Genomic DNA, 57,671 nt, shown 5'->3' with positions numbered 1-57,671 from the left:
AATCCATTCGTCAATTTGGGAACGTTCGCATTTAAATTTATTTCAGTCTGTGGGTAAAGATTGCGTATTGGAAGTTTATCCGCGCGGGGCGACCCCGATTGGACCGATGCAAATGTTTCCGTGGCAACTTGCGAACCATTGACAATTTTTGGATATCCTGTACGGCGAAATTCGTTCCAGGCCTCATGACCATGGAAAAAATTCAAGGCAATATATTTCTGCGTGATGATAGCCTCCAACCGTTGTGCGGTTGTGGTAGCCAATGCATAATTGACAAGATAATTTGTACTATTTTCTGTTTTATAATTCGCAGCATCGTTAGCAGGTACCTGTCCTGTTGCTAACGCGTTGGTCGCATTCTTTTCCAGATAAGTAAATGAAGCTAAAATGCCTTTTTCGAAGTTGGTTGATGCCGAGCCACTAAGCTCGTGGCCATATAGAGCCGCCTCGGCCAATAAGAAGTATGTTTCCGAAGCAAGAAATATAGGTAAACCCGCGGTTCGTCCTTTCAATACACCTAGGGCATCTGCATTTCCTATTCCAACATACCAGACATAGTCATCAGAATTGGGGTTATTAACTTCATCGCCGAGCTGACCGATGGATGTATTGGGGAAATTTCGGAACGTAAGCTTGCCCCGTTTTTCATCGGTTATTTTACGACCGTCATAGAACGTAAACAGATATTTAGAAGGCACATAATAATTGGCTGCCGTCGAAATTGAACCTGCAGTTGAGCTATGAAAAGTTGCAAATAGGGGGTTCTGTGTTGCCGTGGCCTGATATCCGGGATCTACGAGTACATCATCGATCAGAAATCCATCCGCAGAGAATTTACTAAAAGCCGATTGTACAAAGCTTTCAATAGAAGTGCCTCTTGCCCGCACCAAAAGACGCAATTTAAGGTTGTTAGCAAACTTAATCCAGTTATCGAGATTACCAGCAAACACTGGATCGGTCTTTTTCGATAAACTCCGGTAATTTAGATCACCTTTATACTGCTTAATATCCGCGATAATTGCATCGAGCTCGGTAACCAAAGCTTGGTAAACGACGGCATCATCGTCAAACTTAGGAGCCAAGTTGTTATCTCCTTGGAGCGCTTCCGTGTAAGGAACATCTCCGTAGGCATCAACAAGCAACTGATAATTGAATACTTTAAAAATGCGCGCTATATCGCCAAAGAATTTATACTCGGGACTTTTTTGTGCATAATTGATAATAAACTGATAATCGCGAAGATTGTTGAACACATTGTTCCACAATCCAACATTGGTGTTGGATGTAATGTTATAGGTATATGTATCTCCATAACCACCAATTCCGCCACCTGGAAGCTGATAGCCAACCAAAAATGCACCATAAGAATGATAGCTAACGATATTGGAAGCTGTGGTCGCGATCGCCTGCGTCAACACCAGGTCAGGTGTTATGGTCGCTTCGGTTGCCGCATTGGGATTTTCATTGATATCCAATTGCGAACAAGAAGATAGTGCAATGATGATCCCAAGGGACAATATATTTTTCAAATGTAATTTTTTCATTGAGAATAAGTGTATGATAGTTCACTAGTTAAAAAGTAAGGGACAGTGTAGCCCCAAAATAGCGTGTAGGTGGAGTCTGCCCTGTCGTCGAGACCCCTATGGCATTGTTATCATTGGCACTGTAATCGGGATCGGTATACTCGTTGGATTTAGGGGTAAATAGCAAAAGATTACGTCCTTGGATGCTGACCGAAGCAGCTTTAACACCTTTTAGGCGAGAAAGGACACGCTGTGGTAAGCGGTAGGAAAGCGAGGCCTCGCGCCATTTCCAGTAATTACCCGAAATCACATAATTGCTGTACACGCCCCTATTGTATGTGCCCGAAGTCCAAAATCCAGCTCCGCCGTCTGAAACTGTAATATGATCATTGGTTACATATTGACCACTGGTAGCATCTAAATAAGAGGAGTTTGGAAAGACAAACGCCTCCCGATTATAGTAGGCACTTCGAGCCGATGACCCGCCAAAATCAAGCGTGCTACCGAGGTCTATAGCGGCAAATTTGTACCCACCACGATATTCAAAAAGAGTGCTGAAAGAGAAATCCTTCCAGCGTAAAGAAAGGTCAAGGCCCAGGCGGTGACGTGGTGTGGTATTGCCAAGTATCTTACTTTCAGAAGCCACGGAAGGGTAACCTGTATTTACGTCGATGATAACACGCCCCTGCTCATCACGGGCATAATCGGAAACGATGATCTGATTCAGCTCCAGACCCTTCTGCGCATAGATCACACTACTTCCATTAATAGAAATACGATCCAATCCGGGGTAAAGATCCTGTAAGATGTTTTTATTGTGCGTATAGTTTCCGCCAACTGTTAATTGGAAATCCCTGCTACGAATAGGCGTGATATGCAAAGCGGTTTCGACCCCCTCGTTCGTTACTTTACCCGTATTGACATAAAATTGGGAATAGCCGGAAGAAATTGCTATCCCGGCAGGAATCGCCTGTCCTGTTGTTCCTGTATGATAGTAGGTGAGATTTGCATCAATGCGGTTATCCCACAATCTAAAATCGGTACCAAACTCAACCCCTGTAGTAATCTCTGGTTTTAAATTAGATGAAATAATGCGGCTTCCCTGAGAAAAGAAAGTTCCGCTACTATATCCTGTAACTGAGGAGAAGGTAGGTACCAGCGAGTAAGGATCCACGTTGACATAGCCAGTGCGCGACAGACCTCCTCTCAACTTCCAGTAATTGACAATCGAATTGTCTTTTAGTTGCTTAAAGGCATCCGTTGGAATGAAAGACAAGTCTACAGAAGGATAGAAATAAGATCTATTTGCTTTGCTGAGGACTGATGTCCAATCATTTCGGCCTGTAGCATGTAAGAAAAGGTAATCTTTGTATCCGACCAAGAGGTCACCCCATACCGCAAATGTACGTGCCAGTGTATTCGATTCGCTGGCACCAGCTTCCCCGATTCGGTTCGACACGTTGTAAAGCCCCGGGATTTCAAGACCTGATGCCGAAACAGCTACCGATTTATATCGTCGGCTAATAGCAGTACCGGTCAGATTAAAGTTGAAAGAGAAGTCATTGACATCTTTTTTTATCCCTATCTGAAGATCATGGTTGATACGGGCACTGTTATATTCGGTGTCCGAAACACCACCCGCTAAATTGGTACGTCCAATGGTATTGACAGAATAGCTCGAATAAGTCTGTTTGGGTGAAACAGACTTTGAATCATACCATCGGTTGGAAATTGAGGGTCTATAGGTAAACTCCAACCAAGTTGTCGGACGATACTTTAGTTCGATTTTGGCTGTCAGATAGCTGTTTTTTGTTTTCGATCGATAATTATCCGCTGTCCAATAAGGATTTAAGTACCAAGGATTGTACCAACCGTCAGGTGTCGCAAAAGGATTATTGACATAGTCTTTGTAGCTCAATAGTGGAATATTGGCTGGAGTCTGTGTTAACTGCGTATAAATGGAGCTTGTCGCTGAGGTAATATCATAAAAGTTCTCGACATAACTCGCTGAATAATCCAGGGTCAGATTGGGATAAAAAGCTCTTGTACCGTTTAAACGAAAAGAGATCCGGTTGTATTTATCACCGGGGGTTGTTCCTCGACCGGTAAGATATTGACCGGCGATGTATTGCGAAGATTTATCATTTCCGGAGGAGATCGAAAGATCAGTTTGGTTATTACGGCCGACATTCCAAAAATCAAAACGATCATTACGTGCTGAATAAGTACCATATTGCTGTTCCCCATTTTCCAGAGGATTACCGATCGCAACGGTGGACCCGTCGAAAGCAGGACCATACTGTTGGTTTTCTTCGGGGTTGTAGATCTGTGTACCCGAAGTGGATCCTGCACCAAACTTATCCTGTAACTTCGGAAAGAAACTGATTTTTTCCAACGTAAAGGTATTACTCAAGTTGATCGCGGTACGTCCCGCCTGTCCTTTTTTCGTTGTAATGATTAACACCCCATTGGATCCTTCAGCTCCATACGCGGCAGCACCTGAAGCTCCATTCAGAACCTGTACATTTTCTACATCTGCAGGATTAATATTGTTGAGCAGATCACTGCTCACAACAGCATTATCCAACACGATTAAAGCTGTATTGTCGCCCAATAAAGATCTGTTTCCCCTAAGCACCAACCGGTAATTAGGGTTCACACCACTGCTGATCTGATTGATCTGCAATCCCGGTACCTTCCCCTGAAGCCCCCCAGCAATAGTCGGTGATTTTCCTTGGGTGAGATTTTCGCCGGTGACCTGCGTTGTTGCATAACCCTGCTCGCGGGGAGTCCTGAGAATCCCCCCTGCTGATACCACAACTTCATCCAACACAGATTCCTCTTTCAGTAACACAACATCCAACGATGATCGTCCTTTTAAATCAATGTGACGGACCTGATAGCCTATGAAGCTAAATATAAGTTTTTCGGAAGCTGCGACACGGATGCTATATTGACCATCTCTACCTGTTTGTGTGGCCTCCTTCGTATTCTCCACCCGGATAGAAACTCCAGCCAAAGGAGTACCATCCGGTGCAGATACAATTCCGCTGACTTTACGAGAAGACTGTGCCTGAACATGGATGGCAAAGAGTATCCCCAACAAAAAATAGATTAATTTTTGTTTCATTGTAATTTTCGATTAATAAAAGTGTAGCATGTCACATAGGGACAAGGCAATGCCCTAGGGGCATTTGCTCGGCATCCCTTTTTGCGACAAAAAAGTATAACAACATGAGGTAAACCCCATATCGTCAATGAATAAAATAGAGGGAGTAGTTTAGACCTACATATATGGAATAGGCATGCACATTCGTGCTTGGGAAATATAGGCTGAATCAACAACATGCACTGTCGTTGTAGCAATGGATTTTTTACGGGATAAAATCGATAACTGTCTTTTCATAAATTCTGTATGTTTACTGTTTAATCAACGATATATTTAGAAAGTTGGAGTTCCAAATCTTCACCACGAAGGTTTTTGGCAATTATTTTTCCATTGGGATCGATCAGAAAATTTTGAGGAATCGATCGGATATTATAAAGCTTAGCGACCTGGTTATCCCAAAAATTAAGATCCGAAACCTGATCCCACTCTAATTTATCATCTGCAATAGCTTTTAGCCAATTGTTCTTTTTGCCAGGTTGATCTAAAGATACGCCGAGCACGGTAAATTTTTTGTTTTTTAGGGCATGATAAGCTTTTACGACATTTGGATTTTCATGACGGCAGGGACCACACCAACTTGCCCAGAAATCCAACAACACATATTTACCTCGATAATCAGCAAGGGAAATATTTTTACCTTCTGGGTTAGCTTGCGTAAAAGCCGGAGCAATCTGTCCGATCGACGTCGCTTTGGTTTGATCAATCTGTAGTGCAAAAGCTTTTCCTTTTTCCGAATGACGTATTTCTGGACTGAGCTGTTTGAAATATCGATCCAGGTCCTCAGCTTCGGGAGCATAGCCTACGACCTCTGCAATACGGTCTAGGCTGACGAAAGAATTGGGATTCTCTGAAATAAAGGTTTCCAGGATTTTTTTATTCCCAAGCTGATAGTTTTCGCTGAGCTGTTCGATTTCCTTTTTGAATTCGGGGGAGTTTCGTTGCTCTTGGCTTGCCGAAAAATATTTTGTATTCAGCGCATCACGCAAAGGGGCAATTTTTTCAAGCCGCGTCTTTAATTGGCTAAGCTCCGTATTTGTCTTTCCTCCTTGAACCGATGGATTTTTCAATGAATCGGTAGACTGAACCTTGATCGCTGTGTTTTCAAGATAGAACGTTAGACTTTTTGAACGTTGCGCTAAGGCCAGTGTTTTACCTACCGTTAGGCTAGCTATTGTCGGATCGGCAATCGTATAATTGAATTGAAATGTTCCATTTGAACCGATGTTAACCGAATCGACGCTGCGTTGAGTACCATTCCGATAGCTCAGAAAAGCTTTGTCCTGCGTGGTATAGCCAGTCACTCGACCGCTTAGCAGGGCAGTTTTATGCTGCGCCATAATCGCTGTAGAGAAAGTGAGCGATGCAATCAATGTAAATACTTTAGTCATATGTTTATTTTTTTTAAAAAACTACCAAATAAGTAGACTATTCAAAAATAAGTGGTTTGACTATTCATTTCCAACAGTTAGGTAGAAAATATTCCTATATTAAATGGTGCTATGAACATTTAATACGCCTTAGTGGGAAAGATTTTTCGAGGAGGTAACAATAGTTTTGAAATAAATAAAAATAAAGACTACTACATAGGTAGATTATATTTTCAAATTACTTATCTTTGGCTATACCAAACCCTGTGTTCACATTAATTTGAATTGTACTAACCATGAGCAATGTTACATCACAAGAAATTATCAAAGCCGTTAAAGAGCGTAGGAAATATCTCAAGATATCACAACGGGCAATGGCTGAACAGCTATATATTTCCTTAAAGGCCTATCAGAACCTTGAGATTGGAACGACGAAGATAGACATTGAACGTCTACAGCAAATTGCGGATATATTACAAACGGATATGAATAGCTTGATCAATCCTCCGACAGCTCAGATAAAGGGCGAAAAATTACCCTTAACAAAGGAAAAGCAGCTTTTAAGCGACAAAGAAAGTTATATCTCTTATTTGGAGGAAAGTTTACAGTTTTACAGAAATCTTATTAAGGAGAATAATCTGATGTAGCTAAAGAGCTTCAAATTAAAAAAGTATGCTTGACATTCTTTATGAAATTCATAGACCACTTAGCGCTTTCGCATGGTGACGCTATAAATCCGGAAGATCATCAAAGCCAGGGCTGCAGCAAAAAGAATATTGCCGATCAATTTTAGAGGTTCAAATTCATGGTATCCGACCTGCTCATTAAGATCTGGGCTATAGCCGCTTCCTTCCCTATAAAATGTCCAGGGAAATCCTATTGTCAAGTTGCCGTCAACGTCAAGTTGATTATGATAGAAACAAGCTGTCAAAATAGCAAAAACACCAATAGTACCAATAAAAACTTTACATAATACTGGTACTAATGATGTTTTTCGTTGTTCAGGTTTTGCATGCATGATTAAATATAGCAATTCATTTTGATTGCATGTTATAATCACTATCGTTAGCCAATTAATGACGAGTTAGGTTTAAACATTTTGATCGTCGTATTTTACAAGGTTGATCAAACTTAACATAAAGTTACGCTATATCGTCCCCTTCATCTTCTTTCATAATACTATGAATACGATCCTCTAAAACTTTTTTGTGCCAGGCATCCAACAGTAGTCTTGTATTTCCGATCAGATCATCTCCACCAGTCTCCATCATTTTCACCCACTCTTCTGCAAATTCCCTATATTCAACAATACTGTTTTCGGACTGTGTATATTGGATCAAATATTCCATCGCAAATAGATTAGCCCAGCGATCGGGTTGTATTGGATCACACATATACTCTGCAATGTCAATTTTATCAATAAATTCCTGTACAACTTCTTCCGGTGTGAAATTGAACAGATCGCAGAACTGTTTAAATGCTGTTGTCAATTTAATATTTTCGAATGTTTCCATTATTTATTTAATTTAAGAAGTCATCATTTTTTTTATCCTAGTTACCTCAATTTAACCGCTGTAAGATTACGCCATCTTCATCAAAAGACAGGTTGTTTCCCAAACTTTCCAAAGGTTGTTTATAACTCAAATTAGTCCTCCTTAGTTTCCAAAAGATTATCTAGCCAGACGTGATAAAGTGCAACTCTTTGATCAAGATCCCGATAGAAAAAATATCGTTTATTAAGCTCCTGCAAATCCATTATAAATCGTTTAAAAAAAGATGTATTACGATATTCCCAATCAATAAGGCCGCCATAACCGTCAAGGACACGATGAATAAATCCCAAAACTGGATTATAAGTCGCTTTATCGAGGTGCATTGCTGCTAAAAAATCAGGTGTTGATGCCTGCAGCATCATGGTATTGATATAATGCGATGGATGAACGGAATTCATAATGCAAGTCAGCAGAAAATCCTTACTCAATTTAAAGTATATGTTTTCATCTAAGTAGATTCGATCTTTAAGCATTACCTTTTTAGCAAAAAGATCATAAAGCTGCGCAGTAATAATACGACCTCTATTTCTGCGTTCGCCGGTACTATAATTTCTATTGACTGCTAATTTTACTTGAAGTCGCAATAATTTTATCCCAACATCCCTGTCATTATCTTTGAATTCGATCTTCAAACGATTATGGTCTTTAGGAATTTTATCGTTGATAAAACGTATAGCCCTAGTCGCAATATTATAGCTCGAATTATCTTTAAAATTCTGATCTATAAAAGAGTAATGATCTAGAAACAATTGAATAAAAGCTGGCACAGCGATACCAAAAAGCTCACATATTAACCGAAAATTTCGTGGTACCTTTAAAGGTACTCCAATTATATCTTCCATATTTTTTAATATTTTTTATTTATGTGCGATATAGCGGAAGCCAAAACTCTTGGCTTTAGTTTTCCGCAGCGGTGCACTCCCTTTCTTTCCTACGAACACGCCAATTTCATGCATCAAGCTTTTTATGCAAATTTTTTCTCCCAGATACTTTTCCGCATAACGCCATAGTTCAAGCGGTGTTCTATATTTCTTAAAATAATCCATCTCGATAAGCTTACCCAAAACGATTTCCACTACCATGCAATCGCATGCGAACTGTTCAGCTTGGGCTGAATCTTCTACCCTGATTTCCTCCATTAATTGAAAAAAAGTCATGGTTTCAACGGAATTGATAAAATATTCCATTTGATAGTATCGAATAGCCTTTTCTTCCCAAATCGTCAACTCAAACTGATAGCTAGATTTATTGTCAAATCTACTGATATCTATACCCCTACGATTAAATACCCAACTGAGATGCACCATAACTTCAAGATTTCCGGCCGGAATTTTAAGTTCTTCCATTTCCTTAACATAGGTTTGCTCTTGTCCCATTAAGAAAGCCATTTCTTCACGGGTAAAACCGCAGCTGATCCGATTTAATATCAGTAGATAAATAATACCCGCATAGTACATGGAAAATTCTGCGCGAAATCTCTCTCTGCCAATATCATTAATTAAATTTTGCATGCTCCTCCTTTCTATCAACCGGATAAAAAGAATACCTTCCTTCTACATTTCTGACGACCAACCTGTTTTGCTGAATGAGTCCATACAGCACATTTTTCAAATGCCTTGGATAAATCTGGAGATGAACCTGTCCCGTTTCCTTAACTTTCCGAAACAGTTGCCAAGGAGCTGCACCATGCCCAAAGAATTCCAGATCCAATAGCTCTTCAATCTTTTGGCGCACATGTAACATCGCATCCGATTCAAGCTGGACATCTTTTTCAGCTTTCCATTCCTCAAATTGCAATGCAATTGAAGACTTTTTTTGCGAGACAAACTGCCAAGGAATTTCGATAGAATAATGCCACCTGACCTCGTCCTCTTCAATATGAAGACGGACGAGACGTTCTTCGGTAACTTCATATCTTTCGCGATGGAATTCCATCGGTTCAATGCATGAGCTCATGTATATTCGATCCAGCAAGATCGATTCCTGGGTCAAAAAACTTCGTACCTGATACATTTTTTCAAAGTCTAAATATGCATGATCAGGTCTACCAACCAAGAACGACAGTTCTTCAGGTCTCCAGCCCTTTTCTATTCTCCGTTTTAGATAGGTGTACCATAGTTGAAAATCGTGCGAAAACATCATTCCCCCATAGGATGCTTTTTGTGGAGATACTTTTTTGATCATTATAGTGTACAATTGGTTATTCAAATAATTTAAGCAGCTCATCTTTACTGATCGATTTCATTAGATTAGCCTCATCTAAAATCAGTCCTTCGGATATTCGTTTTTTACTTTCTTGAAGGGCTAAGATGTGCTCCTCAACGGAATCCCGACAAACAATCTTATAAGCCATCACATGCTTTTCTTGCCCTATTCGATAACAACGATCTATCGCCTGTGCTTCGGCAGCAGGATTCCACCAGGGATCCAAAATATAGACATAGTCGGCAGCCGTTAGATTTAAGCCGGTTCCTCCCGCTTTAAGGCTAATGAGAAACACACGGCATTCGTCCTCGTTCTGAAATCTTTCGACCGCATTTTGCCGCTGATCTTGATTCATCTTACCATCAAGGTAGACATAAGCTATTCCCTTATTTTCGATTCGTTGAGCCACCAGCTTAAGCATGGAAGTATACGCCGAAAAGAGAAGAATCTTATGATTTGGAGCTACTTCATCCATGATCTCATCAATAAAATCCAATTTAATAGATTCATGACCGAAGCCGCCATCTTTCATCAGAATGGGGGAGTTGCAAAGCTGCCGTAGTTTTTGCAGCGCCTCGATCGCTAAAAATTTGGATTTCGTGGAATCAGCGCTATTCAGATTATTTTCAATCTCTCCCTTGAATATTTTTCTGACCTTATCGTATATTTTCCTTTGCTCTGGAAGCATATCCATATAGAGAATTGTTTCGGTCTTTTCAGGAAGGTCCAAAGCAACCTGTTTTTTTGTACGCCGAAGAATAAAAGGTTGGATCATCTTTTGGAGGCTAGAAGTCGTCTCTTGAACCATATCTACCTCTTTGACACCCTTATATGCCTTATTAAAATTTCGATAATCTCCAAAGAAACCAGGATTAACTAAAGACATTTGCGCATAAATATCTTGTATACCGTTTTCAACTGGCGTTCCTGTCATCGCTACACGGTAATCGGCCTTAACCATTGACAGCACCTCAAAACGCTTCGAATTACGGTTCTTGACGGCTTGGGATTCGTCCATAATCAGATAGCTAAAGTCTAAACTGGTTAAATACGCCGCATCAGTCAACATCGTTCCATATGTCGTAAGAACTACAGTGCCTTCCTCTTCAAAAATAAATGCTTCCCGGTGTTTCCCATGATAGATTTCTATTTTTCGATAGGGGGCGAACTTTTTATATTCATTTTCCCAATTGAACAAAAGAGAGTTCGGGACAACCACTAAAGCAGATTTTCCTGTAGAATGCTGTTGATAAAAGTATTCCAGCACTGTTATAATCTGCAATGTTTTCCCTAAACCCATATCATCAGCCAAAAGGCCGCCCCACTGAAATTCATTCAAAAAAGTGAGCCAGCTAAAACCTACCTGCTGATAAGGTCGTAATTGCGCTTTTAAGCTTCTAGGGATTTCCAAAAGAGGGATTTCATCCAAAGCTGCGAGTTTTTCACGACGTTCCCGAATACTGTCCTGAATAATTTTTTTATCTATTTTATCCAAAACCTTCTGCATAGACACAAGTTGAATTGTATTTAAGACAAAACAATCTTCTTCTCTTCTTCCTCCTAAAAACAATGGCCTGAAGATTTCTCGGTCAGCGCGGCGTATAATGCCAAAAGCCCCTTCAGTAAGAGTAAAAACTTTATCTGTTCCCATAATCAAATCCTCAAATTCATCCATTGAAATTGTGTGTCTTCCAAATTTCGGCCCCAGTAGAATTGAACATAGGTTATTTTCCAAACGGATATTACGTACAGTACAATTTAGAGGGAAAGGATAGTATGCGCTACCTTGCTGAAGATGGTCAATTTCTAACGAAATTTCATTGAGAGAGCAGCTTTCCATGAAATCAAATAGCCAAGTGGTATTTTCAATTTCTTTCAAAGGAATCAACCAGTTATTTTCTAATGCTGTCTCCTTAAGAATCGGATGTTGTGTTTTAACAAATTCCTGAAAAACCTGTTCTTCGAGCTTATCCCTTTCAAAATATGCCAATTGATTCTGTCTCTCACCTAAAATCAAATTGCTACTGGAGTTTAACAAAAACCTACCCTCTTTCTCATATTCGGCAAAAGCCGCTATACAAAGGAATTGGTCAATTACAGAAATAGTAGCTATTTTTTTAAACGGCTTAAAGACTTGAGGAATTGTCATATTTTCCCCTACCCTATTTAAGATGACAAGTTCCGCTATTTTTGATAGGGGTATCAGATAATCGTTTAAGAAGGCATGATAATTCTCTTTAAAGACAGTCAATCTATATTTCCATTGTCTAAACTTTTGCAATACTCCAGCCTGGGTCAGATTATCAATAAATAAAATTTCCTCGTTAGATATTTTCAGAAAGAAACAATTTTCATCCCCCAAAAACTCAGGACAATCTATTAGCTGGTTTCTGTAATAGAGACAAATTCGCATTTTCAGATATTGATCCTGATCATCAATTTCGACTTTGAGCTGCAAATTCCCCCGTGCTTTAGTTAATGTAGCGGCACCCAGCACGCTCGAATTTTTCAAATTAATCTGATGTGCAAATCGATAGCGTTTAAATGTTTGGGCAAAACGTAATTTAATTGGAAACGGAGGATCCTCCAGTAAATCACGCCATATCTGTATAATTTCCCATTGTTTCCGCTCGAAGTAGTTGATATCTTCACTGATTAGATCCTTCTTCTCTTCCCGAAGTATTTTATCTTCATAAAGGAGGGCGACAAATCGACGACTGAACAATTCCAGATACTGATCATAAGAATTTAAAGACATCTTCAAGTTACTTTCGTCCAATAGATAAGAGTGCGAAAAGGAACGAGAGCGTTTAAATTTATAATGAAAAGGAAAAAAAACAGGCAGACCAAAAGCGGAAAAATTTATTGTAACAAAAAAACATACTTCATCGTTTCGCTTTAAATCGAGATATCCTTCCAAGTTACGTGCAGGCAGACGAAGTCCATTCTCATAATCATTAGTAGCTAAACGATAAAATCGTCCATATTCATTATTCATTTCTACAGTTAACTCCGCATAAGAATAGTTCTCACAGACCTTAAATGGCACGATCTTTTTCTTCCATGGTGGCAAATTGTTGATTTCAGCCCGATATAGGCCCTTTAAATAATTTGGGCAACTATCCAGTAATTTATTCGATAACAGGGTTGCTTCGTGTACGCAAAGCCCTGCTACATCGTCGCTACAAGAACAATTAATGCTGAGGTGTTCCGTAGTCAGCTCGACTTTAACCGTAGTACCCGAGAACTTTTTTAACTTAAGTTCATATTTCGGTGGATACGGTCGGACCTGAATAACAATATTCTCTCGTTCCATAAATGGAATCTCATCATCAGCATAATATTTGCTCAGGTAGCGCGGAGTCATTCTCCCTATAAATCCATCTTCCCAAGGAATTACAAGAGGTTCACTAGAATTTCTTTTTGGAAGTATTTTTTCGGCTGAACGGATCTTAGCATCCGTCGTAATGCAGTTAAAGCCAATTCCCATCATATCACTTCGTTTAATTTACCTTCAGATTTCACTTCCATATATTTTATACTTCGGTCGCACAAATCGACAAAGAAATCTGTAATTTCTCTCGCTTTTGACCTAAAGTAGTCCATATCAAGCTGAGCTAATTGTGAAGGAAGCTCATAAACCCGCCCTTTCATCTGTTTTAATAACTCTGCATTCAATATTTCTTCTACATCACCTCTGGCGGTAAAAAACTCCTTAACCTTTTTATCACAGATACAGGTCCAGTCCACCAGATCGGCTATCGTCACATTCATTGGGGCATAACCGATCCGTAGGTAGAGATAACTGTATAGTCCAATTGAAGTCAATTGATTTAAAAATAATACAGCCAATTGTGGACTAGCAAGTCCTTCAAAAGCAAATACACCTAGCAGATCCTGCATGAGTTTTGAATTGCGTGTCCATGAAATGGATGTCTTAAACAATGTATCATGCCAATTGATCGGAGAAACGGAATATGTTGGCTTATAACTCGGACGACGGTAAACAACAACAGATTCATTCCAGATGGTATGGGAGAAACGGCTGCCCAGATCCAGTTTTGTTGCCAGGAAATCTGTACTCATAAAAGCTACAATTGCAGTAACTCCACCATAAACGATTTTTCGAAAATGACAGTGACCTATTTTCTTTTTTATTACTGCAAGGTAGATTTCTGCCTTTTCATTTTCCTGCGGTGGAAAATGAAAAAGTCCTTTCCCATGCGCATCGCTGACGTAATAATTGAGCAGCATCATTTGTTCGGGATTATTCTCCTGACGAATCTGAGCCAGCACATGAAGTATATCTGTCTCATACCGCTCCGGCCAAGGAAATGCATGAAACTGCGAGGCCGTAGCATTCGATAATGCAGCGTCCTTCGCCGCCAGATTACCTACTGCAACTTCGACGTTTTTATTTACGACTTTTTGTTCCTCTTTTTGTTGCTCTTTTGCCAACAATTTTTCATAGCCCATTTTAAGGCCTTCCATAAAACTCAAGTACAGTTGTTCAATCGTATGAAGAACAAACTTGCAATGCTCATAAAGCCAGGAGGCATCAAAGGCGGAGATTTCGAGATCCTTGTTTTGTTTCACCGCATCAAAGGCGCTGTCCAATAATCTAAAACGTTTCTTTTCTTCCTCATCCTTTCCGACAATGGACTCCCTTAACATGGAAAAATGTTCGTTGAGGCTTTTAATTCTGTTATTAACATGATGTACATTATTGGCTTTTCCGTCAATCATTAGCTGTAAAAAACGCAAGTGGTTTTCCATACTTTGATGTAACATAAATACAGCCCTTTGATAGTTGCCCTGTTGACCAAATGTTTCAGCCCCCTGTAGGAAGCCCACTGAAATAGGCAAGAGCTTCTGGTAATATTCATCAGCTATTTCTAGAACACTTTTTAGTTCTTTCGCTTGAAGGGGTGGGTTCTTTTTGTTACTAGCCTGATGAACGGTATTTTCAGGTAGGGAGGCATAGGAATAATACAAACTACCCACTTTGACTTTACTGAGCATTTCAGCAATTGGCACCAGCTCAAAGGAAATATTCTTCTGGTCCATTAAACATAATTCCACAATAGGTTTTAATACCTTCGGTGAAAGCCCGCTCACATGCTTGAGCGCAAGAAGCAAATGATAATGCTCCTGCCCGAGAAACTGATATTTAAAAAGATAGGCACGATCGAGATCCATACGCTGAGAAAGCCGATCGATAATTAATTGGCTATTAATTTCCATACTAAATGATTTAAGATTAAAAATTTGGCACAATAAATTATCCCAACAGATCAGACTGTTACAGATCATTATTGCAAATAATCAATACTTTATTGTAAAAAACAGTATTACAACCAAGGAGACTAAAGAGGGGTTAACACATTATTACATATAGACGTTCGCCCCTTGGCTTTTCAGGAAATACCAGCATTTAAATCAACATGTATTCAAATCATTCATTTAGCGAAAAAGTGTTTCACCGTCGCTGGCAATATAGACAGAGAAAACACTTTGTTTTCCCATGAAAAGAAAAACAAAATAGAATACATTAATATAGTTTATATATACAAATATATAAATAAACAAAACCAAATCAAAATATTATTTATCATTAAAGTTTAAAATAAAGGATACCGGCCTGTACATAGACACACGACCATTTATTTCCAGCTTTTACACATTATAAATATATGCTGCGAATTGTAAACAACTCACGAATCAATTATATATTTCTACTATTTTTAGGCTATTCAATTATTAAGCTATCAGAAAATACGCTATTTCTTTAATTGCATTAATTTTAACAACGATATCCATGACCAATACCAAATTATTCCTCATCTTTTGTCTTGTTTTCTTTGTTCGACCAATATATGGTCAAACCACCTGCAACTGCTCACAGGCACTTAAGCAATTAATTGTAAAAATAGAGAGCGAGTACCCTGGTTTTCCAGAAAAAACCAAGCAGAATAAGGACCTGTATCAAGCTAAAAAAAATATATTGACGAAGAAAAGCTTACTGGTTTCAAATGGGAGCTGTATGCGACTTTTGCAGGAATATCTTGACTTCTTCCAGGATGAACACATTGTCTTAGATGATCTTTCCAAAAAGAAAAATGCTCCACAAACAAGTACCGAAAACCCAAAGGCAGAACCAGAAGAGGAAATAAGTTCAAAATCGATCAGTCCCGATATATTTTATATTAAGATCTCAAGCTTCGGGTACGAAAACATAGCCCCTTTCAAAGAGCTGATCGAAAAAAACAAAGAAAAGATCGAAAGCAGTAAAGGACTTATTATAGATGTACGAAACAATGGTGGTGGAACGGACGATGTATACCAGCCCCTATTGCCCTATATCTTAACTAACCCGATCCGGATTATGAGTGTTGAGTTTTTTGCGACACAAACCTTAGTCAATGGGTTGCGTGATTATGCCATCAAGAATATCAAGCAGGATTCTCTGAATGAAGTAAAAAGAATTGACGAAGATCTGCGGGAATACAGGGAGAATATCGGAAAATTTGTACTGTATGGTGACAAGAAGGTGATCATAGATACGATTGCTATTAATAAAAAAAGTCCGCAACAGGTCATTATCCTAGCCAATAGAAATGTAGCCAGTTCAGCGGAGAATTTTTTATTCAGTTCCCGCCAGAGCAAAAAAGTAAAAATCATGGGAACCCCGAGTATGGGTGCCCTTGACTATGGCTCTATACGTGAGTTCAAATTTGGTTGCGACAACTACCAGCTCCTTTTGCCAACCTACCGATCTACCCGTTTACCGCAATATCCGATTGACAATATAGGTATACAGCCCGATATCTATATGGATGAATCCATTTCAGACTGGATCAATTTTGCGGTGCGTTACATCAATGAATAAGCAATAATTGCGATAAAGTATAACGTTGGCGAGTATGAAAAATATCTTAAAAATGGGAATAATAAGTGCTTTGATAGGCCTGCTCTTTTCCTGCAAAGAGCAAGTGAGTCCTTTGTCTGAAGATTACTACAAAAAGAGCGGTGCGATTTATTTTATACCGGGCGGAAACGGCTTTGAACGAGGTTCGAGAAAGATGGTTGCCGATCTGGCAAGTTTTGCTGTGATCAAAGAGGTCTATGCCCGCGATAAAGATCACGTCTATTTTATGGGATGCCCGCAAGAGCTGGTCGATGTAAAGACATTTCAACTGAAAAACAACATTCCAATCGATCAGGAGCATGTATTCAAGTTTGAAGGTTTTGCTTCGGCTACTTCATCGTGCAATCAAAACCAGCTCACCATTATCGAAGGTGCCGATCCGGCAACTTATACAACGTTATATCATCAACTTCCAGCACTAGCTAAAGATAAAGCACATTACTTTTATAGGTATCAACCGCTGAACGTCGACTATGCGTCATTCAACGTAGTTAACAGTAATTTCGTAAAAGATAAAAATCAGCTTTTCGTAGTAACAGACAAAGCGATTCTTCCGCTCCACTATAAAACAGAGAACGTTAAGGCTCTCAATATAGCCTATCTACTACTGAATGACCGAATACTGCTCTACTACGAGCCTTATCAAAACATCGGTATACTGGAGATCGAACTTCCTTCATCAAACAACATAAAATTCCTTAATGATAAGACAGTAATCATTGACCAATTGGTGATTATCTCGGGTAAGCAATTTGAATATGCAGCGGTCGATGCCGAAAGTTTCGAGCTATTGGAAGGGGCAAATGGAAAAGTCCTGTGGTCGCGCGACAAAAATCATGTCTATTACGAGCAACAATTATTTGCCGAAGCAGATCCGAAAACCTTCGAGGTTCTCAAGTTCGCTGTAGCGAAAGATGCGAACCACATTTTCATTGGAAATAAAATATTCAATGGCCCTGATGTAAAAAGCTTCAGAAAGGTTGATAAGTCGCGAGTAAACCATGATTTCGAAGATGACCTGGGCAACAAATACTGGTACCAAACCAACAAAGGGGAGGTTATTTTGGTTCCGGTTACTAAAAAGTGATCACACTAATCGGCTCAACAATAAGCGAAATTTGAGCCGATTAACCAATTTAATCGGCTCAACCCCAAAATTAGCGCTGCTCCTTCCCGATATCATCTGTCCAATCAACGGTTAATATTACACGCCAACAGGCTATAACTTACAATATACGGTATTCCATTTCACTTTCATTACACTAAATCTCTCCTGATTGCCGCCAAGATAATCACTGAAATCGGCTATTTTTCCAAAGCTTGTTTTCCACTACTTTAGCTTCGAAACCAACGCGTTTCAGAGCGTGTACGATTCGCATTCGGCCTCGATCAACGAGAGCAATTGCAATAACATGCGAGTTGCAAACAAACAGGTTCAATTTATAGAAAAAAAGGATGATCAAATCAGTATTACTAAGTATAACAGCTATGCTATGTATCACAGCATGTGCACAGGAATCCGCCATAATCACAAAAAATGACCGGGTTAAATGGATTCCCTATCAAACCAAAAACAAGCAGTTTGTCTATGTCGACAGTGCATTCCATAAGAAGCTATCCCAAGAGTTCCATTGGGCTCAGCCTTTCACGTCCACAGGATATGCACTGGTAGCCAATGAAAAGGATCAAACAGGGATCATTAACAGCAAAGGTGAATTTATCGAACATTATTCCGACGCAGATTTACAGCTCTTAGACCTCAAACAGCTGACTCTCGTAATGAAACGTCAGGAATATGAAAAGAAATTGCCCTTCTGGAAATGGAACTGGAATATCCTAAGCAGTTATATCAAGAAAACAGCTACTTATGTTAAGCTCGAAATACGGGTATTGGAAAGCAATCAGGTCCTGTTGAAAAAAGATATTCCTTACGATGAGAACGAGTATAACCTTGCAACTTACCCCTTAGACGACAAGCACCTGATCCTCAATGGAAACCTGTATCTGCTAAAAGATCAAAAACTTAAGAAAATAGAAGAACACATTGAAATGCCCTTGGAAAACGGACGTTATATTCCAGCATCAACAAACAGTTTTGCCATCCTTGATATCAAAAGCAAAAAACCGGTTTTATCCGCTTTGACAGGCATTGACAAAATAGACCTTCTTTGGAAAAATGAGGTCATACAGCTCGATTCCATCAATCAGGAGCGCTACAGCCCAACAATCCCCAAACTACTAAAGGACAATAATACAGGGACTATATATGCCTTTCCACAATACGACAAAGCTTTTCCAAAACAAATTAGACAAGCCAATGCGACACAGATTGCCTTTCTAAAAGAAATATCCTTAGTTTATTCGGTGACTAATTCGCCCTATTTTATTCTGGGCAGATTTAACTACGATCATGCGATCTGGGCTTATGATTGGTTATATATAGATAAAGATGGCAACTTATTGGACACCATCAAAGCCCCGAATTTCTATATCCTGGATCAAGTGGGTAATTTGGTCTGGCCAGACAAACACATGTTACTCACCTCGAATGCCATGGAAAAGAATTGGAAGACCGGAAAAATAAAATACATCGATTCATCAGAAGATCTTTATTTAATTGATGTAAAACGAGGTGATCTGCAACCTACAAAAGGCCTATGGAATTCAAGTGCAAAGACTTGGGATATAAACCCCGATTTCGAACATATTGAAACCTTAGATGGTAAACGACAAATCTTCGCATTACAGGCACATAAAGATGGTCGCTATACTTTATACAACAATAAGACAAAACAACGAATCGGCAACAAAAGCTACATAACCATCAATCCCAACGGTTGGGTACAACATAAAAATGAGCAGAATCAGGACGATGGCTATTTTATTGACATTGCTACGGGCGAGGAGTATAAAGAATAAAAATATACCGCTCAATTTCAGCTGAAATTCCAAAGATTAATTTATAACAGACAAAATATACTCTTTAAGATTTATTAACCTTAAAGGAATACTGAGTTATTAGCTTTGTCCAATTAAAACTGATCTTGTGAGCGAATTATTGATAGCATCATTAAAGCAAGGTGACCACTTTGCCATGGAACAGATTTTTAATCTGTATTGGGAAGCCATATTTGATGCAGCTTTTAAGAAAATAGGTGACGAAAATGTGGCTCAGGACATTACCCAGGAAATCTTCATTTCACTGTGGGAAAACCGTGAACAGGTTATCATATCTGGTGGCCTTGCAGCCTATCTACATGGGGCGGTAAAATTCAAAGTAATCAACCATTTTCGGAATACGACAGTTAAAGATGGACACAAAGCCGAACTTGCGACTTTAATGAACCAACAATATGCAGATTCAGCGGACGATTTGCTGATCCTAAAAGATGCGCAGCAAAAAGTTGAAGAAGCGTTGATGCAGCTTCCCGAACGTATGCGACTGGTCGTCACAATGAGCCGCAAGCAAGAAAAATCAATCAAGGAAATTGCGAGCGAGCTGAATGTATCGGTACAAACCGTCAAGAATCAAATTACCTCGGCCATGAAACTGCTCAAAAAAAGCCTCTCTTAGGCAGTTCCTACATTTTTTTGAGTGTTAACAATAATTTAATATACTCCTAATATTTTCGACTAGTACCAATTCCCATTTGAAGTGACATGTATTCAAATGATGGAAGAAAAAGCAAAGCAGCTACTGCAAAAATATTTAAATGGAGAGGCCAGCGCCGCCGAGATTAAACAAGTCGAAGATTGGTACGCCCAACTGGATAACGCATCAAAAAAAATTCCGCAGGAACGCAAGGCAGCACTGCGCGAACAATTATTGGCCAATATCCAGTCCGGTATTTCAGAAAAGGAAAATAAACGACCTTCCCTGCTGTATTCACCTGTATTCAAAATAGCGGCCGCTATTTTAATGATTGCTTCTATAGGACTTCTTTATTGGAAAGTAAATAATCAACCTATCGCACCATCTGCGCAGATCGTCACGACAACCCTTGCAGGTGAACATAAAAAGATTGTATTGGCAGATGGTTCGGAAATTATCATGGAACCATCTTCAAAAATCAGCTATCCAAGTAAATTCAGGGGAAATATCCGTGAAATAGCACTTACTGAAGGGGAAGCTTTCTTTGATATTGCCCACGACGAGCAACACCCATTTCAGGTACAGCTTGCATCCAAGCTAGCGGTTAAAGTATTGGGTACCTCCTTTCGGATAAAAGCCTATCAGGCTTCCAACCAAGTCGAAGTCACTGTTGCTACCGGTAAGGTTGCGGTACAGCAACAAGATAAAATCTTGGGTATATTAACCAAAAACCAGAGTTTACGTTACAGCAAAGAAACCGCACAATCTTCGCGTAGCGTAGTAGAAAAAAATACCGCTGTCGCCATAGCATTTGATGGTACAAACCTCCAAGAGGTCGCAAAAAAACTGGAATATATCTACAACATTGAAATTATCTTAAAGGATACATCGCTTAGGTCTCTAAAAACAACAGCCACATTCAATAGCACACAAAATCCAGCAGAAATACTGGATATCATCTGCAGCCTACATCATCTTAAGTACAGTACGATTGAAAAGGATAAAGTATTTAAAATCCACAAATAATGTCTAAAAATTTACCTAAAACATCTTAGTCACCATGCGTAATTCATTACCTAATTATTACAAAAAAATGAAAACACCTGCATTCAAGAGAGAATTCTCTTTTTACCGGATCATGAAGTATCCCTGCATCGCATTTTCGATTACTTCAGTATTCTGCAGTTCATTGATGGCCTCCCCAAGCATGGCCCAACGTTTGGACAAAAGCAGCGTAAACATCAAAATAAGCAAGGGCGAAAAACTCGATGTGATTCTCCACAAAATCGAGAGTCTTTCGGGCCTTCATTTTGTTTACAATCCCGATCTATTGCAAGAACGGAACACAGTCTTAAGCGGCAGCTTTAAAACTGAACCCGTTCGCGCGCTCTTGAATAAGCTTGGAATCAATGCAGTGGAAAAAGAGGACTATGTAATCCTGAACACGCAAGCAAACATCAAGGCAGACCGAATCCTTACCGGTTTTGTAAGAGATACAACAGGGGCTGCAATTGCGGGTGTTTCTGTAAAAGTAGTAGGTACGCAGGTTGGGACCACAACAGATATAAAAGGTGCATTCCGTATCGAAGCAGGACCGCAAGCCGTACTTTCCTTTTCGATGGTCGGATTCCATTCTAAAGATGTTTCTGTTGGTGAAAATGAAGTTATAAATGTAACGCTAAGCGAAGAGCGTTCGACCCTATCCGAAGTTGTTGTAGTGGGATATGGAACCCAGAAAAAAGAAACATTAACAGGTGCTGTCAGCTTGGTATCACTTGACAAATTATCGTCTAGATCTGTCAACAGTGTTGGCGAAGTATTGGCCGGTAAATCACCAGGTGTTATTGTTACGAATGAAGGCGGTGACCCAACTGCAACGCCACGTATCAATATCAGAGGCGCCGGTGGTATCAATGGCGAAAGTGTACTCTACGTTATTGACGGTTCAATTTTCCTAGGCACCCCACAGCTCAATCCAAACGATATCGAATCCATTTCGGTCCTTAAAGACGCATCGGCAGCGATCTATGGAGCGAGAGCTTCCGGTGGTGTGGTATTGATCACCACTAAAAAAGGAAAAAAAGGACAGATGCAAATTAGCGTTGATGCCAAGTTAGGTCAACAAAGTGCATGGCGAAAATTACAGCCTTTAAATGCCGAACAACGTGCACAAGTCGCTGCAACAGCCGCTCAAAATGGTGGAACAACTATCCTACCTGCTTTTGATCCGACCAAATACCCAGAAGGTTTAGTCACCAAAACAAACTGGATGGATGAAGTTTTTAGAAACGCGACACTACAGGATTACAATGCTGCAATTAATGGTGGTAGCGAAAAGTCTAACTTTTACCTGAGTTTTAATTACCGCAACGCCGAGGGTATTGTATTGAATACCAAAACCAAGCGCTATAATTTCCGTATAAATTCAGAACATCAACTTACCCCTTGGTTGAAAGTTGGTGAAAACTTATCCTATAGCAGTACCAATGGGAATGGTGCCAATACCAGCAGTGACTATACAGGAGCCCTACTTTCCGCCATTTATTATCCAACCAATGGGACCCCTTACAATGCAGATGGAAGTTTTGCTGGTCTACCGGGTCCATTCCCTGGCGATTACGGTGATATCATTAACCCCGTTGCCGAACTGATGCGCATCGACATCAACAATCCGGTCAATGTCCTTGTTGTCAATCCTTATGCTAGCATCCAATTGGCAAAAGGCTTAACATTCAGATCTAATTTAAGTATTACTAAATCGAATGCTCGATTTAAAAGCTTTACACCAAGACGTCCTGAAATAGGTAAACCGGTTCTGAGCAATAGTCTAGTTGAACGAGCTGATGATGCAAATGATATCCTTGCAGAACAAGTTTTAAATTACAAAACTTCTTTCGACAAGCATCAACTTGACCTAACTGGTGGTTATACTTTTCAAAAAACAAAGAATACCTATCTATATACTTCCGGAGCAGGTTTTGACGATGAGTCCAAACAATACCGTTATTTAACAAATGCGAATACCATTCAACCTTCGGAAAGTGGCTATGCTTCAACAGCAATATCATCGCTATTCTTAAGAGCAAACTACAGTTATAACGACAAGTATTTACTATCGTTAATTGGTAGACGAGATGGTTCATCCATGTTGACAAAAGAAAATAGATTTAAAAACTACGCTTCTGCTTCTGCAGGATGGGTAATCAGTAAAGAAGAGTTTTTAAAATCAGCAACCTGGTTAGATCAATTAAAATTACGCGGTAGCTATGGTATTTTAGGTAATCTCGGTAGTTTGTCAGCTGCAGCTGTTAACCCGCTACTAGCATCGACACAAAGTTATTTCGGCCAAACACCGACCTTACAAAAAGGATACGTACAAACGATTTTGGCCAACAAAAACCTCACTTGGGCAGAAAGTAAGCAGACCAATATAGGTGTAGATTTGGGAATTTTCAACCATTTTAACTTAGTCGCCGATTACTTTATTAAGGAAACAAATAAAATGATCCTGACCAGATCACTGCCAGGTACAGCAGGTTTAAATAGTCAAACGATCAACGCGGGTTTAGTCAAAGACAGAGGAATTGAGCTGGGATTAACGTACAATAGTTCAAAAAATTCCGACTTTACTTATTCCATCAACGCAACCTTAACCAAATTAAATAACAAGGTTGAAGAATTAGCACCGGGCTTGAACACCATTGCTGTGGGTACTAATTTCAGAAATGAGTTAGCCCCACTCTCTATTACCGTCGGTCAACCGCTCTACAGCTACTATGTACTAAAAACAGATGGTATCTTTCAGAGCCAGGCCGAAGCTGATAATTACAAAAATGCCAATGGACAAAAAATTCAGCCTAATGCAAAAGCGGGAGATTTCAAATTTGTAGATATCGATGGCAATGGTTCAATCGGACCTGAAGATCGTTATTTTGCGGGCAGTGCATATCCAGATTTCTCCTATGGATTGAGCTTTAATGCGAATTATAAGGATTTTGATTTCAATATTTTTGCTCAGGGCGTTCAAGGCAACAAGCTTTTCAACGCTATCAAAAGAACAACGTATAGTGCGAGTGGACCTTCTTACAATAAGTTAACGGGCATTTTGGACGCCTGGTCTCCAGAAAATCCAAACGGTAAAGTGCCGATCATCTCCACTTCAGATGCAAATGGCAATTTCAATGCGTCCGATTTTTACATCGAAAATGGTTCCTACCTCCGCATTCGTAACGTTACATTAGGCTATACCTTACCAAAATCAATTGCAAACAAATTTAAGATGGGCAACGTACGTGTTTATGCAACGGCCAACAACCTATTTACCATTACGAAATATACAGGTTTTGACCCAGAAATTGGAATGGATAACAATGGTCTCGACGTGGGACGTTACCCACAAGCCCGAAGCTTTATTGTTGGTTTAAATGTCAATTTTTAATCTAAAAAAAGCCGATGATTTATACTCATCAGCCATAAAAAAAATAAAACGATGAAAACGAATATAAAATACCTTGCAATAGCAGCAGTCGCACTTTTTGCATCGTGCAATAAACAGTTAGATATAACACCAGAGGGTTCTCCCTCCGCACAGAATTTCTGGAAAACGGAACAAGATGCGATCAAAGCAGAAGCCGGGATGTACGAAAAGTACAATGAAGAGGATTATTACGGTCGTGGGATGTTTTGGTTTATTAATGCCAGTGACGACATGGTGACAGGACGTAACAAGCCCGAAGCCGACAATATTAAAAACTTCAACCGCAATTACATCGGTGGTGGTTATACAGAATCTCAATGGAGCATGCGTTATGCGATTATAAAAAGGGCCAACGATATTATTATCAATGTTCCCAATATAAGCATGGATGAAGCGCGAAAAAAACAGATCATTGGCGATGCCTATTTCAATGCAGGTCTTGTTTATTTTCAATTGGCGGCAAACTATGGTAACGACAAGGCGGGTGTGCCTATTGTTACGCCTGAAACAGATGCTTCTGTTCCTGTAGCTAGAGCCAACAACGTTAACGAAAACTACGATTACATCATTTCACTACTATTAAAAGCGGCCGACAACCTTCCTTATTTTTCTGAAATGAAGGATACCGATTATGGTAAAGCGCACAAAACAGCTGCATGGGCCTATTTATCAAAAGTATATCTGTACAAAAAAGATTATACCAATGCTGCAAAGTACGCGGATATGGTGATCAGTTCGGGCAAACATGATTTATTGACCAATTTTGTGGATGTGTTTAAGGCGGCTAACAACTGGTCCAAAGAATATATTTGGTCGGTGGTCTGTACGCCAAATGGTGGCGGTACTGGCTGGGGCAGCAAACTTCCGGGTGTTATGCTTACCAATAAAGCTTGGGGAATCTACAACGGCTGGGGCTACTATCTACCGACAAAAGAACTTTACGATTCTTTTGAAACAGGTGACTTGCGTCGTGAAGCAACAATCTTGAAACCAGGGGATAAGTTCCAGTTTTTTGGCGAAGAACGTACATTTACAAAAGACGGTGGTGCGACTTCGAACTACCAGTTCAAAAAGTACATGGAACCATTTTCATACGCCAACCCTATTCCAACACACGTTAATCCAAATGGCGACAACGGAACAACAGACCTCAATGTACCATTGATGCGTTATGCCGAAGTATTATTGATTAAAGCTGAGGCCGCCATTAATTTAAATGGGGCTGGAGCCGGTGATACTGAATTAAATAAAATTAGGAAGAGAGCTGGTTTAATAGCAAAAAGCGGAATGACTCTTGTAGACCTAAAACGCGAGCGCCGCAATGAGCTTGCTGGTGAATGGGCAGACCGTCACCGTGATTTGGTCAGATGGGGCGATGCGCAAGCTACCTATGCCAAACCTTTACACGATTTCGATGGTGCTGTAATTTGGCCGGCTAGAAATTTCAATCCGCAAGTACATGATGTTTGGGCAGTTCCACAACGCGAGATCGACAACAGTTCCGGCGTCATTAAACAAAATGCAGGATGGTAAAAAACAATAAATTAATGTGGCTGCTATTTGCCGGCCTAAGCATTCAGTCAGTTTCTGCACAACAGAAACTGACTGCCAATGCAGGTCACAGCCACAATGATTACAAACAGCAAATCCCGCTGTTGGAGGCTTACTATGCTGGAATGGGCTCTATCGAAGCGGACGTCTTCTATCGCAATGGAGAGCTTTACGTCGCCCATGAAAGCAGCGAAATCAAACCAGGGAAGACGTTAAAAAAACTTTACATCGACCCTTTAATTGCTTTCTTTAAGGAGAACGGCAATAAACCTTATGCCAAACCTGAGCAGACCTTGCAGCTCGTGATTGATATCAAGGAAAATTACGAACAGGTATTGTCTAAATTGTTGGCCGATTTGAAGGGCAACGAATCTATATTCGACCAGCAGAAAAATCCTTCCGCCATTAAAATTGTCGTCAGCGGTGAAATCCCGCCGCCCGAAAAGTTCGACAATTATCCATCGATGATTTATTTTGATGGCCGGCCGGAAAAAGATTATACGCCGGCACAGCTCAAACATATTGGGATGATCAGTCAGGATATTAAGCAGTATTCTGTCTGGAATGGCAAAGGGACGCCTACTCCACCCGACCTAGAAAAGATGAAATCTGTGATAGACAAAGCGCATAAATTGGGGAAACCCTTTCGTTTCTGGGCAACCAAAGACAGCCCCAATAGTTGGAAAGAGCTTGGTCACATGGGGGCAGACTGGATCAATACAGACCATCCTACTGCGCTTAAGAATTTCTATTTAAACAACGCTAAAGTCGAATACGCAAATCCAAAGGCCTACGTTCCCTATCAGCCAACCTATAAAAATGATGGTGCAACGAGCAAGGTTAAGAACGTTATTTTACTTATTGGTGATGGAATGGGCTTGGCTCAAATACAAGCAGGTTTAAGTGCCAATTTTGGTCAGTCCAATATCATCAATATGAAACATATTGGTCTTTCGCGCACCGAGGCATCCAATTCGGATTTTACCGACTCCGCTGCGGGCGGGACAGCTTTGGCTACTGGACATAAAACCAATAACCGTTACATTGGCGTGGATGCTGACGGTAAATTGTTGAGCGCTATTCCCGACACACTTGCTCAACACGGGATCAAAAGCGGTATCATCAGTGCGGGAGATATTACAGATGCTACTCCGGCTGCATTTTACGCACATCAGATCGATCGAACAATGTCACAGGAAATCGCAGCAGATTTTAAAAATAGCCATGTGGATATCTTAGTTGGATCCCGTCGCGAAAGCTTCCTCAACAACAAGGATAACACGCTGATGAAGCAACTGACCGAAAAAGGGTATCAGCTTCAGCAAAATTTAGACGATTTTGAAAAAGCGACATCGGGCAAACAGTTGGTGCTCCTAGCTGATTCTGCGACAAGAAGAATCCTCGATGGACGAGGAGAAATGTTAAAAAATTCCCTCTCAAAAACGATTCAGCTTTTGTCCAAAAATAAAAATGGCTTCTTTATCATGGCCGAGGGTGCACAAATCGACTATGGAGCCCATGCCAACGATCTTCCCTATGTTGTTACCGAGCAACATGACTTTGATCAGCTTGTCGGGGAAGCCCTAAAATTTGCGGACCAAGATGGTGAAACACTAGTCATTGTCACTGCAGATCACGAAACTGGTGGACTTTCCCTATTGGATGCCAATTATAAAAAGGGAACTGTTAGAGGCAATTTCAGTAGCGATGACCATACCAATATTATGGTACCTGTCTTTGCTTACGGACCAGGTGCGCAAAATTTTATTGGCATTTACAACAATACAGCCGTTTTCAAAAAGATTATCCAAGCCTATAACTTGAAATAATCGCTTTAAAGTTTTCATACAACATGAAACCCCTTAGTTTAAATACGAGGGGTTTTCACTTTTTCACCGACTACATTCCATAGTTTACAACCACTCCAAAATCCAATTTAAGGATTGATGTTCGATTTTTTGCCTATCTTGTAAGTCAAAAAAACAGAACAACCTTTATGATACCATCAATCAAGCGACTACTGATTTTGTCATTATTGCTATTCAGTATTTCGGCCCAACTATTTGCACAAACTTCTGAAAAAGCCTCTTGGTTTAAAGATGCCCGCTTTGGCATGTTCATTCATTGGGGACTATACAGTGCGGCTGAAGGCATGTGGAAGGGTGAACCTTTACGTTATATGAATAACTATGCCGAGTGGTTAAGATATCGCAACCGCGTTTCCAAAGAAGAGTACGGTACTTTGGCAAAACGTTTCGACTGGAGTAAAATAGATCCTGAGCAATGGGTTCTTCTAGCAAAAGAGGCTGGGATGAAATATATCATCATCACCGCCAAACATCATGATGGTGTTGCCCTTTGGGACACAAAAGTTGGTGATTATAGCCTCCCAAAATTGAGTGGTTCCAATCGGGATGTCATCAAAGATATCGCAGAGGCTTGTAGAAAGCACGGCATGAAATTAGGTTTTTACTATTCCCATTGGATTGACTGGGAACATCCATACGGCTGGAATCATCAACAGGAGCTGTCGGGACATGTTACCGATGCCCAATACAATCAATATTGGCAGGAGAAAGTTATCCCTCAACTTCGCGAACTGATGACCAACTATGGCGACATTGCATTGATATGGTTCGACATGTGGATCCCTTATCAAAAGTCGATCATAAAAAAAGAACAATTACTGCAAGTTGTCAAACTGATCCGTGAACTACAGCCTAATTGCTTGATTAATTCACGTCTAGGTCTTCCTACGGATGCGGAGAACGTGGATTTTGAGACATTAGGAGATAACCAATTTGGCAGCAATTACATTAACCATCCATGGGAAACCCCTGGGACGATTGCCCATTCATGGGGTTACAACGGTCAGGAGAATGAATGGAAATCAACCAGTCAAATTTTCCAATCGTTGATCTCCAATGTAAGTCTCAACGGGGGCTTCACCTTAAATATCGGGCCACGTGCCAATGGAACAGTTCCCTACGAAAGTGTCAGTCGTCTGCACGAAGTCGGAGATTGGCTAAACAGTTATGGAGAGGGCATCTATGGCAGCACCGGCCTTGATCTAAAAAACAACCATTTCGATTGGGGTTACCTCACGACCAAAAAAGAAGGGCAAAAAACAGTCGTATATGCGCACGTCTTTAATTGGCCCTTAGATCATACACTTCGGATTACAGGAATCAAATCGACCCCAGAACAGGTTTCACTGATGAACGGAAGTGTATCTACGGCGCTAAAATTTGATCAAAGTCTCAGTCTAATCCATATCCAATTACCTGACGCGCAACCTGATCATTATGTTTCAGAAGTTAAATTGACTTTTAACAGCCCGCTAGAATTGGACAAAAATACAATCCCGGAATCAACCTTTGGTGGCTTTTCGTTGAAATCAACCAATAGCCTCAACCAAGGACTCAAAATTGTACGCTATAACGGCAAAAATCCAACGCATGCGATCCTGACGGGTGATACGAAGATCGATTGGGAGGTAACCATCCCTGAAGCAGGCGTCTACTCACTCGATTTTTCAGCACATAATCCCAATAAACAAAACAGTGTTTTTGAAGTCAGTACTGCCAATCAGCGGTTGCAAGGAAGTTTTGCTCCTACAAACAAAATGGTGGTCGAGCCCAATGAAAACAACTACACAGAAGAATTTGTCGAAAACCGCATCGGCAAATTTAAATTCGATAAACCCGGAAAATATATCGTAACCTTTAAAAGTAAAGAACTACAGCCACTTTGGTTTAACTGGATTTGGCTCGAAAAAATGAAGAATTAAACATACGTTCCTCGGTACAGAACATGTAAAACACCAGCAGGCAGATTACTATGCCTACATAACAATCTGCTTGCTAGCAATTTATACAAAAAGTTACATATTTTAATATTTATTTATTATTTTGGGGTAAAAGTTACCAATTTTGCAAATAGGGGCTGATAGGCCACTTATGCTTATAAATGAGAAAATTAACCCTAAACATTGTTAGATAATGCATCTGCAACGGGACTCTTTATCTGTGCTTTCTGACCAAACTGTAAATACAAGGTTGGAGGGATTAATCACGACCACCGATGATGGCACTATTCTACTGTTTAACAAACGCGCACAAGAGCTTTTAGACCTCGAAAGTACGGCAACCACCAACAAACTACATGATTTAATTACATTTTACTCAGCAGATGATCTTTCGGAACTATCGCCTACAGAAACGCCATTTTTTAGTGCTCTTTCCAAAAACCAAAACCAAAATGAAATTATCCTAGGAAGAAAAAAGGATCAAGAGTTTAGATGGTATCAATTCAATGTTCATCTTACTATAGAAGACAATAAAAAAGGTCTTTCAATCTCATTTATTGATGTATCGAAATTGGTCAATAAAAATCGTGTCCTAGAAGATAAACAACACCAACTTCAATTGCTTGTTGCCTCATTGAATGATCTTGTATTCGAAGTAACCGATACTGGAGTATTTAAAAACTACTGGACCAACAATCCGGATCTATTGTTCTATACGCCAGAAGAATTTCTAAATAAGAGCCTCACGGAGCTTTTCCCACCTGATCTTGCAGTGCCCGCTCTTCAATTAATACAAAGTTCATTAAAATTGGACCGCGAACTTAAGATGGATTTTCAATCCAATTTAAAAGAGCACAAAGACAAATGGTACCGTTTACAGATAAAACCTATACATAGGGCGCTGAACCGGGTAGCCCTGGTTATTTCCGACATTACAAAACAAGTCGAGTCCAATGAAAAGAGTAAATTCAATGAACACAAATTTAATCAAGCATTTTATTTATCTGGTCTGGGAATCTCTTTGACAAGCCTCGAAGGTTACTGCATAGAATCCAATAACATGTTAACCAAAATTCTTGGTTATTCTCATGAAGAAATGTCGACAACCAAGTTTACTGATCGAACACACCCAGACGATATAGATAAAGATGTTGAACTTAGAGAAAAACTTGTCAGGGGCGAAATTGAAGCATTTACGCTTCAAAAACGCTATTTACATAAATTAGGACATTTTGTATGGTGTTCTGTAACGGTTGCGGCAGTTTTTGATAATGCCAATACCGCACAATTTCTGATCGTCCAGGTGCAGGATATTTCCGAATCAAAAAAGAATATAGAAATTCTAAAGAGGCAAAAGATTGAATCGGATCTAGTCAAAATAGATCTTGAAACCAAAATACGACAACTGGAAGAATTTGCTAACATCCTCGCTCATGATCTAAAGGGCCCACTCAGTAATATACAGATGCTTATTGACGAAATCAAGGTAACTGATGACGAAAAAATAAAAGCAGATTTTATGAACCTTCTGGATATTAGCAGTGACAACCTGACTGAAACATTACATGATTTGGGGGGTATACTTGATATCAAATCAAACAATTCACTGATTTACGAGCAATGTAATTTTCTCGATGTATTCAAAAAAGTGCAACAGCAATTTCTGGAAGAAATACAGCAAAAAAATGCGACTATTTCCATCGAATTCAATGTAAAAGATATTTATTATCCTAAGATTTACCTGGAAAGTATCTTAAGCAATCTCCTGAGTAATGCACTCCGATTTACGGCAAAAGATAGAGCCCCTAGGATCGAAATACATACGCATCTGGAACAAGAAGGAACCTTATTAACGGTTAAAGACAACGGGCTGGGTATTAACCTACCAAAATACAAATCTGAGCTGTTTATGTTCAAAAAGGTTTTTCACCGTGGATTTGAGACTAAAGGTGTCGGATTGTTTCTCATAAGATATCAGATCGAATCATTGGGCGGAAAGATCGATGTACAAAGTAAAATCGATTCGGGTAGTACCTTTTATGTCAAATTTTTAGAAAAAGCATATAAAGATCCGCTGATACAACTATAAAAAATAGCGTTCAATCCTGTTCGTAGAAAATAACTGCTAAGATCCTGGACAGCGTGATCTCACAAGTAAAAGAGTAAAAGAAAAACTGCGATGTCAATCAACGACAAAGATGAGGTTTATTGACACGATGAAAACAATTATTAATCAAAAAGACCATGACTCCTGAAACTAAAAGAACGATCATTCTCATTGATGATAATGCCATTTTACGTACTATTTTCGGCCATATGCTACAGGGATTTACCGACTATGAGATTGACTTTCATTCCTTCAAAAATGCACTGGATGCATTGGATTTTTTGGATAACAATGACATCTGCCAGTCGCTGATGCCACCCATACTCTTTGTGGATATCAATATGCCATTTATGACTGGTTGGGAGTTAATGGATGTACTTGAAAATAGGACAGACTTCATCAAACGAACCAAGATTTTTATTGTCAGCTCCTCTACGAGCAAAAGCGATCAGGAGCAACTGGCTAATTATCCTTTTATAAGCGGTTTTATTCTGAAACCTTTTGGAAAAGAATCTATTTACGAGATTTTGAAAAAAATCGATTAAAAAAAAGCCCCCAAAACTTTATTACTTAATTATTGGAGGGCTTTTTATTTTGACAACTTATTGTTGTGGACAGCGGACAGCCACTGTCGTTATTCTTTTTGAGCGATTAAATCGCCTGACACTTGTCTGCCAACCAATTCTTTTCCTCAACCGTAAGATGATTCGATAATTGATCAAATACCCACTGATTATAGTTATTTAGCCAGGCAATATGTTTCTTATCCAATAAGGATTTTTCGATTAAATCAGTTGCGATATAACATATTGTTAGTGTCTCAAAGTCCAGGAAGTCTCCAAATTCGGAAGATCCTGCTCTACGGGTCAACACGAGGTTCTCAATGCGAATACCATGTTTGCCGACGCGATACAATCCAGGCTCTATTGAAGTGATCATACCTGGTTCAACAGCAACATCTATTGCTGCTGCATTGAACACTTGTGGACCTTCGTGTACATTCAAGAAGAAACCGACACCATGTCCCGTACCATGCCCATAATTGCGTAATGTTTCCCACAATGGACGACGCGTAATTGCATCGATCTGATAGCCGCGCGTTCCAGTAGGGAAGATAGCCTGAGAGCCTTCTATTGTTCCCTTGAGCACAAGGGTATAATCCTCTTTTTCCTCCTGCGTAAGACCTCCAAGCGTTACCACTCTGGTAATATCCGTTGTCCCTGTAGTATATTGCCCCCCAGAATCGACCAATAGTAAACCTTTAGGCTCTAGTGTATAATTCGATTTTTCATTAGCCGAATAATGCGGCAGGGCGCCGTGATCCAAATATCCCGCAATTGTCGTGAATGAGACGTCAACAAAGCCATCTTGACTTTCACGAAATCCACGTAATTTGTCAGCAATAGATAATTCAGAAAGCTCACCAGAGGAGACATTCTCTTCCAACCATTTGAAGAAACGAGTCAACGCTATACCGTCTTTTACAAACGTATGGCGGTTATTTTCAACTTCAACCTTATTCTTAATTGCTTTTAAACTCGTCGAAGGGTTTATTTTCTCAACAATTTTAACCCCTTTAGGTACGCTGTCGAAAACAGCAAAACAGGTACGTTTTGGATCGATAAGAATAGATGCAACCTCCAATGTCGGAACTGTCTCAAAGAGATCCTCATAAGCTGCAATATCCACTCCGTAGCCCTTCAGTTCTTCAGTTGCCTGAGTTGTCAGCTTCGAAGGTTCGATATAAAGCGTTGCATTTTCTGCTGTAATCAATACAAATCCCAAAACAACAGGGTTACAAGGTACATCTTGACCACGGATGTTTAATAACCAGGCCAGGTCATCCAAAGATGAGATCAGATGAGCCTCCGTTCTATTCTTTTTCATCTCCGCGCGGACAGCTTCAATTTTAGAAACCGTTGACTGTCCCGTAATATTTTCGTCCAGCAGGTAGGCCTGTGCCTTAGGAAGCTCTGGTCGTCCTTCCCATAATGATGACAACAGGTCAACATGACCATCTACTTTAATCTCCAAAGGCTCCAAAGTATTCTGAACAGATTGAGCCACCAATAAAGAAGCGAGATTGCCATCAAAAGCAACCTTAGCACCAGCACCCAACTGCTCGCCCAACCAATCAGCATATTCTGCAGCACCCTGCACTTTCAATTTCACCAATTCAAAACCTGTTCCTGCCAATTGCTCCGCTGCTTGGACAAAATAGCGAGAATCGGTCCAAAGGCCGGCAAAATCTTGTGTGATTGCCAACGTACCTGCCGACCCGGTAAAACCCGAGGCCCAGGCAATGCATTTATAACGTTCCGGTAGATATTCACTAATATGAGGATCTGAAGATGGAATGATATATCCATCGATTCCCTGAACCTTCATCGCCTCACGAATGGCAGCTAATTTTTCGATATGCTTCATGTCGTCTATACAATTTTATGCAAGTTAGGATTTTTTAGGGTCGAATGCCTAACTTTAAGCCAAATAAAACAAACGAAGTACAGCGAACGCTTTTCCCTTAAAATAGGCTGCGTTCAAGTCATCATGATAAATCCGATGGAATATCCATGATTGCCTGCACGAATATCGATAACCGTGTTTGCAAACTCATTGAAGATAAACTGGGATATACCACCATAGGACGATAAAAAAATAGTATATATGAACCAAATTCTGCTAAGTACCATTGCTTTTTCTACTTACGCGTTAACGACCGTTACCATTCCATTATTTGCGCAGGATCTTCGCAGTAAAATTCAGGATGCTTTTACGCAGTTTCAAAATCAGGAAAGCCTCAGGAATGGTTTGAGCTCACTGATAGTTTTCGATGGAAAAACAGGTCAGACTGTATTCGCAGCAAATGAAAATATCGGACTAGCAACCGCGTCCACCATGAAGGTAATCACTTCGGCCACGGCATTGGACTTCCTGGGTAAGAATTTTCAGTTCAAAACAACCCTGTATTATACAGGTGAAATCGACGAGAACGGTGTGTTAAACGGAAGTATTATTGTGACAGGTACGGGAGACCCTACCCTTGGCAGCGCTCGCTATCCGGAGACTCAGGCAACAACGATACTGAACAAGTGGCTTACAGCGATCCAAAATGCCGGTATCAAAAGTATTAATGGCGCTATTATCGCCGATGATCGGCTTTATAATGGGAACCAGCTTCCGGGTGGCTGGATCTGGACTGACATGGGTAACTACTACGGCGCGGGGATTTCTTCGCTCAATTGGTGTGAGAACGCTTTTGGCATAAATTTTACCCCAAGTAATAAAATTGGCGCCAAAGCGGAGATCCTTAGTTATACAGCCCAAGTTCCCTACCTGGAAATTATCAATGAAACAACCACTGGTAAATCGGGAAGCGGCGACAACGTATACGCCTATGCTGCCCCCTATTCAACCAAGATATTTGTGCGTGGTTCGTATGGGCAGGATCTCAAGAAAACAATTGAGCTCTCCTCTCCCGATCCAGCTTATGATCTCGCTTATCAATTAAACGAAGTCTTAAACAACAACGGTATTGTTGCCAGCGAACGGCCTGCTACCGGAACGAAGATGGATTCAGTCGATGTTTCAAAAAAACAAACCCTGGATATTCACCTATCTCCAACCTTAGATAAAATTGTCTACTGGTTTAACCAAAAGAGCATCAATCTCTATGGAGAAGCCCTATTGAAAGCGATAGCTTATACAACAGCGGGTAAAACAGGTACCGACGATGGCGCCTATTATATCCAAAAATATTGGAACGCCAAATTAGGCATAAAATCCAGTGAACTCAATAGTATGGATGGTTCGGGACTATCACCTCAAAATCGAGTGACCACAGCCGCGATGAATAAGATTATGCAGTATGCACAAAAACAAAGTTGGTACCCTGCTTTCTATGAAAGTCTTCCCACCTATAACAATATGAAGATGAAAAGTGGAACAATCGGCGGCGTACTTGGTTATACAGGTGTACATACCAATAAAACAGGACAGTCATTTACCTACACGTTACTGGTTAACAACTATGCTGGGTCGGCCTCCAGCATGCGTCAGCAAATGTTTAAACTGTTGGATGTCCTGAAGTAACATATTATTGTCTAATTATAATAAGATATTGGCAAATATTTCCAATTATCAAAAAGAATGATAGATTTGTAGCCTTAAATTAATAAAATCGTAATGAGTAACACTAATCGTAAACAGGCAGCGTTAAACTACCACGCAATGGGTAGACCTGGTAAAATAGCTGTTGTTCCGACCAAACCAACAAATTCGCAAAGAGACTTATCATTAGCATATTCTCCAGGTGTAGCGGAGCCATGTTTGGCTATTGCTGAGAACAAAGAAGATGCTTATAAATATACCGCAAAAGGAAACCTTGTTGCTGTTATCAGTAATGGTACAGCAGTATTGGGCTTAGGCGATATCGGCGCCCAAGCTGGTAAACCAGTCATGGAAGGTAAGGGTTTATTATTCAAAATTTTTGCCGACATTGATGTATTTGACATCGAAGTGGACACCAAAAATGTCGATGAGTTTGTCAACATTGTCAAAGCATTGGAGCCTACTTTTGGAGGGATCAACCTGGAAGATATCAAAGCACCGGAATGTTTTGAAATCGAACGCCGTCTAAAAGAAGAAATGAACATCCCGGTGATGCACGATGACCAACATGGTACAGCAATCATCTCAGGTGCAGCATTGATCAACGCCTGTGAAATTATCGGTAAAGATATTTCAAAAGTAAAAATCGTCGTCAATGGTGCTGGAGCAGCTGCAATGTCGTGTACTGCAATGTATATTTCAGTAGGTGCTAGCAAAGAAAATATTGTGATGCTGGATAGCAAAGGTGTAATCCGTACTGATAGAGAAAATCTAGACAGTATGAAAGCACAATATGCAACAGATCGCGATATTCGCACCCTGGCAGATGCTGTAAAAGATTCGGATGTATTTATCGGTTTATCGGCAGCAGACGTCATGTCGGCAGAGATGTTGTTAACGATGGCTCCAAACCCAATTGTATTGGCGATGGCAAATCCAAATCCTGAGATTGCTTACGATTTGGCGATGGCAACACGTAACGATATTATCATGGGTACAGGTCGTTCAGATTATCCTAACCAAGTAAACAATGTATTGGGTTTCCCATATATCTTCCGTGGTGCTTTGGATGTACGTGCAACAGCAATTAACGAGGAAATGAAAATTGCCGCAGTGCGTGCCATTGCAGACTTGGCGAAACAACCTGTTCCAGAAGAAGTAAATCAAGCCTATAACACGAGCAATTTAAAATTCTCGGAAGAATATATCATTCCAAAACCTACCGATCCGCGTTTGATCACTGAAGTTTCCATGGCTGTTGCAAAAGCTGCCATCGCATCAGGTGTGGCAAAGACCGTAATCGAAGATTGGGATCAATACAGCGATGCCCTACGTAAACGTCTTGGTAAAGATGATGCGATTATGCGCAATTTGACTATGGCTGCAAAAAGAGATCCTAAACGTGTTGTTTTTGCAGAAGCAGACAATTACAAAACGTTGCGTGCGGCACAGATTGTTAAAGAAGAGGGCATTGCGATTCCAATTCTTTTAGGTAGAAGAGATAAAATCGAACGTTTAATCAAAGAATATGCTTTTGAATTGGATGGTCTTGAAATTATCGACCCAGTTGCTGAAGTCGACAACGAAACGGAGCGTTCAAAGAAATTTATTGAGCATCTTTACATCAAAAGACAACGCCGTGGTATATCGAAATACGATGCCCGTAAGTTGATGTACGACCGCAACTATTTTGGTGCCTCTTTAGTGGAATTTGGCGAAGCTGATACCCTAATTTCCGGTATGACCAAAAATTATGCAAATACAATCCGTCCGGCATTACATGTAATCGGTGCTAAACCAGGCAGCCGTGTCGCAGGTATGTATATGATGTTAACAAAAAAAGGACCAATCTTCATGGGTGATACAACCGTAAATGAAGACCCTACAGCACAAGAACTAGCAGACATTACCCTGTTATTGGATAAAGCTGTGAAACGCATGAACATTCAGCCACGTATTGCATTACTATCTTACTCTAATTTTGGTTCAAGCGAAGGAAAAACGCCAACAAAAGTGAGAGCAGCAGCGCAGATCCTACACGATCAACATCCAGAGATTATTGCTGATGGTGATTTACAAGCAAACTTCGCCTTAAACAGCGAAATGTTGACAGCAAATTTCCCTTTCAGCTGCTTAAATGGAAAATCTGCGAATACACTCGTATTTCCTAATTTGGAGTCGGGAAATATCGCTTATAAATTATTGCAAGAAGTTGGTGAAGCTGAGGCTGTAGGTCCAATCCTTTTGGGTATGAACAAACCAATTCACGTATTGCAATTGGACAGCTCTGTACGCGAAATCGTCAATATGGTTACCATTGCCGTAGTCGATGTACAAGCACATCTTAAAAATTTATAGAATAGCTTAAAATCTTCCTATATTCGTATACTATGTACGAATATTTCAATGGAAAATTAGCATATAAAGCCCCCACTCATGTTGTTATCGATGTGAGTGGGATTGGTTATTATGTCCACATCTCTCTCTATACCTTCTCCCAAATCAAGGATCAGGAAAATTGTAAACTATTTATATCACTTCAAGTTCGGGAAGATTCACACACGCTTTATGGCTTTGCGACAGAAGGCGAGAAAAAATTATTCGAAAATTTGATCTCTGTTTCTGGTATTGGCCCCAATACAGGCCGTATGATACTATCGTCAAACACACCCGATGAGATCCAGTCTGCCATCGTCAATGGCCAGGTTGCCCTAATTCAAAAGATTAAAGGAATCGGCCCTAAAACAGCACAACGTCTTATACTGGAACTTCAGGATAAATTAAAAAAACAGGGCTTCGAAGCCTTGGCATCACCTATCGAATCCCAATCTGTGCCAGAAGAAGCATTGTCAGCACTAGTGATGCTCGGATTCAACAAAGTCGCGGCAGAGAAGGTGTTAAATACCATTTTAAAGACCGAAAGCAATCTTTCCGTAGAGGATATGATCAAATTAGCATTGAAACGACTTTAATGCATAAACATTAGCAGTACGTATCAGTTATCTAATGATTAATATCGGATACGTACTGCTAATGCTGTAGCGTAAAAGATATAAAGGAACCTTCGGGTTCCTTTGTTATTTCCCGAACCTCAGTTTTGCAATAAATCGAGGGCTAAAAAGGAAGCATCACAACAGCGATTTATTCTTTACAAAGGCGAGCCCTTTCCTTCTTTTCGCTTTGGTTTTTAGATACAGCAAACGGACATCAAATAGGGATCAAATGTGGTATTTTGACACTGTTTATTCAGTGCTTGTTCAGTGATCGTTCAGTGCTTGCTCAGTGGTCAGTCAGTGAAGACTGAATAAGCACCGAGTAAGCACTTTCTAAAAATTGATTAAATATTGTGTTTATCTTGTACTTGGTATCAACCAAGTATTGCCATCTTCAAAATGGCGTTTGAGGGACTGTTACCAGAAAAGCAGATTCCGTTGTGCTCTACTGAACAGCTGCTCAGTAGAACACGGATAAATACAGTTAAAAGGCATATTTTTTTTACCTAAATTTGGATACTATTCCCCGAAGTAAAATATCCCCTTTAACAGACTAAACAAACGATTGATCTACCCCAATGACGCTATTATCCAAACTACTTCTAAGTGCCCAAAAACACTTTCAGCAGTGTTTTCATACCCTATTTGTTACATTTCCTCTTTGCTAAAACGTATTTATTCACCTATTTTTAGGACTTCTTATTTCAGTTATAATCTCACGCATGAAGAAACTATTTTCACTTGCGCTGGCTCTAAGTGTAGGAGCAGCAGTATTTGCGCAAGAAAAGAAAGATGCTACCTTGAACATTGTGCCATTACCGCAACAGGTTCAAATTAAAAATGGTACGTTTAAAATCAACGCTAACACCAAAATCGCCTTTGATAGCGAAGAGGACAAAAAAGTTGCAATGCTGTTTCAGGATTTCCTAAAAAGCAACTACAATCTCAATTTATCAGTAGTGAAATCAGCGAGCAGCAATACGATCTATTTCTCCTCCAAAAACGCAAAATCCACTAATGCGGAAGCATATGAACTTAACATAAGTTCGGACCGCGCAACTATTAGCGGAAAAGCTGCCGGTCTATTTTATGGTATGCAATCGTTGATCCAACTGCTACCTGTAGATAAAAAGGCCAGTATAGAAATTCAACAAGCTGCAATCCAGGATGAACCGCGTTTTGCCTATCGTGGATTACATCTCGATGTTGGCCGTCACTTCTTTCCTGTAGAATTTGTAAAAAAATACATTGATATTCTGGCATCTTACAAATTGAATACGTTTCATTGGCATTTGACAGACGACCAAGGCTGGCGTATAGAAATCAAATCACATCCAAAATTGACTCAAGTTGGCGGTTACCGCAAGCAAACACTGCTGGGTAACTACAAGACAGATGGCGATTATGACAATACACCTTATGGTGGTTTCTATACCCAGGACCAAATCAAAGAAGTGGTTGCCTATGCAAAAGCTAAATATGTAACGGTTATACCCGAAATCGAGATGCCAGGACATGCATTAGCAGCACTTTCGGCTTACCCAGAATTGGGCTGTGGTGATAAGCCAGGACCTTACACAGCTGCTCAGACTTGGGGAGTGTTTGACGATGTTTTCTGTGCCGGAAAAGAAGAGACATTCAAATTATTGGAAGATGTAATTGATGAAGTCATTCCCCTATTCCCTAGCGAATATATCCACATCGGTGGTGATGAGTGTCCAAAAACAAAATGGAAAACATGTCCATTTTGTCAAAAAAGAATCAAAGACAACAACCTCAAAGATGAACATGAGTTACAGAGCTATTTTATCCAGCGTATGGAAAAATACATCAATAGTAAAGGTAAACGTATCATTGGATGGGATGAGATCTTAGAGGGTGGTTTAGCGCCTAATGCGACTGTCATGAGCTGGAGAGGCGATCAAGGCGCAATTGATGCAGCCAATCAAGGTCACGATGTGATCATTACGGCAAACAGCTATGGTCTATATTTTGATCACAAACAAGGTCCTGATCAAAACAGAGAACCTTTAAGTATCGGCGGACTTTCCACATTGAGCAAAGTATATTCGTCAGACCCAATGCCTAGCAAAATTGCTGAAAACAACAAGAAACACGTTTTAGGTGTACAAGCAAATATTTGGACAGAGTATATTGGATCATCCAATAAAGTCGAATTTACAGTATTACCGCGCGTTTTAGCGCTTTCTGAAATTGCCTGGACACAGCCAGAGAAAAAGAACTGGAAAAATTTCTCAGAACAACGTGCAGCAAATCAGCTGGCTAAACTTGACCAAACCAATACATTCTATCGTGTACCGGAAGTATATGGCATAACAGATACCACCGTATATGCTTCGGAATATACGATCAGAGGTTTGAAACCATCTGTTGAAGGGGCCAAAATTTATTATACATTGGACAACTACGATCCTTCAGAATTGGATTTAGAATATACAGGTCCAGTGAAAATTACGGTTCCTAATAGTAAGGAACGTGTTTTCAAAGCCGTTGTTGTAACGCCTTCCGGCAAAAGAAGCAACTACATTCGGGTGAATATTATCAACACCAAGAAATAATAACATTTGCCTGATAAGAAAGCGCTAATATTCTGTTAACTTTGAACAGCGTATTAGCGCTTTTTCATTTCATGCAGGTTGGAACTCAATATGCCGTGAAGCTTTCCGGACAGGCAAAACATGCTTGGCAATTGTAATCCTGATAGCAAATGCATGATTATTTTTTTTACATAGATTTTTATGGCAGAGGATTTACAAATAGCTAAAGGTAGCAAAGAAGAACAATATCAAAATTTACTTCCTCAGATTGGAGGACTATTGCAAGGCGAGCCTAATCAAATAGCCAATTTGGCTAACATCGCTGCTGCACTGAAAGAACAATTCAATTTTTTCTGGGTTGGTTTCTATCTTGTTGATGGAGACGAGCTCGTATTAGGCCCTTTTCAGGGCCCCGTTGCATGCACGCGTATCAAGAAAGGCCGTGGCGTATGCGGGGGTGCTTGGGCACAGGAAAAAACATTGATTGTTCCTGATGTGGAGCAATTTCCGGGACACATTGCCTGTAGTTCGCTCTCGCGGTCCGAAATAGTGCTACCCGTTTTTAAACAGGGACAGATTATCGGTGTGCTGGACGTTGACAGCAGTGAATTAAATAGTTTTGATGAAGTCGATGAGAAATACCTTACGCAGGTATTACAGCTTTTAGACAGCGAATAGATAAGCTGCGCTATTTTTGATCATTTATTTATTTTCAAATTCCCAGACTTTCACTAATTTGTCGTCACCGACACTAAAGAAATATTGTCCATTTTCGGACCATGATCCTGCATTTACAGATAAATGATGGCCATCTTGCATCTTCTCGCGGCTCATATTTTTCAATAGTGCAAAATCGGCTGTGGACCAAAACTTCAACGATTTATCGCGACTGACAGTTGCAAAAATTGGCGCTTCAGGATGGGGATATATTCCGTATACGGTAAAAAGATGAGGTACAAAGGAAAAATTAGTTGTCAATTGATTTGGATCTGAAATCACCAATTGCGCATCCCTTCCACCACTTAGCAATTTATTATGGATAAATGCCAGCGACGTAGCGGGCATACTATGCAATTTTGAATCAGTAATAACATGAAAGTCAGTACTGTCCAACATATAAACCTGTCCATCTTTATCGCCCAATGCTATTCGTCCAAGTCCTTCATCAATTGCAATTGCCCGAATTGTTGTTGGGGATATACGCTTCTCGTAAATACTTTTATAAGTTGCCAAGTCAATGACATACAATGTCCCCTCTTCACCTACCGCCAAAAGCTCATTTTTCCAGGACATATAAGCCAATGCAAAAATAGCTTTGGTGCTCAGTTGTATGCTTGCTACAAGCTTTTGCTCTTCTACATGTACAAAAAGTAGCTTGCCCTCGCGCAAGGCTATGGCCAGAATCGGCGTACCCGTTATCAACCGTAAAGCGTATACCGATGAACTTACTGCGCAGAGAATACGCTTAAATGCATTCTGCTCAATATCCCATTCGACAACGCCCTTATCGTTACCAGCTGTAAAAAATGTGTGCGTATAATAACCCTTCTCTACACAAAAAATAGGGTTTTGATGTCCTGGTAATGTCGATTTTAATGTAATATCCATAGTAATTTCGCTAAAACTCCTTCTCCAGCCGGATCGCATATTTTACGCCCAGTTTTTATGCTGTAGGACTAAATTCTCCACTGATCGAACTGTGAGTCCAGTAAAAATCAATACAGCAATACGTATTGTTAGCCGGTAGAAACAAGAAGTGCAGTATATCCACAAATATACTGCACTTCTTAGATTATTTTGTCATCTTAGCTTAAAGCCTTCTCCCCGTTTCGGATTTTGTTCAACGGTGTTGCCATCTTCCGATTTTAAGTGAGCTAGGAGCACGAAGTAAGATGTCCCTTCAAATACCTATTGATGTCTGCTCTCGAGGTTTTTCGCAATTGTTTCCAAAGAAAATCCTTTCTCACGCAACAATACGATCAAATGAAACAATAAGTCTGAAGTTTCATTGATAAAATCAGCATCTGTTTCTGTCAATGCTGCAATTACTGTTTCTACGGCTTCCTCGCCAACCTTTTGCGCAATCTTATTGATACCGCGAGAACGCAGGCGATTGACATAAGATTCGTCAGAAGGATGTTCATAGCGATGGTTGACAATACGCTCTAACTCCAACAGAAAGTTTTGGTTAAAGTCTGTACTGAAACAGCTTCTGCTCCCTGTATGACAGGTAGGCCCCATTGGTTCTGCTTTGATCAAAACAGTATCCTTATCACAATCAACATGGATGCTTTTTACATTCAAAAAGTTTCCACTCTCCTCTCCTTTTGTCCAAAGGCGATTTTTGCTTCGGGAGAAAAACGTAACACGTTTCTCTGCTTGTGTCTTCTCCCAAGCTTTCTCGTTCATATAGCCTAACATCAACACTTCCAACGTTTGGAAGTCCTGCACAATCACTGGAACGAGGCCGTCACTTTTTGCAAAATCTAACATGATTTTAGTATTTCAATTTTTAATTATTTTCGAAGAACCGTGAGCTCTCTTTTAACTTCTCAGGATTTCATCCAGCAAGTTTATGACTTACTTCTCCTTGATCAATCTTGTTTTCTATCTTACGACAATTCCATTTTGACGCAAAGTAGCTTTAAGATCGGGAATCAATATTTCACCATAATGGAAGACCGATGCCGCCAGGGCAGCATCTACGTTAGCTTGCTGAAAAACATCCACAAAATGCTGTTGATTACCAGCTCCGCCAGAGGCAATCAGTGGAATATGAATGCGGTCATTTATTGTTTTTAAAAAACCATTATCAAAGCCATTTTTTGTTCCGTCATGATCCATTGACGTCAGCAGGATCTCTCCCGCTCCACGTTCCTGCGCTTCAAGTATCCAATCCGCTGTGCTCAATTCCGTCCTAATGCGTCCACCACTCAGATGGACAAAATGCTGACCGTCGATGGACCGGGTATCGACAGCAACAACAACAAATTGTGCACCAAAAGCTGCAGCCATCTGATTGATAAGATCGGGGTTACGTACCGCCGCGGAATTGATGGAAATTTTATCTGCACCTGCATTCAACAGGATGTCAGCATCTTTGATTTCATGGATACCACCGCCAATTGTAAAAGGAATATTCACTTGACGTGCGACTGCTTTGACTAAATCAATTGTCGTTTTACGCTCCTCATGTGTCGCTGTAATATCCAGGAAAACGAGTTCATCAGCCCCTTGTTGAGAATATTCATAGGCCAATTCAACGGGATCACCCGCATCGCGCAGATCCACAAAATTGACTCCTTTTACAGTCCGCCCATCCTTAACATCCAAACAGGGAATTATACGTTTTGCCAGCATTTTAAAATCTGATTAACGATTTTAAATTCCAATCTTTGATTTCATCGATCGAGATTCTATTTTCATAGATTGCTTTACCAACGACAACAGATTCTACACTGCCCAGTTCCTGAAGTTTCTGAATATCGTCCATTGAACTGATCCCGCCAGAAGCAATTAACTTGATAATCGGAGAATGGTTCAACAACTTTTGGTACAATTCAACACCTGCACCGCCCAATTTACCATCTTTACTAATATCGGTACATAAGAATCTAAAGAACCCTAAAACCAAGCATTTATCAATATATTCGATCAATTTGATTGGAGAGCTTTCCAACCAGCCGGAGTATTTGATGACTTCATCCAATACGTCGATCGCTATAACAATGTGGTCTGCATATTTTATTTTACCTTCATTCAATGTCGCCAGTTCCTCCAAGAATGAAGGATTTGTAATTGCCTGTGTTCCGACAATAACGCGATAAACACCCGCATCTACCAATTCTTTAACCTTCTCTATGCTTCTAACACCACCGCCATATTGAATCTTCATATCCGTCTTCTGGATGATATCAAATAAATAGGCCTGATTGCTGAAGTCTCCTTTTGCACCATTTAAATCAATGATATGGACGAGTTCCGTACCATTTGCGCGGTAGGTTTCGATTTGCTCTTCTAAACTAATCGCATACGTTGTAACGTCATTGTAGTTACCCTCTCTCAAACGGACAACTTTTTTGTCCAAAACGTCTATTGCTGGAATGATATACATAGTCGAATATTTTTAGTCAATTTGAATAGTTGAAAAATTGAGCAACAGCTGCTCTCCTGCTTTTCCAGATTTCTCTGGATGAAATTGTACGCCAAAGAAATTGTCTTTAGAAATTGCAGCCGAAAAAGGCTGTCCATAGACACATTTTGCCGCGGTATATGTCGCATCGAATTCGATAAAGTACGAGTGGACAAAATAAAAATAAGTTTGATCTTCAATATGTGCAAATAAAGGACTATTTGCTGGCACGGAAACACTATTCCAGCCCATATGTGGTACTTTACCCGACTTTTCGGCATCAAAATGTAACGTCTTCAAAGGAAAAAGCTTTAACATTTCGGCATTTCCTTCTTCTGAAAAAGCCGTCAGTAATTGCATACCAACACAAATCCCCAATACAGGCTTTTTTAGCTTTTTAATATAAGGCACCAATCCTGATTCCTGTAGTTTGTCCATTGCTGCGCCAGCATGCCCCACTCCAGGAATGATGATACGATCGTATTGATCGATCTCATCTGCGGTATTGACCATACCATAGGTAAGCCCAACACGATCCAGTGCCGCTGTCAAAGAGAAAATATTCCCCGCACCGTAATTAATAATTCCTATCATCTTACAATACTCCTTTTGTACTTGGCAACTGCATATGGTCGGCATCGCGTCTTACCGCTTTCTTGATAGATTTAGCAAAAGCTTTGAAGATCGCTTCGATCTTATGGTGCTCATTGTCACCTTCAGCTTTAATGTTTAAATTCGATCGTGAAGCATCTGAAAACGACTTAAAGAAGTGGAAAAACATTTCCGTAGGCATATCGCCGATCTTCTCCCGTTTAAATTCCGCATCCCACACAATCCAGTTGCGACCACCAAAATCCAATGCAACCTGAGCCAAACAATCATCCATTGGCAACGTATAGGAATAGCGCTCAATTCCACGTTTGTCCCCTAAAGCCTTCAAAAAGACCTCACCCAGTGCGATACCCGTATCTTCGATGGTATGATGTTCGTCGATATGAAGATCACCTTTCGCCTTGATGGTCAAATCAAGTGCTCCATGTCTAGCCAATTGATCCAACATATGGTCGAAAAACGGCAATCCCGTTTCGATATCAGACTTACCCGAACCGTCCAAATTCAACTGAATAAAAATATCCGTTTCATTGGTTTTACGATGATGTTCGGCAGTGCGCGTACCCAATTTAAGGAATTCATACACCGTCTTCCAATCTGTTGTCTCTAAAGCTATAACAGTTGAATCTATCGCAAGGTTTTCCAAAGCACCTAATTGATCGTTAGCACGCAGCCAAATTGCCTTTGCACCGAGGTTTTGTGCTAATTTAACATCATTCACACGATCGCCGATGACGAAGGATTGGCTCAAATCGTATTTCGACGTATCAAAATAAGCTCCAAGCATACCAACTCCCGGTTTTCGGGTTTCCGCATTCTCGTGTGGAAAGGTTTTATCAATATGTTCCTCGGCAAACACTACTCCTTCTCCTGCAAACGTATCAATCACAAAATGATGGACTGGCCAGAAATTCTCCTCCGGATGGGAAGACGTTCCTAAACCATCTTGGTTGGAAACCAAGATCAATTCGAAATCCAGCTCCTTTGCGATACGTGGAAGATACTGCAAAGCACCAGGATAGAATTTTAATTTGGCAAAAGAATCGATTTGTTCGTCTTCAGGTTCCAAAATTAATGTTCCATCGCGGTCTATAAACAGTACACGTTTTAAGTTATCAGGCATAGTATTATTTATTGATTTGATTAAGTTTTTCTAACAATATTTGATTTTCGGCAGGCGTTCCAACAGTGATCCGTAGGCAGCCTTCACATAATTCGACTTTGGATCTATCTCTAACGATAATTCCATATTGAACTAGATAATCGTAAACTTCACGTGGCTGCTCCATCTTGACCAAAATAAAGTTGGCATCAGAAGGTGTAATATGCTGCACATAGTCCAGTTCAAGCAATTCACGCACGAGTTTCTCGCGCTCCGCCACCGTCTCCTTGATCCAGTCATTGACTTGATCAACCTGATCTAAGGCTTCCAATACAATATCTTGTGTAGCCTGGTTAATGTTGTATGGTGGTTTTATTTTATTGTAAACAGCTATAATCTCTTTACTGGCAAAAGCCATGCCCAGGCGTAGCGCCGCAAGCCCCCAAGCTTTAGACAAAGTCTGCAATACCACTAGATTGGGGTATTCAGCCAGTTCTTGCGTAAATGACTTGACAGCAGAAAAATTAATATAAGCCTCATCGACAACAACAAGCCCCTGAAAATTATTCAAGATCGTTTCAATATCCTGACGACGGATTGAGTTTCCTGTTGGATTATTTGGAGAACAGATAAAAATCAGTTTAGTATGTGCGTCTATTGCACTGGCAATACCATCCAAATCCAGCTGGTAATCAGCAGTAAGGTTTACCTTTTTGAAAGCAACATCATTGATGTTCGCAGAAACTTCATACATCCCGTAGGTTGGCGGAACTAATATGACATTGTCAACACCAGGGGTACAAAATGCACGGTATAAAATATCAATAGCTTCATCACTTCCATTTCCCAAAAAGATATGCTCTGATGGTACACCTTTTATTTTAGAAAGTTTTGCTTTAACTTGATGTTGGAGAGGGTCTGGATATCGGTTGTAATCATGGTTTAAGGGGGATCCAAAAGGATTTTCATTGGCATCAATCAATATGGATGCCTCCCCTTTAAATTCATCTCTTGCGGATGAATAAGGTACGAGCTTCTTAATATTTTCCCGTAGTAGGTTGTTTAAGTTGAATGGATTATCCATTATAAAAAAATTAGAGCCGTAAACTTAGATAAATTGTTCATCATATGCAATATAATAAGCAATTATTCATAGGCGACTATTGGATCTTCAGTTACATTTATCAGCTTGTTCTACCTGGTAGTTTGCTTGTATCTATTCGTTTTGGGGTCCTGTTACTTCTCCTTTATCGCTATTTCATTAGTCTTTACCCGTTAATCGCTGGAATATAAGGGAAAATCAAAAAAACTAAACGGAAAACCATCTACCTTCCACAGAGAGTTCCGTATTTGGGAATACAGTTCTCGCTTCTTCCAATAGGGGATTTAAGTCTCTGTACCGAGCTGAATAATGACCTAATAGCAACTTCTTTGCGTGAGTTTCCTGGGCGATCTCTCCAGCTTCCAGCGCTGTTGTGTGAAACGTCTCTTTTGCGCGATCGACCATATCGTGCAAGAATGTAGACTCATGATACATCAGATTAGCCTTTTGCACATAAGGCAGATATTCTGGCGTCCGTACGGTATCCGAACAATACACATAACTGCGCGATAAGGGGGCAGGAAGGCTCAGATCGTCTGCACGATACACTGTACCACTTTCATCGACGTAATCAAATCCTTTTTTGATCATCGGAAAATAGGCGGTCGGTATATTTAATTCCTGCACGACATCGCCCAGCAATGTTCGCGCGCGGGGTCCCTCATCAAAACGAAAGCCGGTGCAGGCGATACGGTGCTTTAATGGAAAAGCACTTACTTTTAATGTTCTGTTTTCAAAAATAACGCCAGGCTGTTCGGGTGAAATCGGATGAAAAACAAGATTATAGCGTAAGATAGTCTCGGAATGCAAAAACTGCACGTCTAAAATTTCCTTTAACGCAGGTGGGCCATACAAATGGAGATCACTTTTTCGGCCGACAAGGTGCATCGATGAAAGCAGCCCCACCAAGCCCAAATAATGATCCCCATGCAAATGGCTAATAAATATATGTCCTATGCGATTGCTTTTGATGCCGTATCGGCTAAGTTGCATTTGTGTGCCTTCTCCACAGTCGATCAAAAACAATTGCTCATTAAAGTTCAACACTTGGCTAGTCGGATGACGATCAAACATCGGCGTTGCCGAACTATTTCCCAATATCAGAACTTCAAACTTCATATTAATCCTCAATAGTCCCCCGATACTCAGATTCCAATTCGTGCGCAAAGATTAAATCCTCCGCAACCTTTAATGATGGTGCTATTTTCAGCGATTTATCCAAATGCGATACACGAACCATATCCATTAACGTTGGACAAAGATTAACCAAAATAAATATGCCACCAACAGACTGACATAAACGATGGGCAAGCACGCCTAAACGGATACCTACCTCGTCCGTTTGCTTAACGTGGATCATATCCAAAACAATATTCCGTTGTCCAATCGTATTCCGCAACAAAAACTCCCCTTTGAGTTTAGCGGCGTTATCCGCGTCAATCACATCGACATGAGGTTCTATGACAATATAGCGATCGTGCTTATCAATGGTATACTTCATTAGTCTATCTCCTTTGTTTGAGGATACAATGTACTAATAATTTAGCGTTTTCAAGGCGTTTGCCACATTTCTTTCCACACGTTCCAGTACGTTTTCCTGATCTGGGTACACAAACTTCTCTCCGACGATATGCTCGTATAGCTCAATATAACGTTCAGAAATGGAAGCCACGATCTCATCGGTCATCTCCGGAACGACCTGACCGTCTTTCCCTTGGAAGCCGTTTTCAATTAACCATTTGCGAACAAACTCCTTCGACAATTGCTTTTGTGACTCACCTTTTTCCTGGCGTTCCTGATAGCCTTCTGCATAAAAATAACGGGAAGAATCTGGTGTATGAATCTCATCGATCAACACAATTTTTCCATCTTTTTTTCCAAACTCATATTTTGTATCCACCAAAATTAGCCCTCTTTGCGCAGCAATTTCAGTACCTCTTTGGAACAATGCTTTGGTATATTGCTCCAATTGAATATAATCTTCCTCGCTTACGATACCCTTTTTCAAGATATCGGCACGTGAGATATCTTCATCATGTCCAACAGCAGCCTTTGTTGTCGGTGTAATAATTGGCTCAGGCAATTTGTCATTTTCTTTCAGTCCTTCTAGCAATGCCTCACCACATACTTCACGTTTGCCTGCAGCATATTCACGCCAAGCGTGTCCCGACAAGTAACCCCGAATAACCATTTCTACTTTAAACGGCTCACACATTTGACCGATAGTTACACTTGGATCCGGAACAGATACGACCCAATTTGGAATAATATCAGCCGTAGCCTTTAAAAATTTGGCTGCAATTTGATTCAACACCTGCCCTTTATAGGGTATAGGACGTGGAAGTACCACATCAAATGCCGAAATACGATCTGAGGCAACCATCGCCAAATAAGTATCGGCAATCGTATACACGTCACGTACTTTTCCTCGGTAAAAAGCAGTCTGATTTTCGAAATTGAAATTTGTTTCTTTTATAGCATTCATGTTCAAAGTAAAATTCAAATGTAAGTAATTGTTCATTTATGACTGCGTTTAATGACATTCATAAATGCAGCGCATTTATTTAAGAGCTCGCTCGGCTCGATTTGTCTTTTAATATTAAATATCACCATACGCTTCGAGGATGCGGCGAACCAATTTATGGCGAACCACATCTCCACCGCTGAGGTGGATAATGTCTATTCCTTCGATATTCTCCAATAAACGAATCGAAGTAGACAATCCAGATTGATTTTTTTTCGGTAAATCTACCTGTGTCATATCACCTGTAACGATAAATTTTGCCGTCGGCCCCATACGTGTCAAAAACATCTTCAGCTGCATATCCGTTGCATTCTGAGCTTCGTCCAGAATCACAAAGCAGTTGTCAAGTGTTCGCCCACGCATAAATGCCAAAGGAGCGACCTCAATGGTCCGATTTTCCAGATAACCTTTTAACTTCTCTGCTGGAATCATATCGTCCAATGCATCGTAGAGCGGTCTCAAATAGGGATCTACCTTCTCCTTTAAGTCGCCAGGTAAAAAACCGAGATTTTCGCCGGCCTCTACGGCTGGTCTCGTTAGAATGATCCTTTTGATTTCTTTATTTCGAAGTGCTCGAACAGCTAATGCAACCGCCGTATAGGTCTTTCCTGTACCCGCCGGTCCGATAGCAAATAAGATGTCATTTTTCGAAATACTATCCACCATCTTCCGCTGGTTGGCCGTACGTGCACGAACAATAAGACCATTAGGTCCATATACGATCGGTTCGGATCCAAAGGCTGCATGTTTGGCCGCAAGTTCTTTTTCTTGTTGGACAGCAGAACCTGCACTTGCTCCAAGGAGATTTTCAAAATCCAATAAAGTAATGTTGTTAAATTTCTCCAGATGAGCCATGACTTCCTTAAACGATTGCTCAAACAGATCTAATTCCTTCGCGTCTCCCAACACCTTCATTTCACTTCCGCGAGCTACAATCCGCAGTTTTGGGAATTGCTTCTTCAAATAATCGAAGTGCTCATTGTCTGCTCCCCATAATATGGGCAAATTCAGACCATCTAATGCAATTAGTAATTCGTTCAAATTTTATCCTATTTAGAATTAATTAGATTGTAGCCATTACACAATATCGTTCCTGTATAATACTATTCAAAATTAACGTATTCTAACGAAACAACCAAGAAGATACAGCGTACAAACGACGATGATTTAGAAGCTTATGGAGACAGCCCACAAAGGGGCACAAAGATTTCATTATACATAAAATCTTCGCTATGTTTGTGTATATCAATCGAAAAAAGACAGATTCAAAATAAGTTATCCAATTAGCTTTATAAATCATCTGATAAATGGTAATTTTGTCCACTATTTAGATAAATTTAAGGGTATATTTAAGGGAATTCGACAGCAATTCGATCTAGGATTTAGATTATAATGGCAGTAATTACATTAACAACAGACTTAGGACACAAAGATTTTTATCAAGCCGCGTTAAAAGGTAGTCTTTTATCGCAGCTGTCCGGTGCCAATATTGTTGATATTACCCACGAAATTCCAGCATTCAACATCCCTCGGGCGGCCTTTGTATTAGGTAACGCTTATCATTATTTTCCTAAAGGAACCGTACACATTATCGGAATTAACACCCTGTTTCATGAAGAGTCGAAATATATCGGCATGAAATACAACGATCATTATTTCGTCGGTGCCGACAATGGTATTTTCAGTCTATTGCTGAATGGCAATGAACCTCAGGAACTCTATGAGCTCAACTTAATGCAAGACCTTCGGTATCTTCACTTTCCGCTCGCAGATATCCTTTCTAAATCCGCCTGTCATATTGCCAAGGGAGGCAAACTGAAAGAAATCGGAACTTCAATGCAACAGCTCATCGAAAAAGTAACTTTGCAGCCTATCTTTGATAAAGACATGATCCGAGGCAACGTCATTTATGTGGATGCTTTCGGCAATGCCATTACCAACATCTCGAAAGATCTATTCAATAAAGTTCAAAAAGGACGTCATTTTGTCCTTTATTTCAAACGCAATGAAACCATTACCAACCTTTCCTGGCATTACAACGAAGTAGGAGAAGGCGAGAAACTTTGTTTATTTGGTATTTCCAACTACCTTGAAATCGCCATCAATAAAGGTAATGCAAGCCAGCTACTCGGACTTCACGATGACGATTCCAATGTAATTCGTATAGAATTTAAAGATTAATTTCATAAATTCATCTGTAATGCTTTCGCTCCATTTTTTTCCTTGGTCAAACTGATCATAGGGCTAAACTTGTAGATGTAGCTTTATGGCAAAATAAAATTTTACCATGAACGTTAGTTTAAACTAAACATTTGATAAATAGATCGTCCAAATACATGATGAAATTCTTAAGATTCCTACTTCCAATCACCGTTCTTTTTTGCTTCTTTGAACAGGCCAAGTCGCAAAACAACCCAGACTCCAGCTCTTTTGAGGTACAACGAAGCCGTGTAAATGACCTACTCGATGCCCGTCAACAGAAATTCGGGGCTTATGACACGAGCCTCACACAAAAAACAGGACTTTTTGGTCTTTTCAAATCGAAAGGTGACATGCAAAAGAGCATCGATATCCTTAAAGATATCGTCATCACAGATAACAACATTTTCCTGGAAACCCAAAAACTATTGAAAATCAAAGATTTTGAGAAAGATAAATACCAACAATTGGCAACAGATTACGACAAGCAGGTCTCAGCCTATATTGGTACCATAAGTAAACTTCAAAAAGAAAACGAAAAGCTGCGGGCACAGGGAGAGAAAACATCCGAAAATTTACCGCTAAGCAACATCCTCCTCTATATCGCTTTACTTGTTATCGCCGTATTAGGATATGTACTCTATAAATTTAAAGCGCAACAAACAGCTTCAAAACAACAAAATTTAGGATAAAACGCCACAGCAATAGACATCTGCACAACGACAAGCCACTTAAAACTGCTGTTTAAATCAGAAAAAGTACGATTCTATTCAAAAATTGACTAAAGTATGATAGCAAAATATTTTTAATCTCTTTACATTTGTCCTCGCAACAAAATTTGAAGTAGCGGATATGGCAAGAGGATTCAACAGCGGTAATAAACAAGAAGAAGATCTACCAAAACCAAAATTGAATAAGGAGCTCCTATTGAGAGCATCTAAATTGATGACCTATTTAAAACCTTATCGGTTTAAATTTGGGGTCGGCATGTTTTTCTTGGTATTATCCAGTTTGGCCATGCTCGCCTTTCCAGCTTTGCTTGGTGCCATGATTGATGCTGCGCAAGGCAAGCAAACTTATCCCTGGCTTGCACCACACGTCTATTATATTGGTGGAATTGCCTTTATTATTCTGTCTTTTCTATCAGTCGTCTCTTTTTTTCGTATACGCATTTTTGTTGAGATTGCAGAACGTACGCTATCCGCATTACGCAAGGACACCTACCTCAAACTCATTTCATTACCAATCGAATTTTTCGCCAATCGCCGTGTCGGGGAATTAAACAGCCGCTTGTCTGCAGACCTTTCACAGATTCAGGATACGTTAACAACAACATTGGCTGAAATCTTAAGACAGTTGATTAGTCTTTGTTTCGGTGTATTCCTTTTGGTTTGGGTATCTCCCAAACTTGCGCTCATGAACCTTTGTATTTTACCGATCATTGTTGTGGCTGCTATTATTTTCGGAAAATTCATCCGCGAATTATCCAGACAGGCACAGGATAAAATGGCCGAGTCAAATAGTATTGTCCAGGAAACATTGTTGGGGATAAGCAATGTAAAAGCCTTTGTGAATGAATATTTCGAATTCAACCGTTACAGTAATCAGATGGATTCGGTCGTGAAATTAGCGGTCAAAGGAGCTACCTTCCGAGGTGCTTTTGCCTCTTTTATTATCTTCTGTATTTTCGGAGCTGTGATCGCTGTCATTTGGTATGGAGCTGCATTAGTTTCTATCCATGAAATGACAGTAGGCGACCTAACGACCTATATTCTATATTCGATGTTTGTAGCAGGTTCTATGGGTAGTTTTCCGGAGCTATACGCTAATATCCAACGCTCTTTGGGAGCGAGTGAACGGATTTTGGAAATTTTGGATGAGCCACAAGAAAACCTTAATGTGAAACCAACTTGCAAGGAAGTCCACAAAACCATGACCGGTAAACTAAGCTTCAACCATGTTTCCTTTGCCTACCCAAGCCGTCCCGATATTGAAATCCTGAAAGACATCAACTTTACAGCCAATGCGGGTGATAAAATCGCTATAGTTGGCCCAAGTGGAACCGGGAAATCAACGATAGCTTCATTGATTCTACAATTCTACACAGCAAAAAAAGGGGAAGTAAGTTACGACGACAGACCTGCATCCGATTTTGAGCTTTGTGATATCCGCAACCAGGTCGCTATCGTACCACAGGATGTTTTGTTATTTGGCGGGACAATCCGTGAAAATATAGCTTATGGTAAGCTCGAGGCTACAGAAGATGAAATTATAGCAGCTGCGAGACGTGCCAACGCGCACCAATTTATTTTAAATTTCCCTGAAGGCTATGACACCATTGTTGGTGAACGTGGCGTTAAACTCTCCGGTGGTCAGCGCCAGCGCATTGCCATTGCCCGTGCACTTTTAAAAGACCCTGCAATTCTTATTCTGGACGAAGCCACCTCTTCCTTAGACTCAGAGTCAGAAAGACAGGTACAGGAGGCATTGGAGGAATTAATGCGTGGACGCACCTCGATCATTATTGCACACCGACTATCGACCATTGTTGATGCCGATAAAATTATCGTTGTCGAAAATGGAATCGTATCTGAAAGCGGTACTCACTTTGAACTGCTCCAAAAAGAAAGCGGTCTCTATCAGCATCTGTATAATCTGCAGTCAAAGCAGCAGAAAATTGATATGTAAAATTTTGTTAATTATTGATTCTTTTTAAACAAATTCACCCTGTGATTGTTCATTTGGTATCATACTTGATTATCATTTGAATATATAACAAAATAGAAGAATTATGAAAAATAGCAAAAATGGATTAGTGGCATTTGCTTTGGTAGGATTAGCTGCGGGAGCTGCTGCATGGTATCTTTTAGGAACTGATGATGGAAAAAAACAATTAGATCGTGCAAATGATGGCATTAAAAGCTTAACTAAGTCATTGAAAGATCTTTCAAAAAAAGAAGCTAAAAAGGCACAAAAACTAGCCAACAGAGCTTCGGCTGAACTAGACCATTTGAAATCAAAGGCACAAGCAGCGTTCAGTAGAGCTTCAGATGATGCAGATGCATTGAAAAACAAAGCAAAAGAAGCCGGCAGAGAAGCTTTGGACCACGCCAATAATGCCGCTCAAAGTTTGGCAAGCAAAATCGACAATACAACTGATGCTGCAAAATCCAAAATTTCTAACGCATAAGTAGAAAAATAGGTCAAAATACATTTGTATCTTTGCCGCATATGACTTTGCTGCAACAGGTAAAAACTTTAATTCTTAAAGACATCATTCTGGAATGGCGTTCAAAATATGCTATTAACGGAATTCTACTATATGTCGTATCAACTGTTTTCGTTTGCTATCAAGCGTTCAAATCAGTTGATACGGCTACTTGGAATGCATTATTCTGGATCATTATGCTCTTCGCTTCGATCAATGCAATCAACAAAAGCTTCGTCCAAGAAAACCCAAACCGGCAACTTTACTATTATTCACTGGTCGATCCCAGAGCAATCATTTTAGCGAAAGTCATTTACAATATGATGATGATGACCCTGCTGGCGATCATTGCCTATTTTGTCTATTCGACGATATTCAGAAACCCTGTCGGTGATCCAACCCTTTACTTCATTTCGGTCATCTTAGGCAGCATAAGTTTTGCTACTGTTTTTACCATGATCTCGGGGATCAGCTCCAAAGCAGGCAACAATAGCACCCTAATGGCCATCTTGAGTTTCCCCGCCATTATTCCGCTGTTAATCGTATTAATCAAGCTGTCTCGCAATGCAATAGAAGGCCTGGAAAGGGCTTCCAGCAGCAAAGAAATAATCGTATTACTTGCAATTAATGTAATCACCATCACTATTTCTTTGTTGTTATTTCCGTACCTTTGGCGAGATTAAGTGTCAGAATTGAGAACAAACTAAATTCAATTTATCCATGAGAAAAAAATGGTGGAAAATATTAGCGGTAATGATTATCTGTGCGGTCATTATCAATGGTCTTTTAGGACCTGTTCCCCGCCTATTCATCCTTCACGAAAGCATACGAAATGTTTATTTTCATGTCCC

45 protein-coding genes (2 of these 45 cut by a window edge) are annotated in these 57,671 nt (G+C 40.1%); 23 read left to right on the top strand and 22 right to left on the bottom strand.

The window, feature by feature from the left end; genetic code table 11:
• The 3 genes from B4N43_RS17285 to B4N43_RS17275 all read right to left on the bottom strand — a co-directional run.
• A protein-coding gene (locus tag B4N43_RS17285; protein WP_286735754.1) for a SusD/RagB family nutrient-binding outer membrane lipoprotein crosses the window boundary here: on the bottom strand, positions 1-1,544 show its 5' portion. The gene continues 31 nt to the left of window position 1, outside the view; 1,544 of the gene's 1,575 nt are visible here — the first part of the coding sequence; the start codon lies at positions 1,542-1,544; its stop codon lies beyond the left edge, outside the window.
• Positions 1,545-1,572: 28 nt separating this feature from the next.
• Positions 1,573-4,653, bottom strand: a complete 3,081-nt coding sequence (locus B4N43_RS17280; RefSeq protein WP_286735753.1) for a SusC/RagA family TonB-linked outer membrane protein — start codon at positions 4,651-4,653, stop codon at positions 1,573-1,575.
• Positions 4,654-4,949: 296 nt separating this feature from the next.
• The gene (locus B4N43_RS17275) at positions 4,950-6,080 is read right to left on the bottom strand and encodes a TlpA disulfide reductase family protein (protein ID WP_088160197.1); all 1,131 of its coding nucleotides are present in this window, start codon (positions 6,078-6,080) and stop codon (positions 4,950-4,952) included.
• Between the two features lie 275 nt (positions 6,081-6,355).
• On the opposite strand from B4N43_RS17275, the gene B4N43_RS17270 reads away from it, so the two are divergent.
• The gene (locus B4N43_RS17270; protein WP_088160196.1) at positions 6,356-6,706 is read left to right on the top strand and encodes a helix-turn-helix domain-containing protein; all 351 of its coding nucleotides are present in this window, start codon (positions 6,356-6,358) and stop codon (positions 6,704-6,706) included.
• Between the two features lie 59 nt (positions 6,707-6,765).
• On the opposite strand, the gene B4N43_RS17265 is transcribed toward B4N43_RS17270, so the two are convergent.
• The 7 genes from B4N43_RS17265 to B4N43_RS17235 all read right to left on the bottom strand — a co-directional run bounded on the left by B4N43_RS17265 (position 6,766) and on the right by B4N43_RS17235 (position 15,061).
• Positions 6,766-7,077: a hypothetical protein gene (locus B4N43_RS17265; RefSeq protein ID WP_286735752.1), complete on the bottom strand. Its 312-nt coding sequence runs from the start codon at positions 7,075-7,077 to the stop codon at positions 6,766-6,768.
• A 124-nt stretch (positions 7,078-7,201) separates the two neighbouring features.
• Complete coding sequence (locus B4N43_RS17260; RefSeq protein WP_088160194.1) at positions 7,202-7,573, bottom strand: hypothetical protein; 372 nt, start codon at positions 7,571-7,573, stop codon at positions 7,202-7,204.
• Positions 7,574-7,704: 131 nt separating this feature from the next.
• Positions 7,705-8,454, bottom strand: coding sequence for a hypothetical protein (locus B4N43_RS17255; protein WP_286735751.1), 750 nt, complete (start codon positions 8,452-8,454; stop codon positions 7,705-7,707).
• Between the two features lie 15 nt (positions 8,455-8,469).
• The gene (locus tag B4N43_RS17250; RefSeq protein WP_075991007.1) at positions 8,470-9,123 is read right to left on the bottom strand and encodes a hypothetical protein; all 654 of its coding nucleotides are present in this window, start codon (positions 9,121-9,123) and stop codon (positions 8,470-8,472) included.
• Positions 9,107-9,796: a hypothetical protein gene (locus tag B4N43_RS17245; protein WP_088160192.1), complete on the bottom strand. Its 690-nt coding sequence runs from the start codon at positions 9,794-9,796 to the stop codon at positions 9,107-9,109. The genes B4N43_RS17250 and B4N43_RS17245 overlap by 17 nt, the downstream gene beginning before the upstream one ends.
• A gap of 16 nt (positions 9,797-9,812) precedes the next feature.
• Positions 9,813-13,310 carry a DEAD/DEAH box helicase gene (locus tag B4N43_RS17240; RefSeq protein ID WP_286735750.1) on the bottom strand — a complete coding sequence of 1,166 codons (3,498 nt, stop codon included), beginning with the start codon at positions 13,308-13,310 and terminating at the stop codon, positions 9,813-9,815.
• Positions 13,307-15,061 carry a hypothetical protein gene (locus B4N43_RS17235; protein ID WP_286735749.1) on the bottom strand — a complete coding sequence of 585 codons (1,755 nt, stop codon included), beginning with the start codon at positions 15,059-15,061 and terminating at the stop codon, positions 13,307-13,309. Before B4N43_RS17235 ends, B4N43_RS17240 begins: the two co-directional genes overlap by 4 nt.
• Before the next feature lie 574 nt (positions 15,062-15,635).
• Between B4N43_RS17235 and B4N43_RS17230 the strand changes: the two genes are divergently transcribed.
• The 11 genes from B4N43_RS17230 to B4N43_RS17180 all read left to right on the top strand — a co-directional run bounded on the left by B4N43_RS17230 (position 15,636) and on the right by B4N43_RS17180 (position 32,825).
• Complete coding sequence (locus B4N43_RS17230) at positions 15,636-16,706, top strand: S41 family peptidase (protein ID WP_286735748.1); 1,071 nt, start codon at positions 15,636-15,638, stop codon at positions 16,704-16,706.
• A 34-nt stretch (positions 16,707-16,740) separates the two neighbouring features.
• Entirely contained in the window at positions 16,741-17,832 is a 1,092-nt protein-coding gene (locus B4N43_RS17225; RefSeq protein ID WP_286735747.1) for a DKNYY domain-containing protein, read from the top strand.
• Between the two features lie 368 nt (positions 17,833-18,200).
• Positions 18,201-19,664, top strand: a complete 1,464-nt coding sequence (locus tag B4N43_RS17220) for a hypothetical protein (protein ID WP_286735746.1) — start codon at positions 18,201-18,203, stop codon at positions 19,662-19,664.
• A gap of 127 nt (positions 19,665-19,791) precedes the next feature.
• Positions 19,792-20,319 (top strand): RNA polymerase sigma-70 factor, encoded by a 528-nt coding sequence (locus tag B4N43_RS17215; protein ID WP_112373850.1) that lies wholly within the window; start codon positions 19,792-19,794, stop codon positions 20,317-20,319.
• A 96-nt stretch (positions 20,320-20,415) separates the two neighbouring features.
• Positions 20,416-21,363 (top strand): FecR family protein, encoded by a 948-nt coding sequence (locus B4N43_RS17210; RefSeq protein ID WP_286735745.1) that lies wholly within the window; start codon positions 20,416-20,418, stop codon positions 21,361-21,363.
• 67 nt (positions 21,364-21,430) lie between these two features.
• Positions 21,431-24,775, top strand: coding sequence for a SusC/RagA family TonB-linked outer membrane protein (locus B4N43_RS17205; RefSeq protein WP_286735744.1), 3,345 nt, complete (start codon positions 21,431-21,433; stop codon positions 24,773-24,775).
• A 51-nt stretch (positions 24,776-24,826) separates the two neighbouring features.
• Positions 24,827-26,347, top strand: a complete 1,521-nt coding sequence (locus B4N43_RS17200) for a RagB/SusD family nutrient uptake outer membrane protein (RefSeq protein ID WP_075994630.1) — start codon at positions 24,827-24,829, stop codon at positions 26,345-26,347.
• Positions 26,341-28,194 carry an alkaline phosphatase gene (locus tag B4N43_RS17195; RefSeq protein WP_286735743.1) on the top strand — a complete coding sequence of 618 codons (1,854 nt, stop codon included), beginning with the start codon at positions 26,341-26,343 and terminating at the stop codon, positions 28,192-28,194. The genes B4N43_RS17200 and B4N43_RS17195 overlap by 7 nt, the downstream gene beginning before the upstream one ends.
• A 167-nt stretch (positions 28,195-28,361) precedes the next feature.
• Positions 28,362-30,155 carry an alpha-L-fucosidase gene (locus tag B4N43_RS17190; protein WP_286735742.1) on the top strand — a complete coding sequence of 598 codons (1,794 nt, stop codon included), beginning with the start codon at positions 28,362-28,364 and terminating at the stop codon, positions 30,153-30,155.
• Between the two features lie 211 nt (positions 30,156-30,366).
• Positions 30,367-32,262: a sensor histidine kinase gene (locus B4N43_RS17185; RefSeq protein WP_145328910.1), complete on the top strand. Its 1,896-nt coding sequence runs from the start codon at positions 30,367-30,369 to the stop codon at positions 32,260-32,262.
• 155 nt (positions 32,263-32,417) lie between these two features.
• Positions 32,418-32,825, top strand: coding sequence for a response regulator (locus B4N43_RS17180; protein WP_145328912.1), 408 nt, complete (start codon positions 32,418-32,420; stop codon positions 32,823-32,825).
• A gap of 106 nt (positions 32,826-32,931) precedes the next feature.
• Here B4N43_RS17180 and B4N43_RS17175 read toward each other — a convergent pair whose 3' ends face one another.
• Complete coding sequence (locus B4N43_RS17175; RefSeq protein WP_286735741.1) at positions 32,932-34,707, bottom strand: aminopeptidase P family protein; 1,776 nt, start codon at positions 34,705-34,707, stop codon at positions 32,932-32,934.
• Between the two features lie 240 nt (positions 34,708-34,947).
• Between B4N43_RS17175 and dacB the strand changes: the two genes are divergently transcribed.
• From dacB to B4N43_RS17150, 5 genes are all read left to right on the top strand, one after another.
• Positions 34,948-36,372: a D-alanyl-D-alanine carboxypeptidase/D-alanyl-D-alanine endopeptidase gene (gene dacB / locus B4N43_RS17170; RefSeq protein WP_286735740.1), complete on the top strand. Its 1,425-nt coding sequence runs from the start codon at positions 34,948-34,950 to the stop codon at positions 36,370-36,372.
• 93 nt (positions 36,373-36,465) lie between these two features.
• Complete coding sequence (locus tag B4N43_RS17165; RefSeq protein WP_145328916.1) at positions 36,466-38,748, top strand: NADP-dependent malic enzyme; 2,283 nt, start codon at positions 36,466-36,468, stop codon at positions 38,746-38,748.
• A gap of 32 nt (positions 38,749-38,780) precedes the next feature.
• Positions 38,781-39,362, top strand: a complete 582-nt coding sequence (ruvA, locus tag B4N43_RS17160; protein WP_088160178.1) for a Holliday junction branch migration protein RuvA — start codon at positions 38,781-38,783, stop codon at positions 39,360-39,362.
• 743 nt (positions 39,363-40,105) lie between these two features.
• Entirely contained in the window at positions 40,106-41,962 is a 1,857-nt protein-coding gene (locus B4N43_RS17155; RefSeq protein ID WP_286735739.1) for a beta-N-acetylhexosaminidase, read from the top strand.
• Positions 41,963-42,142: 180 nt separating this feature from the next.
• Positions 42,143-42,619: a GAF domain-containing protein gene (locus tag B4N43_RS17150; RefSeq protein ID WP_046672350.1), complete on the top strand. Its 477-nt coding sequence runs from the start codon at positions 42,143-42,145 to the stop codon at positions 42,617-42,619.
• Positions 42,620-42,643: 24 nt separating this feature from the next.
• Here the strand turns inward: B4N43_RS17150 and B4N43_RS17145 are convergent, their stop codons facing one another.
• The 11 genes from B4N43_RS17145 to B4N43_RS17095 all read right to left on the bottom strand — a co-directional run bounded on the left by B4N43_RS17145 (position 42,644) and on the right by B4N43_RS17095 (position 52,454).
• Complete coding sequence (locus B4N43_RS17145; protein WP_232475673.1) at positions 42,644-43,549, bottom strand: WD40 repeat domain-containing protein; 906 nt, start codon at positions 43,547-43,549, stop codon at positions 42,644-42,646.
• Positions 43,550-43,849: 300 nt separating this feature from the next.
• Positions 43,850-44,434 (bottom strand): bifunctional phosphoribosyl-AMP cyclohydrolase/phosphoribosyl-ATP diphosphatase HisIE, encoded by a 585-nt coding sequence (hisIE, locus tag B4N43_RS17140; protein WP_088160174.1) that lies wholly within the window; start codon positions 44,432-44,434, stop codon positions 43,850-43,852.
• Positions 44,435-44,548: 114 nt separating this feature from the next.
• Positions 44,549-45,301, bottom strand: coding sequence for an imidazole glycerol phosphate synthase subunit HisF (hisF, locus tag B4N43_RS17135; RefSeq protein WP_286735738.1), 753 nt, complete (start codon positions 45,299-45,301; stop codon positions 44,549-44,551).
• Position 45,302: 1 nt separating this feature from the next.
• Positions 45,303-46,055, bottom strand: a complete 753-nt coding sequence (locus tag B4N43_RS17130; protein ID WP_286735737.1) for a HisA/HisF-related TIM barrel protein — start codon at positions 46,053-46,055, stop codon at positions 45,303-45,305.
• A gap of 12 nt (positions 46,056-46,067) precedes the next feature.
• Positions 46,068-46,667: an imidazole glycerol phosphate synthase subunit HisH gene (hisH, locus tag B4N43_RS17125; protein WP_046672343.1), complete on the bottom strand. Its 600-nt coding sequence runs from the start codon at positions 46,665-46,667 to the stop codon at positions 46,068-46,070.
• Position 46,668: 1 nt separating this feature from the next.
• Positions 46,669-47,808 carry a bifunctional histidinol-phosphatase/imidazoleglycerol-phosphate dehydratase HisB gene (hisB, locus tag B4N43_RS17120; protein ID WP_075990986.1) on the bottom strand — a complete coding sequence of 380 codons (1,140 nt, stop codon included), beginning with the start codon at positions 47,806-47,808 and terminating at the stop codon, positions 46,669-46,671.
• 4 nt (positions 47,809-47,812) lie between these two features.
• Positions 47,813-48,871, bottom strand: coding sequence for a histidinol-phosphate transaminase (hisC, locus tag B4N43_RS17115; RefSeq protein ID WP_286735736.1), 1,059 nt, complete (start codon positions 48,869-48,871; stop codon positions 47,813-47,815).
• 225 nt (positions 48,872-49,096) lie between these two features.
• Complete coding sequence (locus B4N43_RS17110; protein WP_201666451.1) at positions 49,097-50,008, bottom strand: ribonuclease Z; 912 nt, start codon at positions 50,006-50,008, stop codon at positions 49,097-49,099.
• Position 50,009: 1 nt separating this feature from the next.
• Positions 50,010-50,390 (bottom strand): STAS domain-containing protein, encoded by a 381-nt coding sequence (locus tag B4N43_RS17105; RefSeq protein ID WP_075990983.1) that lies wholly within the window; start codon positions 50,388-50,390, stop codon positions 50,010-50,012.
• A 33-nt stretch (positions 50,391-50,423) separates the two neighbouring features.
• Complete coding sequence (locus tag B4N43_RS17100; RefSeq protein WP_286735835.1) at positions 50,424-51,374, bottom strand: phosphoribosylaminoimidazolesuccinocarboxamide synthase; 951 nt, start codon at positions 51,372-51,374, stop codon at positions 50,424-50,426.
• A gap of 114 nt (positions 51,375-51,488) precedes the next feature.
• Entirely contained in the window at positions 51,489-52,454 is a 966-nt protein-coding gene (locus tag B4N43_RS17095; RefSeq protein ID WP_046672338.1) for a PhoH family protein, read from the bottom strand.
• Positions 52,455-52,805: 351 nt separating this feature from the next.
• On the opposite strand from B4N43_RS17095, the gene B4N43_RS17090 reads away from it, so the two are divergent.
• From B4N43_RS17090 to ccsA, 6 genes are all read left to right on the top strand, one after another.
• Positions 52,806-53,594 carry an SAM hydrolase/SAM-dependent halogenase family protein gene (locus B4N43_RS17090; RefSeq protein ID WP_046672337.1) on the top strand — a complete coding sequence of 263 codons (789 nt, stop codon included), beginning with the start codon at positions 52,806-52,808 and terminating at the stop codon, positions 53,592-53,594.
• A gap of 155 nt (positions 53,595-53,749) precedes the next feature.
• Complete coding sequence (locus B4N43_RS17085) at positions 53,750-54,304, top strand: hypothetical protein (RefSeq protein ID WP_286735735.1); 555 nt, start codon at positions 53,750-53,752, stop codon at positions 54,302-54,304.
• A gap of 160 nt (positions 54,305-54,464) precedes the next feature.
• Entirely contained in the window at positions 54,465-56,300 is a 1,836-nt protein-coding gene (locus B4N43_RS17080; protein ID WP_088160169.1) for an ABC transporter ATP-binding protein, read from the top strand.
• Between the two features lie 103 nt (positions 56,301-56,403).
• Positions 56,404-56,802: a hypothetical protein gene (locus B4N43_RS17075; RefSeq protein ID WP_286735733.1), complete on the top strand. Its 399-nt coding sequence runs from the start codon at positions 56,404-56,406 to the stop codon at positions 56,800-56,802.
• 41 nt (positions 56,803-56,843) lie between these two features.
• Positions 56,844-57,503 carry a heme exporter protein CcmB gene (locus B4N43_RS17070; RefSeq protein ID WP_046672334.1) on the top strand — a complete coding sequence of 220 codons (660 nt, stop codon included), beginning with the start codon at positions 56,844-56,846 and terminating at the stop codon, positions 57,501-57,503.
• A 37-nt stretch (positions 57,504-57,540) separates the two neighbouring features.
• On the top strand, positions 57,541-57,671 hold the 5' portion of the coding sequence (gene ccsA, locus B4N43_RS17065; RefSeq protein ID WP_046672333.1) for a cytochrome c biogenesis protein. The gene runs 532 nt beyond the window's last position; 131 of the gene's 663 nt are visible here — the first part of the coding sequence; its start codon is at positions 57,541-57,543; the stop codon falls past the right edge of the window.

Origin of the sequence: Sphingobacterium sp. UBA1897, assembly GCF_002337775.1 — a bacterium.
In the GTDB taxonomy this organism is placed as follows: Bacteria; Bacteroidota; Bacteroidia; order Sphingobacteriales; family Sphingobacteriaceae; genus Sphingobacterium; species Sphingobacterium siyangense.
This window is presented reverse-complemented; position numbering and strand designations above follow the sequence as displayed.

What these genes read in the sequence shown, in the direction of transcription:
- hisIE (WP_088160174.1), bottom strand. Translation starts at nt 44,434, where the DNA reads ATGTTAGATTTTGCAAAAAGTGACGGCCTCGTTCCAGTGATTGTGCAG.
- B4N43_RS17075 (WP_286735733.1), top strand. Translation starts at nt 56,404, where the DNA reads ATGAAAAATAGCAAAAATGGATTAGTGGCATTTGCTTTGGTAGGATTA.
- B4N43_RS17155 (WP_286735739.1), top strand. Translation starts at nt 40,106, where the DNA reads ATGAAGAAACTATTTTCACTTGCGCTGGCTCTAAGTGTAGGAGCAGCA.
- B4N43_RS17105 (WP_075990983.1), bottom strand. Translation starts at nt 50,390, where the DNA reads ATGAAGTATACCATTGATAAGCACGATCGCTATATTGTCATAGAACCT.
- B4N43_RS17190 (WP_286735742.1), top strand. Translation starts at nt 28,362, where the DNA reads ATGATACCATCAATCAAGCGACTACTGATTTTGTCATTATTGCTATTC.
- B4N43_RS17255 (WP_286735751.1), bottom strand. Translation starts at nt 8,454, where the DNA reads ATGGAAGATATAATTGGAGTACCTTTAAAGGTACCACGAAATTTTCGG.
- hisH (WP_046672343.1), bottom strand. Translation starts at nt 46,667, where the DNA reads ATGATAGGAATTATTAATTACGGTGCGGGGAATATTTTCTCTTTGACA.
- B4N43_RS17100 (WP_286735835.1), bottom strand. Translation starts at nt 51,374, where the DNA reads ATGAATGCTATAAAAGAAACAAATTTCAATTTCGAAAATCAGACTGCT.
- B4N43_RS17205 (WP_286735744.1), top strand. Translation starts at nt 21,431, where the DNA reads ATGAAAACACCTGCATTCAAGAGAGAATTCTCTTTTTACCGGATCATG.
- B4N43_RS17265 (WP_286735752.1), bottom strand. Translation starts at nt 7,077, where the DNA reads ATGCATGCAAAACCTGAACAACGAAAAACATCATTAGTACCAGTATTA.
- B4N43_RS17280 (WP_286735753.1), bottom strand. Translation starts at nt 4,653, where the DNA reads ATGAAACAAAAATTAATCTATTTTTTGTTGGGGATACTCTTTGCCATC.
- B4N43_RS17260 (WP_088160194.1), bottom strand. Translation starts at nt 7,573, where the DNA reads ATGGAAACATTCGAAAATATTAAATTGACAACAGCATTTAAACAGTTC.
- B4N43_RS17070 (WP_046672334.1), top strand. Translation starts at nt 56,844, where the DNA reads ATGACTTTGCTGCAACAGGTAAAAACTTTAATTCTTAAAGACATCATT.
- hisF (WP_286735738.1), bottom strand. Translation starts at nt 45,301, where the DNA reads ATGCTGGCAAAACGTATAATTCCCTGTTTGGATGTTAAGGATGGGCGG.
- B4N43_RS17195 (WP_286735743.1), top strand. Translation starts at nt 26,341, where the DNA reads ATGGTAAAAAACAATAAATTAATGTGGCTGCTATTTGCCGGCCTAAGC.
- B4N43_RS17185 (WP_145328910.1), top strand. Translation starts at nt 30,367, where the DNA reads ATGCATCTGCAACGGGACTCTTTATCTGTGCTTTCTGACCAAACTGTA.
- B4N43_RS17240 (WP_286735750.1), bottom strand. Translation starts at nt 13,310, where the DNA reads ATGATGGGAATTGGCTTTAACTGCATTACGACGGATGCTAAGATCCGT.
- B4N43_RS17210 (WP_286735745.1), top strand. Translation starts at nt 20,416, where the DNA reads ATGATGGAAGAAAAAGCAAAGCAGCTACTGCAAAAATATTTAAATGGA.
- B4N43_RS17085 (WP_286735735.1), top strand. Translation starts at nt 53,750, where the DNA reads ATGATGAAATTCTTAAGATTCCTACTTCCAATCACCGTTCTTTTTTGC.
- B4N43_RS17225 (WP_286735747.1), top strand. Translation starts at nt 16,741, where the DNA reads ATGAAAAATATCTTAAAAATGGGAATAATAAGTGCTTTGATAGGCCTG.
- B4N43_RS17145 (WP_232475673.1), bottom strand. Translation starts at nt 43,549, where the DNA reads ATGGATATTACATTAAAATCGACATTACCAGGACATCAAAACCCTATT.
- B4N43_RS17250 (WP_075991007.1), bottom strand. Translation starts at nt 9,123, where the DNA reads ATGCAAAATTTAATTAATGATATTGGCAGAGAGAGATTTCGCGCAGAA.
- hisC (WP_286735736.1), bottom strand. Translation starts at nt 48,871, where the DNA reads ATGGATAATCCATTCAACTTAAACAACCTACTACGGGAAAATATTAAG.
- B4N43_RS17275 (WP_088160197.1), bottom strand. Translation starts at nt 6,080, where the DNA reads ATGACTAAAGTATTTACATTGATTGCATCGCTCACTTTCTCTACAGCG.
- B4N43_RS17150 (WP_046672350.1), top strand. Translation starts at nt 42,143, where the DNA reads ATGGCAGAGGATTTACAAATAGCTAAAGGTAGCAAAGAAGAACAATAT.
- B4N43_RS17245 (WP_088160192.1), bottom strand. Translation starts at nt 9,796, where the DNA reads ATGATCAAAAAAGTATCTCCACAAAAAGCATCCTATGGGGGAATGATG.
- B4N43_RS17090 (WP_046672337.1), top strand. Translation starts at nt 52,806, where the DNA reads ATGGCAGTAATTACATTAACAACAGACTTAGGACACAAAGATTTTTAT.
- B4N43_RS17080 (WP_088160169.1), top strand. Translation starts at nt 54,465, where the DNA reads ATGGCAAGAGGATTCAACAGCGGTAATAAACAAGAAGAAGATCTACCA.
- B4N43_RS17180 (WP_145328912.1), top strand. Translation starts at nt 32,418, where the DNA reads ATGACTCCTGAAACTAAAAGAACGATCATTCTCATTGATGATAATGCC.
- B4N43_RS17130 (WP_286735737.1), bottom strand. Translation starts at nt 46,055, where the DNA reads ATGTATATCATTCCAGCAATAGACGTTTTGGACAAAAAAGTTGTCCGT.
- B4N43_RS17230 (WP_286735748.1), top strand. Translation starts at nt 15,636, where the DNA reads ATGACCAATACCAAATTATTCCTCATCTTTTGTCTTGTTTTCTTTGTT.
- hisB (WP_075990986.1), bottom strand. Translation starts at nt 47,808, where the DNA reads ATGCCTGATAACTTAAAACGTGTACTGTTTATAGACCGCGATGGAACA.
- B4N43_RS17175 (WP_286735741.1), bottom strand. Translation starts at nt 34,707, where the DNA reads ATGAAGCATATCGAAAAATTAGCTGCCATTCGTGAGGCGATGAAGGTT.
- B4N43_RS17235 (WP_286735749.1), bottom strand. Translation starts at nt 15,061, where the DNA reads ATGGAAATTAATAGCCAATTAATTATCGATCGGCTTTCTCAGCGTATG.
- ruvA (WP_088160178.1), top strand. Translation starts at nt 38,781, where the DNA reads ATGTACGAATATTTCAATGGAAAATTAGCATATAAAGCCCCCACTCAT.
- B4N43_RS17220 (WP_286735746.1), top strand. Translation starts at nt 18,201, where the DNA reads ATGATCAAATCAGTATTACTAAGTATAACAGCTATGCTATGTATCACA.
- dacB (WP_286735740.1), top strand. Translation starts at nt 34,948, where the DNA reads ATGAACCAAATTCTGCTAAGTACCATTGCTTTTTCTACTTACGCGTTA.
- B4N43_RS17110 (WP_201666451.1), bottom strand. Translation starts at nt 50,008, where the DNA reads ATGAAGTTTGAAGTTCTGATATTGGGAAATAGTTCGGCAACGCCGATG.
- B4N43_RS17270 (WP_088160196.1), top strand. Translation starts at nt 6,356, where the DNA reads ATGAGCAATGTTACATCACAAGAAATTATCAAAGCCGTTAAAGAGCGT.
- B4N43_RS17165 (WP_145328916.1), top strand. Translation starts at nt 36,466, where the DNA reads ATGAGTAACACTAATCGTAAACAGGCAGCGTTAAACTACCACGCAATG.
- B4N43_RS17200 (WP_075994630.1), top strand. Translation starts at nt 24,827, where the DNA reads ATGAAAACGAATATAAAATACCTTGCAATAGCAGCAGTCGCACTTTTT.